The sequence below is a fragment of the Chlamydophila parapsittaci genome (genome assembly GCF_006385615.1).
Classification (GTDB): domain Bacteria; phylum Chlamydiota; class Chlamydiia; order Chlamydiales; family Chlamydiaceae; genus Chlamydia; species Chlamydia psittaci.
The window spans coordinates 403,700-461,370 of the sequence record NZ_CP041038.1 but is presented as its reverse complement, the minus strand read 5'-3'; the positions used below and the strand labels follow the sequence as shown (position 1 = coordinate 461,370).

Genomic DNA, 57,671 nt, shown 5'->3' with positions numbered 1-57,671 from the left:
TTCATAGTATAGAGAGGGGAAGAGACACACTAGAAGACCATCTCTTACTCGAACTGTATAGCATGACTTTACATAGTAGTTATGAGGATCGCAAGCAAGAGATTCTTGTAATGCAAGAACGAGGAAATTACGACGAAGCTTTAGCATTATGCGAGAAGCTTTCTCAAGCTATTGCAAAGGGAACCTGTAGTCCTCATCCCGAGGTCATTGATATAGAAAAAAATTTCTTAAAAAAGATTGTTTTAGGATTGAAAATTAAGAAATCACGAGAAGTTGGAGATTCTTGTGAAGCTTTACTATTCCCTTACTGTCAAGCTGAAAAAGACTATGCTCAATCTATTGACAACTTAGTATTGAGAATATCACGCGGCGAGGTACAACGTGCTCATGAGGTTGATGTACTTCTCCTTGCGCATGCCTTGTATACCCTTCCTTGGAATCAGAAAAAAGGCATTTGTGAATTAGAGGTTCTGATAGATCAAGGAAATTATTTACAATCGACATTACTTTATTACGGTTACTTTTCGTTATTGGAAATCTACCATCAGCAGAAGAACCTCTCCGCCATGCAGCGCTTACTGCTTGCCGGAGAATCTGTATTTGTCCCTGAACATACGTATTTCCCAGAATATAGTTTTTTCTTAGGTTGCTATAGTTTTGAGAAACAGGATTTCACGAAATCTCGAGAGATTTTTGTGTCAATTTTGGATCATGCTTCTAGGTTGGGAGTCACATTACCTCGGGTGTATGAGTATCTAGGATGTATTTCTTGTTATGAACAGAAGTACAGTGATGCCGAAGATTTCTTTCTCCGAGCTTATAAAAGTTGGAGTCGCAAAGAGGCTGGTTTAGGACTATTTCTTTCCTACGCTCTTCAGAAAAAGATAGATTTGTGCGAAGAGTGGAACTCTAAATCTCATGTCTCATTTCTACATCGTAAAATTTTAAAATCTATAGACGCGTTATTTCTAAAGAAAGATCCTAGTTTTGTATCTCCTGTTGTGAAGTTATGTGAGTTGTTAGGTAGTAGTGAAGTAGCTCTTGAGGAGCTCTATCACTATTTTATCTATGATATGATCCATCGTCATAGAAGGCGTAATGCGAGTCCTATACTTACCCTTATTGATCACCAAATAGAGATAACAGAACAACAGTATCTACAAAAAACTTTAGAGCAATCACAGAATCCTGAATATAGTCGGGTGCTAACTTTATGGTTAGCTTTTCGGCGTGGAGAATTATTTAAAGAGGCAAGTTATACAACACGGCTATCTTGCTCATCCTCATTCGAGGATATCGCAAAATGTTGTTTTGCTGCTTTATATTATCGTGATCCTCAAGCAAGTTCAGCTCTAACAAATATCTTTTCACAAGAGCGTTCTGCATTGCAGTCAACGGTTAGGTTAGTTTGGGCATTAACACGTAGGCAGTCGAATCAAAAGCTTTTGGATCTTTATTGTCATCATCTTGATCTGCGTTTGTATGGAGATCGCTTATATCTTCTTGCTTATGATATAGACGACTATCTCTCAGGGAAAGAGAGTGCTTTATTACATTTATCGCACTTTCAAGAACTATTCCCCCAATCCTCATTATTATCTTTGGTATACTATTTCCAAGGTCATGCAGAAACAGAAATGATAAGAAAAATCGGCTGGTTTATAAAAGCTTTAGATGAATTTTCAGAGATCACTTTATGTGGGGAAAATGCGAAGGCTTGGGTCTACGTATACTATACCGTGAAATTAGACCTTGCTGATGCTTATCTTTCCTTGGGGGATGCTGCTCGCGCTGTCAAGGTTTTTGAAGAAGTCAAAGGGGATTGGGAAACGCCTAATCATCCTCAGGTAGTCCTTATTGAAGACATTAATCATCGTGTAGCCATGGAAATGCGTTGGGTGTCAGGACTAGCATGTGCTTATGAAAAACTTAATGAAAGAGATAAGCTAACTCAACATCTCCTAGATCATGTCGAAAAGAGATTACTCGAAATGTCTTCAAGAAGAGAATATTTCAGAGAGATGATCACCACAACACTTTCTCTTTGTGAGCGTTTCCTTCCCTTAGATAGCAGCAACAGTCTGATAGGCTGAGGCTACACATCTGTTTAATCCTGGACCAGAGAAGTTTTGCCCGACAATTTTTAGATTATGAGGAAGTACAGGGAGTATCTGATTTTTCATTTCTAAAAACCCTACGCCGTGTTGAGGTAGACCTTCTTCTGGGGAAAATAATGAAAATACATCGGGTTTTGTAGAAATCCCTAAATACTCAGAAATCGCTGCTAAAGAAAAAGCGAAAGCTTCTTCTTGATGCCAGCGGTTTTCTAATAGTAATGATAGAACTGTTTTCCCAGGCATCTGGTTAGGGAAGACTCGTGAGTTATAGACAATACCTAATAACGGTGGTTCGTCAGAGAACAGCATACCATAACCTTTAGGGATAGAAGGCATATCCCTATTCCACCCCAATGTTGCACACGAGAGATCCCAATGAAGAGTGTTATTCGCAAGCTGTTGCAGTCCTGGAATATTAATAAGAGAAGGAAGTAGAGACGTGGCCCCCGTATATATTGCTAGATCTCCTGAGAATGTTTCTTGTGTAGTGGATACGACAACCTGGGATGGGAAACACTCGATCTTTGTAACAGGAGAAGAAAACTTCCACGTTGCGGGTAGTTTTTTTACTAAAGTATCAATGAGGATGCCTAGATTGGGACGTAGCGAAGCTAGATAAGGAGCTCCGGATGTTTTTTTCTTCGAAGGTTCTTTTAAGAAGCTGCGTAAAATGGATCCTGTTTTTGCTTCGCGTTGAGAAAGGGAAGGGAAGGCCATATGAGCAGAAAGTAGATGACTGTGTCCTGCACGAATTGCGGTAACAACAGGATTTAATACATTGTGAATAAGATTTATTGTGCTATGGCGACTTAGGAAATCATATACAGAGCTATCTTTTGTATAGCGGGAGGCAAAGAGATCTTTGATGATAGCGAAAGGCAAACCTTCTTTTATTAATGTCCATGGGGAGACTTTTCGTGTTTTCCCTTTGTAACGTATAAAACGTTTTTTCGCGGTTTTATCACTAACAATGAGAGCCTCTTCCAGTTGTAAATCACGAATTAATCCGAGGGTATACTGTCCCTCACCACGTACTAGAAAACCTTTAGGCCCGAGATCCAAGGCAAAATTCTTTTGGTAATCTGAGTAGATAAGCCCACCAGGTCGATCTGCCTTATCTATAATTACAAGTTCGCTATTGGGGAATTTCCTATGTAACCACCACGCTGTGGATAACCCTGAAATTCCTGCGCCTATGATAATGGCTTTTTTCATATGGATCTTGAAAACCTAGGATTTGAAGAAACAGTTTTTAAGAAATATGCATCAAATGCTGTAGCAATTACACGTACAAACAGCTCTCCTAATGGTGTTACGGTAAGAAGAGATGAACTGTTTTGAATTAATCCTGTAGTTACCATGCTACTTATCCGTTCTTGACTTTCGGAAAAATACTCATCAAAACAATAACCGAAAAGCTGGGTGAATTCTTCTTTTGATACTACAAAAGTACACATGAGTTTATGAATTACCCATTTTCTTATTTTATCATCTTCTGAAAGAATTTTACTTTTCACTGTAGCTAGAGAGCCTGAAAGGATTTTCTCATGGTAAGATTCTAGAGTTTTGGCATTTTGTAAATATATACCACGGATAAAGCTTGTTGATGACATTCCCAACCCGATAAGATCCTCTTCAGGAGGTAAAGAGTAGCCTTGAAAATTCCGAATCAAAGTTTTGTTTTTAAACGCTATGCTTAATGGGTCTTCAGGTAGAGAAAAATGATCTAATCCAATGGCTTGGTAACCTGCTTTCGTTAACGTATGTCGAGCATAAGAATATATGGCGAATTTTTCCTCCATAGAGGGCATATCGCTTTCTTTCATAGCTTTTTGATGAGGTTTTATCCATGGAACAGAAGCAAATGAAAATAACGCTAAGCGGTCAGGCCGCATGTGTAAAATATCAGCAATCGTTTGAGTAAATGTTAACTTAGTTTGTTTTGGAAGACCGTAAATTAGATCTATATTTATGCTTTCAAAACCTAACTCACGGAATTTTTCATAAGCATAAAGTGACTCTTCATGACTTTGACGACGCCGTACAGCTTCTTGAACAGCAGCTTGGGTATCTTGGACTCCTAAGCTCACACGATTAAATCCTAGAGACTGGATAAATTCTGCTTTTTTATCATCGTCCCTCAAAGAACGGGGATCAAATTCAATAGCAATTTCCTCAGCTTCGGAAAGATCAAATAAACGATGGATATGAGAAAAAAGTGTTTCAAAGAGTTTTCTGGATAACCTGCTTGGAGTGCCTCCTCCGAAATGGATCCGTGAAGTTTTCCGTCTTCCTCCTAAGAGCGTATGGACATACTCCATTTCCTTAATCAGCGTATCAATATACTTTTCTACAATATCTTCGCGACGGTTGATTACTACAGAACATCCACAATACAGACACATCGACTGGCAAAAGGGAATATGAAAGTACAGGGATAAAGGGCTGTTATCTTTTTGAAGATACTTAAAAGCAAGGTAGGCAGGATCTGCATCAGATTCCTCCCATTCGAGAGCTGTTGGATAGCTTGTGTATCTCGGTGCAGGTTGGTGAAGACCTTCTAAGAAGTTGAAATTGACGTTAAACATAATACCGCAGCTTGAACGTTTTCTAAAGGAGTTTCAGGAAGAATACCATGCCCTGAATTGAAAATGTACTTAGGTTGATGTTTTAAAACAGAGAGGTACTTTTCAAGGTGGTTTAGAAACTGATCTTGAGGAAGTAGAAATAAGGCGGGATCAATATTTCCTTGTAAAGATCCTGGATCTGTAACTGATGTATAGATCTTACTAAGGTTGACATGGTAGTCAGGATGTAGAGTATCCGCTCCCGTAGAATAGAGATCTATAAAGTTTTCATCAAAACAACGGCAAAATAAACTTATTGGAGAGGAAACATGATTTTTTAACTGAGCGATGAGTTGGGTATTTGGTAGTGTCACATAACGAGAAAATAAGGCTGAGGGTAAACGTAAGCTAGAAGATTCAAATAACTGAATAGCTGAAGCTCCTGCGTGGATTTGTTCTTTAAGATAAATGACCGTACCTTCCGCTAATTGCTTAAGCAGCGCATCGAACCTCTTGGGGTGCTGATACAAGAACGCCATAGTTCTTGGAAAATCTTTAGAAGCTCCGCCGTCTAAAAGGTAACACGCCATGGTGAAGGGAGACGCAGCAAATGCAATGAGAGGAACTGATAAACGTTTGACGAGATTCTTGATGGCTTCAAGAAGGTAGGAAAACGTGTCTTGAGGGTCTTTTGTAAAAACGAGTTCTTCTTCAGGAGAAAAAGAGATTTGCGGGCCTGGAGCAAAATCATAAGAGATATTGAAGCCATCTAATAGCGAAAGAATATCCGCGAAGAGAATGGCAGCATCTACTTTTAGTAGGCTTGGCCCTAAAAGGGTGGCTTCTGTAATAGCATCTGTATTGTGAAAAAAAGCTTTCAATGTTTGAGAACCTTTGAGTTCTCTATATTGAGGCATGTATCTGCCTACTTGCCGTAAAAACCATACAGGTGGACGTGAGGCTTGGGGTTTTATCACGTCGTAAAATTTCGACATTGAGCCTCCTTAACGAGGGGTTTTTAGAGGAAATGCTTTCTCTATAGATTCTAACACTTCAGCTACCAGGAGTTCTGGGGTGGGAGATAAAGAATAGGGTAATGTTTTCTTTATTTGCTCGGTTTTTCCATGACATTGTTGAATATACAAAGCATTCCCCGTACCTTTAATGCTAGAAATATTGTGTTGTAGAGCAAATAGACGTACGTGAGCTAATGCAAATAACCATAAGACCTCTTCGGGTAGAGGCCCGAAGCGATCGCGCATCTCTTCTTTTATCAAATCTAACTGTTCGGCATCTTCAGCACCACCGATTTTCTGGTAAAATTCTATACGCAGAGACGCCAAATCTATATAGGTATCAGGTATGCGGGATTTATAAGGAAACTCTATTTTTACATCATCGTTGAATAATAAAGGAGAAGAGTTGTTCTTTAAAGCAGCAACCGTTTTTTTCAATAACTTACAGTAGAGGTTGAATCCAATCGCACTGATATGCCCGGATTGATCGGTTCCTAAAATATTTCCTGCGCCACGAATTTCTAAATCATGGAGAGCGATCTTCATTCCTCCTCCATATTCTTGTTTATTCAAAGCTTGTAAACGTTTTGCAGCAGGACCAGATAATCTATCTAAATGGGAAACTAAAAAATAACAGTAAGCTTTTCTATTCCATCTTCCTACACGACCTTTCATCTGATACAGATCAGCCATGCCAAATTTATCTGCTTGGTCGACTAAAATCGTATTGGCATTAGGAATATCGATACCATTTTCTATAAGTGCTGTTGCTACAAGGACATTGGTTTCTTGATCCTTAAATTTTTGAAAAATAGAAGCTAACTCATCTGAAGACATTTGGCCATGAGCAACAGCAATACGTGCTTCTGGTACCAAGTTCCGTATTGTATTCCCTAATCTAAAAATGCTCTCAATACGATTATGAATTACGTATGCTTGACCACCTCGCAATAATTCGTGCCGTAAGGCTGCAGATAGAGTTTCTTCATTGTGTTCTAAAACAAAAGTAGAAACAGGCAGTCTATCTAATGGAGGCATGGTAATCAAAGAGAGGTCCCTGGCTCCCGACAAAGACATGTATAATGTTCTCGGAATAGGTGTAGCTGATACTGTGAGACAGTCTATCGTAGGGTAACGTTCCTTGAGGAAATCTTTAACTTTAACACCAAAACGTTGTTCCTCATCAATAATCAATAAACCAGGATTTTTGAATTCTAAGTTTTTATTTATTAACTTGTGTGTGCCGATTAAAATATCAATATTGCCTTGAGCTGTATCCTCAAAGATTTTTTTCAGAGCCTTCCCTTCAGAAAAGCGCGAAAGAACAGCAATATTTATCGGTAACCCTGCCATACGTTGGGTGAAAGTTTCGTAATGCTGATTTGCTAGAATGGTTGTGGGGACCATAACAATAACCTGTCGCTGACCATCACAAACCGCTTTCACAGCAGCTCGCATAATGACTTCCGTCTTTCCGAATCCTGCATCACCGCAAATTAAACGGTCCATGAGCTTATCGGACATCATATCGGAATAGATTTGCTCAATCGCTTTTAATTGATCTGGAGTTTCTTCATAAGGAAAGCTCTCTTCGAATTTAATTACCTCTTCTCCATGGGGAGGATAAATAAATGAAGGAGTCGTGGAACGCTGTGCTTCGAGCTGAAGGAGTTTCTCAGCATATAATATAAGAGACTTTTCAGAGAGATCTCGAGATCGTTTCCATTTAGAGCCATTTAGATTATGAAGGTCAGGAGTTTTGTCAGAAACTCCTACGTAACGTGAAATCAGATAGGCTTGGTCTGAAGGCACATACAGCCGTGCTTTGTCGGCATATTCAAGAACTAGATAGTCAGTTTCAATATTTAAATGGTTTGGCTTCTTTTCCATTCCGATAAATTTGCCAATACCATTGTGTAAATGAACAACTGTCTCTCCAGGAATAGGAACGAATACTTCTTCAGTAGTTACGGAAAAATAATTTCTCTGTTTTTGCCTTCGCAATACTTTTGTAGAAGCAAATTCCGCTAGGGAAATAGCAGCAAATCTTTCGTTTACAAGAGCAAAGCTAGAAGAGAGATTCCCAGGTTTTTCATAGATATGTATAGAGCTCTGGCTTAGCGTTTCTATTAGAGCCCGAGCTTCTTTTAAAGATTTTGCTTTTGTATTGTAGAGGGCTACGTTAAACGGTTGTCCTTTGTTAGGGATATATTCTTGAAGCTTTTGTAGAAAACCAAGAAGGGGATTTTCTTGTTCGTCGATAACTTCGTTAGGATAGATAAAAGGAGCAACAAGTCGGGAAGCTTGAATGTCGCAGTGGAAGACTTCAATGTTTACTTGGGTATTTTTAATTGTACGAACATTAGGGAAGTTTTTCTCTTCAAAGAAAATCGTCTGAGATTGAAAAGCACGTCGACATAAATCTTGGATAGGTAGAAAACGGTTAGGTAGCGAAGACAACGTCCCTGAAATCTCCGAGAAATCATCTTCTAACAAGGTTAAATTATCGAAGAGAAATGCTGGGGGTGTATCAAAATAATCCAATAGGCAGTGTGATAAAACTTCTGTCCCCGAATCTTTTGTGGCTGGGGATATAGACAGCTTGGAAACTTTCCCTGTTGAGAGTTGATCAGATGGATTAAAAGGACGTATTGAGATGATCTTTTCTCCCCAAAACTCTATCCGGAAAGGTTCTGGAGAAGATAGAGGAAAGATATCAATAATCCCTCCTCTATAAGCAAACTCTCCCTTATCGCTGGCAAGAGTTTCATGGCGATAACCTAAATTTTTACATAGATCGATCATGATATCAGGATCAAGAACATCTCCAACTTGGATATCTAAATGTTGGTGAGCTGTATCTTTTGGTGATCGAGTTTTCTCTAGTAAAGCTTTTAGTGTTGTTACACAAAATATAGGGGCTTTTTTCTGATACAAATCGTAAAGAACCTTATCACGTTTCCCAACAGCATCGATATTAACAAGCTTTGGAGATAAGTCTATTTCTGATGAAGGAAACTCCACAGGAGGGAATCCTAAAAATGAAGAAAGATCTTCAAAGAGATCATCAATACGAGAGCGCGTGGCAATTATTACCACAGACTCTTTCCTCTCGTAGAAAAACTTAGCAGCTAAGAAACTACGAGCCCCAGGAAGGATATTTTCTATTAGTAATGGAACAGAGGTGTTAGTTATTTCAGGTAAAATAGATAGGTTTAAATTAACTGGGTCGAAATCCATTGGCATAAAGTGTTATTTAATATATCTGCTTCTGGGAGACTATCAGCACTACCTTGTGCAAATATATCTTTCCCTCCCCAACGACCACCACAAGGTGTGAGTAATATTTTTAAAAGATCTTTAGCTTGTAATCCTTGTTTAACCAGATCGTCAGAAATTCTTGAAAAGATGATATACTTCCCGTTTTTCTGAGTAGTCCATAGAGAAACTAAACGTGCTGGTATTTTTTGATGTAGGCAGTTGGCGTACTGTTGTAAGCGATGACTTTCCGATTCAGGTAAATGATGAATGAAATAAGAAACATCTTCAACCTGCTGACAACGATCAATAACTTTATCCAATAGAGAATAAATAAGCTTGTTCTCTAAATCAGAAATGAGTTTCGTTTGTTCTTTTTTCTCATCTAAAATGTTTTGTAATTTATTCAGAATTTGATCTCGAGGAGATTGTAAAATAAGCGCAATTTCATTGAGATCCTGAGTGTCTTGACGTGCTAAAACTTCAGCTTCTTTTCCTGTTACAGCCTCTATACGACGGATCCCCGTGGCTACAGCATGCTCTTTAAGGATGCGGAAATAACCAAGGTCTCCTGTAAATTCTGCATGAGTACCCCCACAGAGCTCATGAGAAAATCCCGCTGAGACTACGCGAACAATATCACTATACTTGTCACCAAAAAATTGCTTGATCTCTTTAGAATTCATTACATCAGAGTAAGAAGCTTCTCGAGTCTCCACGCGGTGATTTTCGCGGATTTTCTCATTAACTAAAAGCTCAATAGAAGCTAAGTCTTCAGGAGCGATAGCTTTGGGATGCGTAAAATCTAAACGAATCTTTGTATCATCAACAAAAGATCCTGCTTGGCGGATATGATCTCCAAGCGTCATTTCTAAAGCTTTATGTAAAAGATGACAGCCCGTGTGGTTGTTGCTGATATTTTTTCTACGTAGACAATGTACTTGTGCAGTTACAGCTTGTGCAGGACAGAGTTGTCCTTGAGAGACTTCACCATGATGAATAACTATCCCTGCTTTCGGAGAGGTGGTGTGACTAACTACAAATGTTCCATCAGAACAGAATATCTCTCCAGAATCACCAACCTGACCACCTTTTTCTGCATAGAAGGGGGTTTCTTTTAAGATTAAAATGCCTTTTTCTTTTTCTTTAAGATAGGGGACCTGTTCACCATCCTTGATAATTGCTTCAATAAATGTGTCGCATGAAAGGTCATTATAACCAACAAATGTGGAATTCTCTCCTAAAGAAAGTGAATCATATACTGTATCTGTAGTGTTATGAGATTTAGCTATGTTTTTCCTGGAGCGCTCTTTAGCTTCTTTCTCTAATTGATAAAAGGTGTCTAGATCTACAGAGAAATCATAATCTTTAGCTAACAAGGCGATTTCATCCAGAGGTAATCCATACGTATCTTTTAATTTGAAAGCATCCTCTCCAGAAATGATGGATGAAGAAGAAGAAGATTTAAGAACCTGTTGAAGTAAATTCCCACCACGGTGAAGTGATTTGAAATAGTTCTCCTCTTCTATGGTCATGACTTCTTGAATTTGGGACGCGGATAGGCGTAATTCAGGATACGCCTCCCCCATAGCATCAACCAAAGCAGGGACGATTTCTGCTAGGAATGGTTTAGTAAATCCAAGACGTTTTCCATAGTTTACAGAACGTCGCAAAATTTTTCTTAATACGTATCCACGTTCTGTATTCCCAGGGATCAAGCCGTCAGCTATAGCAAAAGATAAGGAACGCACGTGGTCCGCGATTACTCTAAAAGCAGCTCCTAAAGCTTCATCTGGATGGTACTTTTTCCCTGACAATTCTTCTGTTTTTGAAATAAGCAAACGTAATACATCAGCTTCGAAAACAGTATCGGTTCCAGAGATAATAGAAACCAAACGCTCTAGACCTGCGCCAGTATCCACATGTTTGTTAGGCAGGGCAAGTAAGGAACCTTCTGCTGAGCGATTGAACTCCATAAATACAAGGTTCCAGTATTCTAAAAAGCGCTCGCCTTCACTGTCCTCTAGAGGAGAGGCTGCTTTACCAAATTGCTCACCACGATCGAAAAGAAGCTCGGAACAATATCCACAAGGGCCTGTTTCAGCCATGCTCCAGAAATTATCTTTATCAGTTAGACGGAAAATACGTTCGGAAGGCAAATGTCGTTCCCAAAGAGCAAACGCTTCATCATCTTTTTCATGTACTGTTGCGTAGATACGATCCGGATCGAAATTGAAAACAGATAAAGAAACTTCCCAAGCAAAAGCAATCGCTTGCTCTTTAAAGTAATCTCCAAAGGAAAAGTTTCCTAACATCTCGAAGAAAGTAAGGTGTCGAGATGTGTGTCCAACGTTATCGAGGTCGTTATGCTTGCCTCCAGCGCGGATACATTTTTGAGAGGTTGTAGCTCGTGAATAGCTCACGGTTTCTTTGTTTAAAAAAATATCCTTGAATTGATTCATTCCTGCGTTGGTAAAGAGAATGGAAGGATCGTTATGGGGAAAAACAGGTGAAGAAGAAACAATAGTATGGTGACGGTTAGCGTAAAATTTTAAAAAATTAGATCGGAGAGTATTACTTAACATAAGGAATGACTTTGCAATGTCAAAAACGTTGAACTTCCTGTGATTATAGGGGAGAGATGTATTTTAGTCTCTAATCCTGTCCTAAGAAAGAATCTTTTTGGTCTTAGATGCATAAAAAATGTTCTATACACCCGTGAGAGCCTAGGTAAGAAATCTTCATCAAGATATTGCGGGATCTTATATTGCGAGTAGTCTTGCTTTTTGGTAATGCATGCCCTATAATTTCGTTATTTATATTCTTGTGAAGTGCTTTTAGGTCTGATAAATGGTGAACAGAGAAGTAGATATAGATATCTTGGAAAAGGTCTCAGGAACTCTTAAACAATTGAGTATAGAGATCATTCAAAAAGCTGGTTCTGGTCATCCGGGATTACCTTTAGGTTGTGCGGAACTTGCCGCTTACCTGTACAGTTATGTTTTAAGACACAACCCAAAAGATCCGTTATGGATTGATAGAGATCGTTTTGTCTTGTCTGCAGGGCATGGTTCAGCTTTGCTATACGCCTGTCTTCATCTTGCTGGGTATGATGTCTCTTTAGAGGATCTTCAGCAATTTCGTCAGTTGCATTCTCGGACTCCTGGTCATCCAGAATTTGGAGAGACGGAGGGCGTTGAAGCAACTACAGGACCTTTAGGCCAAGGAGTAGGTAATGCTGTAGGTATGGCTTTATCTATGAAGATGCTTGGAATTCGCTTTAATCGTCCTGAGCACGAAATTTTTAATGGTAAAGTATACTGCCTGGCTGGTGATGGATGTATGATGGAAGGCGTTAGCCATGAAGTCTGCAGCTTCGCAGGAACCTTAGGTTTAGACAATCTTGTCGTGATTTATGACTATAACAATATTGTCTTAGATGGTTTTTTAGGAGAAGTCAGCTCAGAAGATGTAAAAAAACGTTTTGAGTCTTACGGTTGGGATGTTTATGAAGTCGATGGGTACGATTTCTTAGGCATTCATGAAACGTTTGTGAAAGTTAAGCAATCTCAGCAGCGTCCTGTATTAATCATTGCACACACAGTCATTGGGCATGGCTCTCCTAAAGAAGGCAGCCATAAGGCACATGGATCTCCTTTAGGAGAAGCTGGTGTGGAACAGACAAAACGTTTCTGGCATCTGCCTGAAGAGAAGTTTTTCATTTCTCCTGTAGTAAAGTCCTTCTTTTCTAATAAGTTGCATGAAGATCGTAAAGTTCAAGAAGAATGGCAAGATAATTTTCGTGTTTGGTCTCGTCTATTCCCTGACTTGTATCAAGAGTTTCTTTCATTAAAATCACCTCTCTCTTCAGAACAATTAGAGAGAATACTCGACGATATAGCCATGCCTGAGAACATAGCTGGACGTGCGGCATCGAACAAGATTATTCAAGATTTAGCTAAGAATATCCCTTCTCTTATTGGAGGATCAGCAGACCTATCGAGTTCTGATGGGACTTGGATAACTGACGCTAAAGATATTAATAGCCACGATTTCTCGGGTAGAAACATTAAGTATGGTGTTCGAGAATTTGGTATGGGAGCTATTATGAATGGCCTCGCTTACTCACAAGTGTTTCGACCTTTTGGAGGCACATTCTTAGTATTTTCTGATTATCTAAGGAATGCTATTCGCTTGGCTGCTTTAGCAAAATTACCCGTGATTTATCAATTTACCCACGACTCGATTTTTGTTGGGGAGGATGGTCCTACCCATCAACCTATAGAACAAATTATGTCGTTACGAGCAATTCCAGGTTTGCAAGTTATCCGCCCTGGGGATGCTAATGAAGTTAAGGGAGCTTGGCATGCGGCATTGCGTTATGCCGGTCCCACAGCATTGATACTTTCTCGGCAAAATTTACCTACACTATCGCAAACAAATAGATCTTTTAAAGAAGGTGTCGGCCGAGGAGCCTACATTGTTTTAAAAGAGACTCAAGGGAAACCAGATTATACTTTATTTGCTACAGGATCAGAGTTGCATTTAGCTCTAGCTGTAGCACAAGAGCTAATCCATTTGGATAAAAAAGTCCGTGTAATTTCTTTCCCTTGTTGGGAGTTATTCGAACAGCAAGATTTTGAATGCCGAGAAAGTGTGATCGGTGGCGATTTAGGTTTAAGAGTATCTATAGAGGCAGGATCTGCATTGGGTTGGTATAAATATATCGGTTCGAATGGCTTAGCTATTGCTATGGATAGATTTGGTTATTCTGGAGCTCCCGCTGATGTAGCGGAAGCTTGTGGATTTACTGCAGATTGCATTTTACAGAGAATTCTTTCTCAATAATCGCTATCTGAGATGCCAGAATCTTTAGGCATGGTATCGTCAGCCTCCCCAAGTTCCATATGTGGCAAACCTTTATTGGTTTTGATAGGGCGGTTTTGCAATACTGTGTCTAATCTTGAAATGACATCAATGCCTGTAGTGATGTGATCTTCTGTATATGTCTTCAACACATGATTTCCACTTTCCTTAGTTTTTATCCCTTCCCTTCTCAGAGGTAAGTCAGAGATGATCAATAAACCTCCTACGGGAAGGTTTCTTCTATAACCTGCAGAAAAGAGGGTGGCACATTCCATTTCTATAGTTTGTGCTTTATTTTCATAGAGTTTCTTTCGGAACTCTTTATTGAACTCCCAAAAACGGATATTTGTGGTGTGAGTAATTCCAATATGGTAGCTCGCTTTCTTCTCTTCTAATATTTCTGTGATAGTTTTTTGTACTATGAAATTTGCTAAAGCAGGGACTTCAGGAGGGAAATAGACATCAGAGGTTCCTTCTCCTCGAATACTTGCTATCGGGACAAAGTAATCCCCAACCTGATAATGCGAGCGTAAACCGCCACACATACCAAGCATAACAGCAGCTTTTAAGTTAGGGAGGAAAGAACATAAATCTACAGTTAAAGCTGCTCCAGGGGATCCTAATTTAAAATCCAAAATGGACGCATTAACTTGGGGAGCGTGTGCTGCAGAAAACATAGATCCTTTTGAAATAGGTACCTGATAAGCTTCTGCAAATACGTGGGTATAGTGTGCAAAGTTTGTTAAAAGTAGGTAGGGACAAAATTCTTCAATAGACGATCCAGAATAACGTTCTAGTGTATCCTGGGCTATTTTGGCTTCATCAGTTTTCGTTTCTTTGTGCTTAAACATGCTTTTGCTCCCTAGTTTAACTCGATGTTGTCGATGTCAAATAATCATTTTCTTTATACTGCATATAGGAAAATTGCACGTTTAAACTAAAATCAATAGATATTAATCGCTATATTTATCCTGTCGTATACAAGACATTCTTCTGGACAAAGGAGAACATCCTAGATAACATAAATGGGAGAATTTTAAGGATAAAAGGCCCCATGGTTCGTGTAAGCACTAGTGAATTTCGTGTAGGATTAAGAATAGAAATAGATGGTCAACCCTATTTGATTTTGCAAAATGACTTTGTAAAACCAGGAAAAGGCCAAGCCTTTAATAGGATTAAGGTAAAAAATTTTCTTACAGGAAGAGTCATTGAAAAGACGTTTAAATCTGGAGAATCGGTAGAAACTGCAGATGTGCGAGAACAACAGATGCGTTTCCTTTATTCAGATCAGGAAGGTGCTACCTTCATGGATGATGAAACATTCGAGCAAGAAGTCATCTTCTGGGATAAAATAGAAAATATTCGTCAGTGGTTATTAGAAGACACTATCTATACATTAGTTTTATACAATGGTAATGTTATTGCGGTAGAACCTCCAATTTTTATGGAACTTACTATCGCTGAAACGGCACCAGGTGTACGTGGAGATACAGCTTCGGGAAGAGTATTAAAACCTGCAGTAACAAATACTGGAGCAAAAATTATGGTTCCCATTTTCATAGAAGAAGGTGAAGTTGTTAAAGTAGACACACGTACAGGAAGTTATGAATCGCGTGTTTCCAAGTAACTTCTGATCATAAGAAGTTCTGTTGTGTAAAAAGTACGATTTTCTTAGATTCCGTAGTATGGGAACAAAAAAAACAAAAGAGCTATCTGCGGAAGCAGAGTTGCTGAAAAAACTACGGGATCAAGCTTTGATTCTCGAAGAACAAAAGAAGAGACAAGTGTGGATGGAAAAGCTTATAGCTATGCCTGAATCCACTCGTGATCTTTCTCACTGCGAAGTACCCAATACTCCAGAGGTATTTCGTACCATTGCAGAAAAAATTTGTGAAGAAGGCTTCTAGCCTTTCTACACAGTTTTTTCTATTTTTCATTTTGTCGTTGGTTTGAAAAATTACCAAGACTCTAAATTGGCTTCTATAGAGATTTCTAGAGGCTCTTGTGTATTTAAGAGATTTGTTATCGCTGCAGTATATACGTGGTATCCTTGAGGATATAGGTCTATAATGTGAAAACGGGCATTAGAAGGTAACGAGACAGAGCCACTGTTTAAAATCATGTTTGGTGCGTGATCTTTGAAGTTGTAGACCGCAGCCTGGTGATTATGGCCATGAAGGTATAAACGCACATTAGGATACTTTTTCAAAACATGTTGTAAAAGCAGATGATTAATTAAATCATGAGAAGGGTCTTTTGTAGGTAAGAGAGGATAGTGATTGGCAATGATAATGTTTTCTTGCGGAGGAAGACTGAGAATAAAGTTCTCTAAAATAGAAATTTGTGATGATTTTATCATGCCATTTGCAGAAAACCATCCGTTTAAACACGAACAATCCAGTAAGACTAACCACCAATGATCCATGAGTTTGTTAAAGGAAATTTGTTCGTTTTGTAATTGTATATTAGGGAAGTAGTTATAGAAAGTCTTCTGATCTAATGCTTGTTGTGTATAAACGTCATGGTTCCCAGGAAGTACATATACAGAGGCATTTTGTGCTAGGGTATGCACAAAGTCTTGAGCTAGTAGAAATTCTTTATCTAAAGCTGTAAGAGAAAAGTCGCCAGTAATACAAATACTATCGGCTTGCAGTTTTACAGCTAAATCAGGAAAACGTTTTGCTATCGTTGAAGACTGAAAAGTTACACCGCCAAATACTTGGCGTAATACTCCTTTAAATCTCTTATTGAAACAGGTTAAGGGATTTCTAGGGAAAACACAAAAGTGCACATCAGAGATATGAATAATACGATGAGCTTGTGAAGGTTTATTATACATATCCCCTGTTCTCCAAAAGGCTGGCATAATTTATCAGCTCAATCCGCTAATAAAAAAGCATTCCTGTTTTCCCTAACAACTATTCTTAAGATCTTTTACGGATCTTCAATTATTCAAGTTCTTTCTTACTAAGAGCAATACAATAGTACAATTTTCATCTCCGAAAAAACGGGAAACAGTGTTCTCATTCTCAAATATTTCCGGAAATCAGTACTAAAATAGACTTATAGTACTGAGTCAGGTTTTTCTTATTAACTGCTTTATTTGCAGATCTTATAGGAAGGGACGAGAATTTGAGGATTTTCAGTGTGTCAGACTCACTGTTTTCATAAAGAAAAGATTGTTGCAATTAAGCGTATAGATCAAAGATTAGAGAATTATTTACTTGTTAGCATGGGTAATGATGACTTTTGAGGACAGTATTTTCAATCCTGTTTCCAAGGCTAAGGAGAAAATATCCTCTATTTTGGATAGAGGATCTAGAATGCCTGAAGCAATAAGATCTTCTATTTGTTGAGAAATGACATTCATCCCTAAACTAGGTGTTGATAGAGATAACAGTTTATCTAGAACGACCTGGCTTTCTAGTTTCATATTCCTGATGAGTTGTTCTAAAGGAGCGCGACAACACATCTGTAGAATCTTAATGGCCGCTTGTTCTTCTTCTGAGAGTTCTTCCTCACCACACAGATTTAAAGAAGCATAAAATAGACCAGCACCTCCCCCAGGAATGTAGCCTTTGTCTACGGCAGCAGTTAATGTGGCAAGGGCTAAAGAATAGAAAAGTTTATTTTCTTCGCGTACAGGGACTACAGCAACGGCATTTTGTAAGCGGTGCTTTCTCTTGATTAACAGAGTTTTTCTCTCCTGACAGGAGCTCGTGCGAATTTCTTCTTCGATTTGGTGTATTTTTAATGCTAAAACTTCAGAAACGCTATGCCCACGAATGATTATTGTTTCTTCTTCAGAAATTTCTATAGAAGCACATGATCCTAAAGATACACGCTCGGGCAACCGTGTTGTTGGAGAAAAATCTTGAGAGAACACATTTGTTCCTGTGAATAAGGTGATATCCTCAGATAAGGTGGGATCAAGATCAGGGTATCTACTCAAATCAACAACAACAATTTCTAGGAGATCTTCAAGTTTATTCACAGTGAATGTAGAAAGAACATCCGGATCTATGCCGTTACAAAAAATCAGTAGATGTTCTCCGTTTTCACGTAACTCTTGTAATAGAGGAAGGAAACAGAGGACAGTAGTAATTTTTTTGTCAGTGACGAAAACACGAGGTTGTGAAAGTAGGATTGTCCTCTGGGTAGATTGAGAAATGAAGTGAGGAGAACTATAGCCACAAGGGATTTTTAATCCTTGTGTGATCTGAATATGAGACATCTCCAGTTGGGATAATAATATAAACCCATCAGAACCTACAGATGCAAAAGCCTCAGCCATTTCTGAAGCAATCGTTAAATCTGGAAGGGCAGAGAAAACAATGCCTTTGGCTTTATTCCCATCTTTTAAAGGCCAAGCGTGCTTTTTCAAAGATGTTAAAAGCTTTTCCTTCATTTTTCTTAAGGCACAGCATAGTTTGTAAAGCGATAAGCCTTGATCTAAAAAAATGTAGCTTTCCTTGAGAAGAGCATAGAGCAAAATGATACTTGTCGTTATGCCATCAAGATATTTTTTATGGATTTGCTTAGCCATCGCTTTGGCAAAATCTACACCAATGTTTTCATAGGGATCCGCGAGAGTTATGCGAGATAGGACACGATAGCCTTGATTCTCAAAGAAAGAGTGCGATGAAAGTAGAGGACCATAATGATCCTTGATAGAATGAAAGACTTTATCTATACCGTGGAAAAGTTTTTTATCTGTATCGTACAGGGAGTTTTCCTTGTCTAACATTGGTAGTCCCCAGGAGAAACCTTAAGCAAAACTCACACTACCAAGTCGTTTTTTAGTGCACAATACCTTAGATAAAAAAGGAAAAAGAAAGGTGGCACCCGGAATCGAACCGGGGATAGAGGCTTTGCAGGCCTCGGCCTTACCGCTTGGCTATGCCACCAAGAAAGCGAAAGGAAACCCTAGTTTAAGCGAAATATGATTTTATAGTCAGTAGGAAATCTTACCTACACCTGATAACGCTGCTTGCATTCATGTAGTATATTTATTTATATTAATGAACAGAATATTTGAAACACTCCAAAACTTCATCCTAGAACTTGTAAACGGTATGCTCGTTAGAGCACATTTGCTTGAAGAGTATATGTTTAATAAGAGAAAAAAGGCCAAGGAATGCGATCTATCTTATTAGAAGATTGGGTAACCTTAATGTTATCCAATGTAAAATACCCAAGGTCTGGGAAAAAGATTTCTGGGGTTGCCATTGATAGTCGACAGGTGCGACCTGGAGATTTATTTTTCGCTCTTTCTGGACAATGCACGGATGGTCATCGTTTCCTCAAACAAGCAGCGCAATCTGGAGCCGTAGCCGCCGTCGTTTCTAAAGATTACCAAGGAGATTCCTTTGGTTTAGAATTAATAGTTGTGAATGACACTACAGAAGCTTTAAAAGAAGCTGGAGAAAGTCAAAGTCACCTATTTCAAGGAACAATTGTAGGGATTACCGGTTCCATAGGGAAAACAACGACTAAAGCCTTCGCGAAAACTTTTCTTTCTTCCGTGTACCGGGTGTATGCTAGCCCTAAAAGCTATAATTCCCAACTTACCGTTCCTTTAAGTTTGCTCATGGCAGATGGAGACGAAGATTTTGTCATTTTAGAAATGGGAGTTTCTGAACCAAAGAACATGCAGGATTTACTCTCTATAGTAGAACCTGAGGTTGCTGTAATTACTAATATAGCAGATCAACATGTTATGAATTTCCCAGATCAGGGTGTGCAAGGCATTGCAGAAGAAAAAAGCCATATTTTACGCAATAGTCGTGTGCAACTTCTTCCTAAAGACTCTCCTTGGTATTCTTACTTCATGAAACAGTCTGTCTCTGCTGAGAAGTTTTCTTTTGCTTTTTATGATGAGACCGCTGATTTTTATTACAAGGCTATTCGTAAGGATAGCGTAGTCATCAGTACTCCTGAAGGGGATATAGATTTCGCTGTAGCCTTCCCATACAAGCCAGCTTACAGTAATTTGTTAATTTCTCTGTCTTTAGCATGGCTTCTTGATGTCCCTGTCGATAGAATTATTCATTCCTGTTGTGATTTACAGCTGCCTCCTATGCGTTTTGAGCAAAGTGTTCGTAATGGTATTCAAATAATCAATGATGCATACAATGCTTGTCCAGAGGCAATGATTGCTGCTTTGGATGCAATTCCTAATCCTTCAGAAGGAGGGAAAGTCATACTTATCTTAGGCCATATGGCAGAATTAGGAAATCATTCTGAGGAAGGCCATACCGTGGTTGCGAATAAAGCTTTATCTAAAGCAAGTATTATTTTCTTTATTGGAGAAAAGTGGTTGCCTATTCGGCATCTATTAAAACACGACACTTGTGAAGTTTCTTTCTACCCATCTGCTCAGGGCATAGAAGAGATTTTAAAGAAAGTCGTCCAGCAAGGGGATATTGTCTTGCTAAAAGGATCACGATCTTTAGCTTTAGAATCTCTATTGAGCTGTTTTTAATTTTCAATACTTTAACTTATGAATTCTGGATTTTATCTTCATGAATCTTTGATTTTTTTTCTGTTCACAGTATGTGCTCTCGCATTTATTCTCGGGATCTTCTTAGGCAAGCCCGTGATACGCTGGCTGAAGAAACGCAATCATTATGATCAAGTACACAAAGAATACTGTGAAAAATTAGAAGTTCTTCATCAGGATAAAAAACATACGCCTACAGCTGGAGGCATTCTTTTTTTTCTCGTATTGTTATTCACGATTTTTTTTTGGCTGCCCTTAGGGAAACTCTCAACATGGTTATTTGTGTTTTTGATAATCAGTTGGACCAGTCTAGGGTGGTACGATGATATAGTGAAAAAAAGAAAAAAGAAAGGCCATGGTATCTCAGCAAAACAGAAGTTTGTTTTGCAGTTGGTGATATCCGCAGTGATCACTACAGCAGTGATGTTTATATATAAAGGTACTTCTCTATTTTACACTTTACGAGTTCCTTTTTTCGGGTCTATTTCTTTCGGGAATTCTGTTTTAGCGCAGTTTTTTTATTTTGTTCTAGCCGTATTGGCTATCGTAGGAACGGGTAATGCAGTAAATCTTACTGACGGTCTTGACGGTTTGGCAACAGGAACCACGTGTATGTGTGCGTTTGGTTTGCTGGTTGTTGCCCTTACAAGCACTACACTACCTCTCGCAACTGATGTCTCTATACTATTATCTGCATTGCTAGGAGTCAGTCTGGCGTTTCTAAAATACAATTGTTCTCCGGCACAGGTGTTCATGGGAGACACAGGATCCTTATTGATAGGAGGCATGTTGGGCAGCTGTGCTGTTATGCTGCGTGCAGAATTACTGTTGATTTTACTGGGAGGGGTTTTTGTTGCAGAAGCAGGGTCTGTAATTTTACAAATTGCTAGTTGCCGGTTAAGGAAAACGCGTATTTTCCTATGCTCCCCATTACATCATCACTACGAGTATAAAGGTATCTCAGAAACTCAAGTGGTTAAGCGTTTTTGGATGGCAGGATTTTTCTTTATGGTTTTAGGGATCATCGCAGCATTATGGAGATAATTTGTGAATAAGCGACGTGTCTTAGTCTTAGGATCAGGTGTTACAGGGAAATCTGCAGCAGAGTTTCTCCGTAATCGAGGAGATTACGTTATTGGTATCGATGGATCTTCAGAGGCCCTAAATTCTTGCCAGTTCTTTTGTGAGCGTTATTTAGATAGCGCCGGAGAATTCCCTGAAGATATAGACCTATGTGTACGTTCCCCAGGGATCAAAACTTCACACCCTGTTATCGTAGAAGCCAAACATAGAGGGATTCCTGTTGTTACTGACATACAGTTAGCGTTTCAAGATCCTGAATTTCATCGTTATCCTTCCATTGGAGTTACAGGGTCCGCAGGGAAAACCACAACCGTGTTGTTTTTAGTCCATCTCCTACGTTCTGTTGGGATGTCTGCTTGTGCTATGGGGAATATTGGTTTTCCGATACTTCAAGCCATGTACCAGAAAGGTATCCGCGTTGTGGAAATGAGCTCGTTTCAATTGGCAGAACAAGAAATAGAGATCCCTGTGCTTTCCGCAGCTACTATTTTAAATATTTCAGAAAACCATTTGGATTATCATTACACCCTACAAGCCTATAGCGAAGCAAAAAGTAATATTGTGAAATGTTTGCAATCTCCTGAATCTTTATGGGTTGGTGATGGCGTTTCCTTTGGGAAATCCTATCTAGACTCTACTAGGGAAATCAATTTAGTTTTAGATAAAGGGAGTGCATTAAAACCATTATACTTGCATGATAGGAATAATTATTGCGCAGGCTACGCTTTAGCTAATGAAGTGACCAAAATTCCTTTGGAGGCGTTTTTAGAGGCTGTTCTTACGTTTGATAAACCTCCCCATAGGATAGAATATCTGGGAGAAAAAGATGGCGTGCGCTATATCAACGATAGTAAGGCTACAACTATGAGCTCAGTAGAAAAGGCTCTAATAGCTGTAAAAGAAAACATTATTGTTATTTTGGGAGGAAGAAACAAAGGGAGTAACTTTGCTTCTTTGATTCCAACCCTTACTCAAACTGTAAAACATATTGTGGCTATGGGAGAGTGTCGGAAAGAGATTGCCCAAGCTTTATCTAGTAGTAATCTTCCTTTAACGCAAGCTCGAGATCTACAAGAAGCAGTCAATGTAGCCCAGAGTATAGCACAGCCTGGTGACGTAATTTTATTATCTCCTGGATGTGCAAGTTTTGATCAGTTTCGGAGCTTCGAGGAAAGAGGAGATTGCTTTAAGCAATTAGTAGGTGAGATGGAGGCATTAAAGATATGAACCGTAGAGATACGATTATAATCGCGACTTTAGTGAATGCTGTTTTGGTGCTAGTACTCTTTACTACAGCAAAGCATGCAGATAAAAAGAATGCAGATGTATTATGCCCTCCCTTACCTGCGAAACTTGTTGAATTTGCCCCTCCTCCTGTAGAAAAAGTACAGGAAAAAGTTGAGAAGATCGAAAAACCTGTCGTAGAAACGGTTCCACAGCGCGTTTCTAAAGAAGAATTCGCTGTGCAATTTGCAGAAAATAAGCCTGTGGTTGTCAAGGCTCCTCCAACACCTAGTGTTCCTCAAACAACTTCTCCTGTGCCAGTTGCAAGTCCTACACCTATAGAACCCAGCACCCAAGTTGCTAAAGAAACCCCTAAGAAGGAAGCCTACGCAACGGTTGTTGTCAAGAAGGGAGAGTTCTTAGAACGTATTGCTAAGGCAAATCATACAACTGTGGCTGTGCTTATGCAGATCAATGATCTCTCTTCCACGCAATTGAAGATAGGGCAAGTATTGAAAGTCCCTGTATACGATAAACAAGAAACAACTAAGAATCCTCAAGTGAAAGTAGCGAGTGCTGAGGATTTTTATACTGTTCAAGAAGGAGATAGCCCTTGGACTATAGCGCTACGTAATCAGATTCGTCTTGAAGATCTATTAAAAATGAATGATCTTGACGAACAAAAAGCTCGTAAACTAAGACCTGGGGATCAGTTGCGTATACGGTAATTTCTCTCTAGGCCTAATATGAAATGGTTTATAGTTTCTTGTTTGTTAGGGATTTTTTCCCTAGGTCTAGTCATGGTTTTTGACACTTCTTCTGCAGAAATTCTCGATCGTTCGCTTCCTTGTAGTACCCATAAGGCTTTAATCCGCCAGATTACCTACTTAGGATTGGGATTAGGTCTTTCTACTTTAGTTTATATAACAGGTTGGAAAGATTTTCTAAAAATGAGCCCCACATTATTGTTCATAGCAGGATGCGCACTTGTAGCTGTTTTGATTCCTGGTGTCGGGGTGTGTAGGAATGGAGCAAAGCGATGGTTAGGTATAGGACAACTGACTTTGCAGCCCTCAGAGTTTGTAAAATATCTTGTTCCCTGCGTAGCTATCGAATATCTGGTATTTCGCCCTCAGTATCGAGAAAATTTCAAACTATTTCTTAAGCTCACTACTACACTGTTTCTTCCTATTGTACTTATTGCTATAGAGCCTGACAACGGTTCCGCAGCTGTAATAGCTTTTTCTTTGATCCCTGTATTTATTATGACAGCTGTGCGTTTGCGTTATTGGTTACTTCCGTTGTTATGTATTCTTGTTGTGGGCGGCGTTCTTGCTTATAGAATGCCTTATGTGCGACATCGTTTAAATGTTTATCTGCATCCAGAATTAGACATTAAAGGTCGAGGACATCAGCCATATCAAGCAAAAATCGCCGCAGGGTCAGGGGGATTATTTGGTAAAGGCCCAGGAGCTAGCCTGCAAAAGCTTACCTATCTTCCAGAAGCACAAAATGACTATATCGCTGCAATATATGCAGAAGAATTTGGCTTCTTAGGTATGCTACTTTTGATTTTGTTGTATATGTATTTTGTTTACGGTGGTTACGTAATTGCTATCCGAGCCTCTTCTTTAGAAGGAGCTTCTTTGGCTATAGCCGTAACGGTAATTATTGGAATGCAAGCTTTTATGAATTTAGGCGTTGTGTCAGGATTATTACCGAGTAAAGGAGTAAATCTCCCTTTTTTTAGTCAGGGAGGATCCTCTCTGATTGCGAATATGTGTGGTGTTACATTGCTATTAAGGGTGTGCGATGAAGAAAATCAACAAAATAGCTTTAGCTGTCGGAGGCTCGGGAGGACATATCGTCCCCGCTCTAGCAACAAGAGAAGCATTTTGTAGAGAAGGTGTAGATGTGCTTCTTTTGGGTAAGGGTTTAGATAACCACCCAAGCCTTGGAGAACAGCAGATACTGTATAAAGAAATTCCCTCAGGATTGCCGACATTTGCGCGACCTATCACTGCTATCCGGAGAGCATGTTCCCTATATGCAGGATATAAAAAGGCAAAAAAAGAACTCCTTATTTTTGATCCCGATGTTGTCATAGGTTTCGGTAGTTACCACTCTCTGCCGGTATTGATGGCAGCATTGAAAAAGAAAATCCCTATATTTTTACACGAGCAAAATGTTGTTCCAGGTAAGGTAAATAAGCTGTTTTCACGTTTTGCTAAGGGGGTGGGTGTATCTTTCTCACCTGTCATTAAGCAATTTGCATGTCCAGCTCAAGAGATTTCATTACCAAAAAGAGCGTTTTCCTCTTTTAATCCTATTGTAGAACGCCTAACTTCCCATTCTCCAACGATTTGTGTTGTAGGAGGATCTCTAGGAGCAAAGACATTAAATGATCATGTCCCACCGGCACTTGTTGAGGTTGCCAAGGATTACCCAAATATGTATGTTCATCATGTCGCAGGACCGAAAGGTGATATAGTTTCCATACAGCATGTCTATAGTCGTGGTGGCGTGTCCTTTTGTGTAAAACCCTTTGAGCATGACATGCTGAGTGTCTTACTTTCATCAGATCTTGTAATTAGTCGGGCTGGAGCTACGATTATGGATGAATTGTTGTGGGCACAAAGTCCTTCTATACTTATCCCATATCCGGGAGCTTATCGACATCAGGAGGAAAATGCAAAATTCCTTGTCTATACGATAGGAGGAGGATCGATGATCCTCGAAAAACAGCTTTCTAAAGCAGTTTTAACTAAAAATATTTTGCTTGCTCTTGATCCTAAAACTATTAAAAATAGGCGAGAAGCTTTGTGGGCTTATTATCAAAACAAATCTTCTAAGCCTTTTTATCAATTTATATGTGAATGTTTATAGGGTAATCTATGGATAGGAAAATCCACTATCATTTTATAGGTATCGGCGGAATAGGAATGAGTGCACTAGCTCATATTTTATTAGACCGGGGATATTCCGTATCAGGAAGTGATTTAAATCGAGGAGCCATTATCGATAAGCTTGTGGCCAAAGGGGCACGGTATTTACAAGGGCATGATAAACATCATATTCCTGAAGATTGCACTATCATCTATGGATCAGGGATCGCTAAGGATAACGTAGAATATCTAGAAGCTGTAAGGAAACAGTTACCCATACTCCATCGTTCTGAACTTCTCGCTTTTTTGATGCAAGAACAAACAAGTATTTTAGTTTCAGGGAGTCATGGCAAAACGACAGTATCTTCGTTAATCACCGCCATTTTCCAAACAGCAAAAAAAGATCCTTCCTATGCTATTGGAGGTCTGAATTCTCTATCTTTGAATGGTTATTCAGGAAGCTCAGAGTACTTTATAGCGGAAGCTGATGAAAGCGACGGCTCTTTAAAACACTATCTTCCTAAAGTTGCTGTTGTAACCAATTTAGATAATGAACATCTCAGTAATTTTGAAGGGAGTAAGGAGAAACTTGCTTTAACAATTGAAGAATTCACTCGTAAGGTTGAAGATCCGCGTTTATGTTTTTATAATGGCGATTGCCAAGAACTTAAAGGAAGAATCTCAGGAACATCTTATGGATTTTCTCAAGATTGTAACTTACGTATACATTCCTATTATCAAGATGGCTGGCGCTCGCTATTTTCTCTGTCTTTCTTAGGGAAAGATTACTTGGACATAGATCTTAACCTTATCGGTAAGCACAACATTGCAAACGCTGCTGTAGCTATGGGTATAGCATTAACTTTGGGTATTGATGAGGAAAGTATTCGAGAGGCTCTTAAGAACTTTTCTGGTATTCAAAGACGTATGGAAAGAAAGAATGTTTCAGAGAAATTCTTATTCTTTGAAGACTATGCACACCATCCTTCTGAGATCTCTTGCACTCTAAGAGGATTACGAGATGCTGTTGGCTTGCGTCGTATAGTTGCGATATGTCAACCACATAGATTTTCTAGATTGCAATATTGTCTGGAAGATTTTTATAAAGCTTTTCAAGATGCTGATGAGGTGATTCTCACTGATGTCTACAGTGCTGGAGAAACTGCATTAGATTTACCGTCTCCTGAGAAATTAGCAGAGACGATTTCCTTATCCTCTCATGTACAATGTAGCTATGTTCCTTATGACAACATTATCCCATACCTGCAACAAGAAATACGCGTTCATGATGTGTGTATATCTTTAGGAGCTGGAAATATTTATACCGTAGGCAATGCTTTAAAGGATTTTGAACCTAGGAAGCTCGCAGTTGGAGTTGTCTGTGGAGGGAAGTCTTGCGAACACGATATTTCTTTGTTGTCTGCGAGAAATGTCGTTCGGTATTTGTCTCCTGAATACTACGATGTGCAATACTTTATTATCGATCGCCAGGGATTATGGTCAAAAGTCTCCACTATTGAATGTGAAGATTATGAAGGGAAAGGTCATTACGTCTTGTCTTCAGAGATAACAGAGGCTCTTACACATGTAGATTTTATCCTTCCGATATTACATGGCCCTTTTGGAGAGGACGGTACGCTTCAGGGATTTTTAGAAATTATCAATAAGCCCTATGCTGGACCCTCTCTGCTCTTTTCCTCAGTCACTATGGATAAGATTATGACAAAACGCCTTGCAGCTTCTGTAGGTGTTCCCGTGGTTCCTTATCAGCCATTGACTTTACATGCTTGGAAAAGAACTCCAGAGTTATGTATGCATAAGATTTCAGAGGCCTTTACTTTTCCTATGTTTGTGAAAACTGCACATTTGGGATCGAGTATTGGGGTTTTTGAAGTGCATAATGAAGAAGAACTAAAAGCAAAAATATCTGAAGCTTTCCTATATGATACAGATATTTTTATCGAAGAAAGTCGTTTAGGATCTCGCGAAATTGAAGTGTCTTGTCTCGGAGACTCCAGTAGCTGTTACTATATTTCTGAACCACATGAACGTTGTGGTGAGAAAAGATTTATTAGTTATGAAGAGAAATATGGATTAAACGGTAGAGCAAGCGCTCAAATACAATACGATTTGGATCTCTCCGAAGAATCTAAAATAAGAGTAAAGGAGTTCACAGAACGTGTGTACCGTGTGATTCAAGGACAAGGTTCATGTAGAGTCGATTTCTTTTTAGATGATGAAGGAAATTTTTGGCTTTCTGAAATGAACCCTATTCCAGGAATGACACAGGCAAGTCCTTTTCTTCATGATTTTGCCCGTTTAGGATGGACTTTTGAACAAATCATTCATCAATTGATTATATCAGGGCTACATAAGTTTGATCGGAAGAAAAAGGTCGGAAAGACTTTGAATAAGCAGTGTCTATTAACTGCGAAGAGCTAAAAACTCCGCAAGGGGTCTTTAGCTATTGCCAAACTCTATAGTATTAAAAAGAAAAGTAGTGAATATTATTCAGAATGGTGATTATGACTGCATTCATGATGAACTGAAGATACTTCTATATCTTCGTCTTCCGCTGAACAGCAATTGCCTCGGCCACAACATTGATGGGCCATCTCTGACTCGCTAGAGTTGTTTGAATTAAGACAAAAACTACCGGAAACATCCTCACTTTCGTCAACAGATTCTCTGATCCCCCCTGGTTGGATCAAGTCAATTTGTATCTTCTTTTTTAATCTCGCGCACACACGTCTAAGAATAGTTCTTAATGCATGTATTGTATTTCCCCGTCTACCTATGATCTTCCCTATATCATCGGGAGCCACACGTATCTCTAACTTTATAGATTCACCTGACTCATCCTGAATAGAACGAATTTCCACAGCTTCAGGATCAGCAACTAAATTCTTTACGATATATGCTACAAACTCTTCCATAAAATCCAAATTAAATTGAGATGTGGAAAAAAAGAATAAAACACTTATGTATCATTCAAAGTTCCTGAAAAGATTATACCGAATTTCGAAAAAACGTCAAGATTTATTCATTTCCTGAGATGTTTGTGGGGCAGTTTCCAGAGATAACCACTTTAAATATTCTGCATTTCCATCATCAATTTTGATGAAAATGATTTCCGGAACGTCGTAAGAGCACAAAGAACGAATGGTTTTGGATACCTCAGGAAATCGTGAACATAGCGTTTTGATTTGCATGTGGTATTCCTCAGAAACATAGAGCTGGCCTTCCCATATGTACGTAGATTTCCCTTTTGGGAAAACATGTACACAAGCCGCTAACTTTTGAGTGACTAAAGTGTGAGCGATAAGTTCAGCTTCTTCTTGAGAAGGTAGTTGAGTCAAAATGATTATAGGAGTCATAGCTTACTTAATAATAGGTGACAGGGGAATCTTAAATCGTAAATGTGGCAGTCTCTAGATTGCATCACTATAGTACATTGAGAGAGATGATAATTTTTTAATCCTGCATGTATCGTGTGGTATTGAAACCTGAGAAGATTTCCAGAAGATAAAGAAACGGTTATTTCCATAGGGTAGATATCCGTAAGAGATAAATCAATCACCACAGGAGGATCTTCTTTGAGTTCTTCAATTAGAAGAGATGCAATGTCTATTTTCCATGAAGGTAAAATAGAAGATTCTACATCTTTTTGTGGGAAAAAAATCTTAGGAAGTTTTTGTGTTTTAAAAAAAGGTTGGCAAGGGAAACGTTCCCCAGAATGGTTGATTAAAGTATTCGTTTGGTTGCCTAAATAGCCTATAGGGGTGTGTAAAGCATAAAAGATGATGATTCCTTTGTTGTCTGGGACTTTCTTTATAGATACCGAAGAAAATATCCCTAGATCTTTTAACGTGGCTTCTGCTTGCTTAATTGTAAATTGATGTAGGAAAGTAGGATTGTCCGCAGATAATTGTAGTGTCTCTGAAAAAATAGCCTCAGGAATTCTAGAAGGAGATGAAGAAATCAGGAAAATATTTTTAATGGGAAGAGCTTTTGTTGTAGGAAATAAAAAAGTCTCGGGAAACAAAAGCCAATGAATGGTAGGAATAAAAATTAGGATACTAAGGAAAATACATAGGAATGCGTAAGATAAAGAATATCTTGGTCCAGGAGAAAAAAGCATTTTTATAAAGCTTCTTACCATGGCTGCGCATTGTTTTTTATTTTTATCGTAAATAATATCGCTAATATTTGCGAGATACTATTTGGAGTTGCTTTTATGGATTGGTTAACTAAACAGTATGGGGATGTTCTTGTTGTCTCTTTAGAAGGGGCGTTAGATGCTGTTTCTGTGCCCCAAGCAGAAGCATTTCTAAATAAGAAAGTTGAAGAAGGTAAGCATAAAATCGTACTCAACTTCCAATACGTGACTTATATGAGTAGCGCAGGAATCCGCCTTTTATTTTCATTGTCTAAATCTTTACAGTCTCGTCAGGGTCTTCTTTGTATTTGTTGCGTTTCTAATTTGGTGGCAGATGTTATTCGTATAGCAGGCGTCGATCAACTTTTGCCTGTTTGCCAATCAGAACAAGAATGTTTTACTAAGTTTTAACCCCGGTGCATATGCGTGCTCCTGAATTCCAAGTGAATGCGACGACATCTACGGGATGTGATGTCTGCTTAGATCCTCAAAAATCATTTGCAAAATTGTTTAAGCGCACTGTGATTTTACTTGCGGGACCTACAGGATCCGGGAAAACAGATGTTTCTTTAAAGCTAGCACCTATGATTGATGGGGAAATTATATCTGTTGATTCCATGCAAGTCTATCGGGGTATGGATATCGGCACAGCGAAAGTGTCTTGGGAGGATAGACAGCGCGTTCCTCATTATTTAATCGATATCTGCCATGTCCAAGAACTTTTTAATTCCGTAGATTTTTATTATCAGGCAGTGCAGGCATGTCAGAATATCCTCTCTAGAAATAAAGTCCCTATTCTTGTCGGTGGCACCGGATTTTATTTTCATACCTTTCTCTCAGGGCCTCCTCAAGGGCCTTCTGCAGACTGCGATTTCCGCGAGAAATTAGATCTTTATATTCAGGAGCATGGTTTATCATTGTTATACGAAAACCTTTGCCTGAAAGATCCTGAATATGCTCGTACAATTACTAAGAATGATAGAAACAAAATCGTGCGAGGTTTAGAAATTATCCATTTAACAGGGAAAAAAGTGTCAGACCATAAATGGACTAGGGAAGTTGGAGAATGTAGGGAGTATAATTGCCGAGGATGGTTTTTATCACCGCCTAAAGAGCTTCTGCGAGACACTATCCAATTGCGTTGTCAAAGAATGCTCGAAGATGACTTAATTGATGAGGTGCATAGATTACTCAAGCAGGGGATCAGAGACAATTCCTCAGCATCAAAAGCTATAGGCTATAGAGAGTGGATCGAATTTATTGATCAGGGTTCTCCCGCAGAAGCTTATGAAGCGGTTAAACAAAAATTTATAGCGAATACTTGCCATTATACTAAAAAACAAAGGACCTGGTTTAAACGCTACCCTATATTTCGAGAATTACCTAACTTAGGATTAACCGCAGAAACTCTAGCAGCAAAGATAGCAGAGGATTATTTTCTTCATGGTTGATAAGAGGGCGTTTCTATATGTTCATAGAAAGTATTCCTCTCAACAGGGATAAATCCTTCTGCAGCAATCATAGCTCGAGTTTCCTCTTCAGAACTCTTTAACGTCCATCCCGTACATTTGTGAACGCTCTCATCAATGATCGTTCCCCCAAAATCATCGGCCCCATAATGTAATCCACGAGCTCCGTGTTTTTTACCTTCTCCAAACCATGAAGCAGCGATATGTTCAAAGTTATCTAAGAAGATTCGAGCGATTGCGAGAATACGATAATACATCTCCGGAGGTGCTTGGTGAGGAACCCTACGTCCTAAGGCGGTGTTCCCAGACTTATAGCTCCAAGGAATGAAGCTATAAAACCCAGGGGTTTCGTCCTGAGCATCCCTTAGAGATTGCAGGTGCAAGAGAATATCATGAGCGTTTTCTATATGCCCAAACATCATTGTGGCTGTAGAGCGGAACCCTAAACGATGGGCAAGCTTGTGGAAATTAATCCATCCATCGGGCCCCATTTTTTTTGGCGATAAAATTTTGCGCACGCGTTCGGAAAGAATTTCAGCGCCTCCTCCAGGAATCGTCCTCTGTCCTGCATTCCAAAGCCTCATTAAAGCTTCTTCGTTACTCATTCCTGATACAGAGGCTGCGTGTGAAATTTCTACTGCAGAGAAAAAGTGAGGGTGGATAGAGGGGAATTCTTGTACTGTGATCCGTACATATTCTTCAAGATAGTCTATCCCCAACTGCGGATGAACTCCTCCCTGAAGAAGCACAGTTTTAACTCCCATAGATATATATCGTTGCATTAAAGAACGAAATTTGTCAAAAGAAAGGAGATATGCGTCAGAAGCATGAGGCTTTCTATAAAATGCGCAAAAAGTACAATCAATTTTACAAATGTTGGTGTAGTTAGGGTTGGCGTCTAGGACATAAGTGACTTTATCATCAGGATAGCGCTGTTTACGCAAAATATTTGCAGCTTCCTGTAGTTTTTCTAAAGGACTTGTTCTAAATAACTCCAATCCCTCGTCAAAGGAAATTCTAGTAAATAAGTTCATAAAAACGATTGACGATAATGTAGTGCGGGGGCAAACTTTATCTTCTATTCATTATTTCTTTGTCAAGCCCTACACCCTAAGTTGTTATTATGGATACTTCAGACAACAGCTTTTATTCTTCAGAAGCAAAACAAGGTTCTATAGTGGTTTCTAGTGAGGAATTGAAATTCAAAAGTGATGATATTTCTAACGCCGCGATGACTAATGAATCCTTTACCATATTTACTCAAGAGTTATCTGTATTCTCATCGATAGAAGAGCAGGTGACTTTTAGTCTAGAGAAAATGGAACAAGCCTTAAGAAACAACCAAGGAGCAAATTTAAAGTTGTTTTGGGCGATAAGAAAGCACTGTCTTCCATTATTCCATCAAGTAGAAAACGTTGGTAAGCGGGCTGAATTTTGGCGACGCTATATTGATTTAACGAAAGAAGGACGGCATATTAAATCCTTACAAGATGAAGAGGGGACTTTTGTCGTTGGACAGATTGAGTTGGCTATATCTTGTCTAGAGCAAGATATAACGAATTTCTTAGAAGGAACCAACCCCCTAACGGTGCAAGAAGAGCAGTCGGTGTTTTTAGAAACCCAGACGTTAGAGAAGAGGAAGAGTTTTTATAAGGAGTTACATACCTCATTAGTGTGGTTAAGTAGCTTCTCAGCAAGAATTATTGATTTGCGCAAAGAGCTCATGAATGTTGGCATGCGTATGCGATTAAAAAGCAAATTTTTCCAACATTTATCGTCTCTAGGAAATCAAGTATTCCCGAAAAGAAAAGAACTTATTGAGAAAGTTAGTGACGCTTTTTCAGAAGATGTTGAGTCTTTTGTTGCTAAATATTTTTCTCGTGCAGATAAGGACGCATTAAAGCGTTCCGTTTTTTTTTTACGGAAGGAAATCAAAAATCTACAGCAGGCTGCTAAATGCTTAGCTGTTTCTTCTACTGTCTTTTCTGATACACGTTTGAAGCTCAGTAAATGCTGGGATCAACTCAAAGGTTTAGAAAAAGAAATCCGTCAAGAGCAAAGTCGTCTAAGAGTGGCATCTGCTGAAAACTCTAAAGATGTCCGAGAGCAACTCGCAGGTATAGCTCAAGTATTGGAAGAGGGCGGTGACCTTTTTAGAATTCGCAAGGATTTAGACGCCGCTGCAAAGCGTATACGGTCTCTTGATTTAATTCATGATGATGTTGTTGCCTTGAAGGCAGAACTACAAGTTTTGTTTGAGAAGCTCAAAGAAAAACAGGATGCTGCCGAACAGGTATATCAAGAGCAATTAGCTAGAGATAAACAGATTCGACAAGAAGCAATAAAAGAGTTAACTGAAAAGATTAAACTATTTTCTGAAAGATGCACTTCTGGGGATATTCACTCAGAAACGCGATCCGAGTGGCAAGAGTTGAAAGAATCTTTAACTAAGGCAGCTTTCTTATCTGCCTCAGAGCGGATTTCTTTAGATAATCGATTGAATTTAACTTTACAGCATATAACAGCATATTTTGAAGAACAACTGCTGTCTTCTCCTGATTCTCGTGAAAAGCTCACAAATATGCGACAAGTTTTGTCCCAAAGACAAGAGCGTCGTAAGGAATTAAAAGATAAACTAGAGCAAGATAAGAAACTTCTGGGATCTTCGGGCCTAGATTTCGATCGTGCTATGCAGTACAGTGCTCTGGTTGAAGAAGACAAACGTGCTTTAGAGGAACTGGATCAAAGTATCCTCGACTTGAAGCGCCAAATTCAGCAGTTAACATGAGACGATCTTGTATTTATGCTTTTGATTTAGACGGTACGTTGCTATGAGGAAATAGCAGTATAGGGTTTTATAAATACGCTCTAGAGCGTCGCTTATTCTCTTATAAAACCCTTCCTTCTTGTTTTTTCTCTTTTCTTCGTTTTCGATTTTTTTTTAGACTTACCCTCATTTTATTCTCGGATAGTCTCTTCATTACTCTCATCGGTTGCATTTGAGGATCTTTCTGCTACAGCCTGCGATTTTGCACAGACGCTGGTAAAAAAAGATTTTTATACGCCAGCTTTAGAAAAATTTTATGAAGCTTTGGAGGATTCTTCAGGGGAAGTCATGATCTTTTCCTCCTCGCCAGATTTCATTGTCAGACCAATAGCGGAAAAGTTAGGAGCCAACGTATGTTATGCTTCAAAGTATCAAGGATTTTCTAGAGGGCAAACGCTTGCAAATCAATGCCTAACTGGAGATAATAAAGCTAGAATACTTAGCCATCTAAAAAAAATAGGACGGGCGAGAAGTCATACTTTCTCAGACCATATTCTTGATTTGCCTTTTCTTCTTCTAGGTGAGGAGAAGACAGTGGTCCGGCCTAGAGGAAGACTTAGAAAAATGGCAAGAAAGTATTATTGGAATATTATTTAACCTAAGAAAAAAAGCTCGACCTTATCTTAGATAATCGAGTATTCTCGTGCCAGTTTCTATGGAATTATTTTGCTTTGATTTATTAAAAGTAATTGCCAAAGTTATTGATAACAAAAAAGGTAATAATCCTGTTGTCTTAGATGTTCGTGCCATTTCTCAGCTCACAGATTACTTTATTTTTGCTGAAGGGAATGTGGGTGTACATGTAAAAGCTTTAGCAGATACGATTGTACAAGAATTAAAAGAACATAATGTCGCTCCTCTACATATAGAGGGGTTAAGTCATGGCGACTGGGTAGTTATAGATTATGGATTTATTGTCATCCATTTGTTTATCTCATCCATTAGAGAACAGTATCGATTGGAAGAACTTTGGAAGGATGGTTCCATTATTACATCCAAGCTTCTAGCTTCTTAACAGGGTAGAATAACTTTATGAGTAAAAAACGTGTAGTAGTCACGGGATTGGGCGTTGTTTCTTGTTTAGGGAACGAAATAGACACCTTTTATGATAATTTGCTTGCTGGTGTTAGTGGTGTTCATACAATCACTTCTTTTCCATGCGAAGATTATGCTACGCGTTTTGCCGGTTGGATCCCTGAATTTAATCCCGAACCCTATTTAGATAAAAAGCAAGCACGAAGAGTTGATCTTTTTATTACTTACGCAGTAGTTGCAGCTAAGAAAGCGATTGCGATGTCTAGATGGGATAAAGATAATCTTCCAGCTGATCCTCTCCGTTGCGGTGTTATCATTGGTTCTGGTATGGGAGGATTACAGACACTGGACGATGGTATGGAACGTCTTATTCTTGGTAATAAAAAACTCTCTCCGTTTTTCATACCTTACATTATTACTAATATGGCTCCTGCCCTTATTGCTATGGACTTTGGGCTGATGGGTCCCAACTATTCCATATCTACAGCTTGCGCGACTTCAAACTATTGTATAGATGCCGCCTATCAGCACCTTGTTGCTGGACGCGCGGATATGATCGTTTGTGGAGGCACCGAAGCTGCCGTGAACCGTGTTGGATTGGCAGGTTTTATTGCTAATCGCGCTTTATCAGAAAGGAATGATGCCCCTCAAGAAGCCTCTCGTCCTTGGGACAGAGATAGGGATGGTTTTGTCATTGGTGAGGGAGCCGGAATTTTAGTTTTGGAAACCTTAGAAAACGCTTTGAAGCGAGGAGCTCCTATATATGCAGAGATCCTTGGTTCATATACTACTTGCGACGCTTTTCATATTACAGCTCCTAGAGATGACGGAGAAGGGATCACCTCATGTGTTCTCGGGGCTTTAGAAAGTTCTGGTATTCCTAAAGAACGCGTAAACTATATTAACGCTCATGGTACATCAACTCCTTTAGGGGATATATCGGAAGTTTTAGCATTGAAAAAAGCTTTCGGTAGTCATGTGAAAAAGCTGCGAATGAATTCCACAAAGTCACTTATAGGGCATTGCCTGGGAGCTGCTGGGGGCGTCGAAGCTGTTGCGACAATTCAAGCAATTCAAACGGGGAAATTACATCCTACGATTAATTTAGAAAATCCGATTGCGGAAATTGATGATTTTGACGTAGTTGCGAACAAAGCCCAGGATTGGGATATAGATGTCGCTATGTCGAATTCTTTTGGTTTTGGTGGACATAATTCAACGATATTATTCTCGAGGTATATACCCTAATTATGATAAAGACAAAGTATGAATACTCTTTTGGTATTATTCCCATAAAGTTTTTTGGTACTCCTGATAAAAGTACACTAAAAGCTTGTTTTATCTGCCATACCCAAGGCAAGCATTGGGGGTTCCCTAAAGGCCATTCTGAAGATAAAGAAGGTCCTCAGGAGGCTGCAGAAAGAGAGTTAGTTGAAGAAACTGGCTTGAGTGTAGTCAACTTTTTCCCAAAAGTTCTTGTAGAACACTATTCTTTTAATGATAACGAGGTATTTGTTCGTAAAGAAGTCGCCTACTTCTTAGCAGAAGTTCAAGGGGATGTACATGCAGATCCGAACGAAATTTGTGATGCTCAATGGTTAAGCTTTCAAGAAGGTATGCGATTACTGAGCTTCCCTGAGCTTAAGGAGATTGCTGTAGAAGCAGATAAGTTTATCAACAGCTATCTCTTCTCTTTCTAAGTTAAAGAATGTAAGGAGAGGAGCCTCCTCTCCAGAAACATTGGTTATATGGTTGTTTTCTCTCTAACGAATTTATTCAAATAGTCTTCGTGTGCTAGTTGAATTACTTTTTGTGCCTCTTTCTTTCCGTAAATCCCTACAATTTCAATTTTTGCTGGTTTTGCATTGATCAAGTGTTCTGGAGTAGCTTTATAAGTTAGAAAATAATGCTGGATCATATCAATAACGGTACAAGGACAGTCAGAGATATCTTGCATCTCTGAAAATACTAAATCGTCTTCAAGAACAGCGATAATCTTATCGTCGGCTTCTCCGGAGTCAATAATGCGCAGACCACCAATAGGACGTGCTTGAAGCAAGATATTGCCGTGCGTGATATTTTTTTCTGTAAGCACGCAAACATCTAAGGGATCATCGTCACCGCGGATATCTGCTTTCAGACTTTGTTCTCCGCTATATTTTCCAGAAAGTTCCCCACAATATGTTCTAGGTAATAATCCATATAAACAAGGACAGAAATTAGAAAATTTCTGAGGGCGATCTACTTTCAATAGACCTGTAGCTTTGTCTAACTCAAACTTTACAGAATCCTGTGGCGTAATTTCTATATAACAACATAGAGATTCGTAGTTATCTTGGGTTAATATAGGACCGTGCCAAGGATGCATGATCGATAAAGATGGTTTTTCAGACATAAGCGACTCTCATTATACTCTTTTTTTTATTCACTAGTTTTTCTGAGTACTCTAGAGTAACACGAGAAGAATTTTAAGAGAAGGGAGAGGGTTTAGTTAATTGACTTTTAATTAAAACTATACAATACTCGCATGTTATAATTACAAATACTTCTACTTTAAGATTATGAAATATCCTCTAGTGTTTAAAGATCTGCATATAGAAGATTACGAACGTGTAATCGAAGTTACTTGTGAAGAGGTTCAGTTACATGCTGTAATTGCCATTCATCAGACACTAGTGGGTCCAGCTTTGGGCGGAGTTCGTGCTTTTAGTTACGATTCCTTTGACGATGCCTTGACCGACGTTTTGCGTTTATCAAAGGGTATGACATATAAGGCTGTTCTTAGTGGGACAGGGACCGGTGGAGGGAAAAGTGTGATTATTCTCCCTAAAGGGATGACGCGTCCTACCGAGGATATCCTTAGGGCTTTCGGTCAAGCAGTAGATTCTCTCAACGGACAGTATATTGCAGCAGAAGATATGGGAGTCTCTGTCAGTGATATTAATATTATCAACCAGGAAACTCCTTGGGTATGCGGTATAGAAAGCGTGAGCGGTGATCCTTCAATTTATACAGCTCATGGCGTCTTTTTATGTATCAAGGAAACTGCAGAGCAGTTATGGGGGAGTTCTTCTTTAAAAGGAAGGAAGATCGGAATCCAAGGTCTTGGTTCTGTCGGTAGAAAGCTGTTACACTCGCTCTTTTTTGCAGGTGCAGAGTTGTATGTTTCCGATACAAATCAAGCTGTTCTTGATGAAGTGACCAAATTCTATGGGGTTACTGTTGTCCCTGTAAATGCATTCCCTACATTAGAATGCGATATTTTTGTTCCCTGTGCATTCGGTGGAGTGATTAATAGAAGTAATGTCTATAACTTACGTTGTCGTGCTGTTGTAGGGGCTGCAAATAATCAATTAGAGAATCCTTCTTTAGGCGCTGTGCTTCATGCTCAAGGAATATTGTATGCCCCAGATTATCTAGCAAATGCTGGTGGCTTGTTGAATGTAGCTCTTGCTGTTGGAAAAGCCTATTGTCCCAAAACAGTCTTACAAAAAGTGAGTCAACTGCCTTTAATTCTTAAAGAAATTTATCAGCAAAGCGAAGATACCGATCAAGATACCGTAATTTTATCAGACAGTATTGTAGAAGAAAAACTGACAGCTTACATTTAGTAAGCTAGCAAGTTTTCTTCAGAAACAATGTTTGCTTGTTCTTGTAAGGCGTCTAACGTAATTCTGTGAATTTCCGCATTCCCGGAAGCTAGAATTATGGGATGGTTTTCTAAAATGAAATCTTCTCGACGATAGTTGAGCGAATTTCCAAAAATATCGGAAACTACGCCCCCAGACTCTTCTACTAAAAAAGCCCCTGGAGCATGATCCCACGCTCTTGCTTGAGAAATAGCAAAGGGGTAGCGGATAAAAAAGTCTACAGCGCCTTCAGCAACCATAGCATATTTGTATTGACTGTCAACTCGACAAGCTTGGGGTTGCCCTGGCAAGGAGAGACTTAATAAGCGTGTAGCGTGGTGCTGTTGGTTACGTGCAGCTAGAGATGCTTCACAAAACTTCCCCGTTAGCGTTTCTCCAGATTTTAAATAATGCCGAGTTTCAATTGCCGTACCAAATAAAGAAACCCCATAGTTTTTAGCAGCAGAATAGATTTTAAAAGTATGGCGGTCTGTGCATGGGCACGCCATAACCGCGAGTATAGGCTTATCCTCATAAATTAAGGATACTGCAGAGGCAAAAAAACGGTTTTTAATAAATCCTGACGTACCATCAATAGGATCAACAAGCCAGTATAAAGTCGAGGCTTCTTGATTGGGGCTTAATGTTTCTAAAAGATCCTCAGGTGTCACCTGCGAATCTAGTCTGTGAATGAATTCTAAAATACTATTAATTTTATGTTTATCGCTTACAGGGTCTAAGACTTCTTCCCCGATAAACGGAATATGTGGAAAAGTTGTTGATAGCTTTTTTTGAAGGCAGTATTGGACAGCATAATCTGCGGGTGTGACAAAAGACCCGTCGGGTTTTGTCCAGAAAGGGACTAGCGGAAGGCGTTGTCGATAATGGATTAACTCGGCGATGGTTTTCTCAACTATACTTTCTGCAACTCTTTGATAGTCTAGTAAATGAGACGGCATAGCGATTTTTTTCCTAAGTATTAGTTAAACCATATTATCAAAAGATAGGATTATGATAAACTTACTAGAGGGGTTGTAGGCGAATTTGTTATGAGAAAGGGTTACCTATGATACTTAAGGTATGGCGAACTATTTATGAAGCTACGTATGCTTTTCTGGTTGGCTTTGCTCTGAAGTTGCGCTACAAGATAAAATTAGAAGGTCTAAAGTCTATAAATCCTAACCCTAATCAAGGGTGTCTATTTTTATCAAATCATGTAGCCGAAATTGATCCTGTAATTCTTGAATATTTATTTTGGCAGCGTTTTCATTTGCACCCCCTTGCTGTGAGTTATTTATTTAAAAATTCTGTAGTTCGTTGGTTCTTAAATTCTGTTGGCGCCATACCTGTTCCTACAGTTGTTCCTGGAAGAGAATGTAAAAAAACTGTCGAACAGATGGAACATTTTTATAATCAAACGATTCGTGTCTTGGATAATCAAGGCAGTGTATTGCTGTATCCTTCCGGAAGGTTATCAAGAAATGGCAAAGAAGAAATAGTTAATCAGTATTCGGCATACGTGTTATTGCATAAATCTAAGGAGTGCAACGTATTTTTGATCCGCATTAACGGATTATGGGGGAGCGCTTTCTCAAGATATAAAACTCAATCTACCCCTAAGTTGAGCATAGTATTCAAAGAGGCTTTGAAGTCCCTGTTGCGACGGGGGATATTTTTTATGCCAAAACGCTCTGTGAAAGTGACAATACACCAAGTAAGTAACGAATTCTTGAAGCAATTTCCCACGAAACAGGATTTGAATGCTTTTCTTTCTTCGTGGTTTAACGAAGATACAGAAAGTTTTCCTATAGAAGTTCCTTATGCCTAATATAAGGGAAGGGTATATGCATAAGCGTTGGAATTATTCTAAAAAGCGTCGTATAGGTCTACGTGATGGACGGACTGTTTTAGAGAAGTTTTTAAAACTCTGTTCAGAAATGGGATCAGCAGCTAGTTGCTGGGATGAGCAATTAGGGATTTTGTCTTATGATGATATGCGTAAGGCAATTATCGCGTTGTCTTTAAAAGTATCTCAATATACCGGAAAAAATATCGGGATCATGATGCCAGCCTCTGCTGGGGCTTATATTGCTTATTTCGCTGTGCTGTTATCTGGGAAAATTCCTGTCATGATCAATTGGAGTCAGGGACTTCGAGAAATGGAAGCATGTATTGCTCTAGCACATGTAGATCATATCCTAACTTCGAAGCAACTGGTCGCGCACTTACATGAGATTCACGGTGACGGTGTAGAGTATCCAGCAAAGCTCATTTACATGGAAAATATACGTAAACAACTTTCCCTTTGGGATAAGATGCGTATAGCTTTTTATCTATCTCTCCCGCCCAACTGGTTATTGGGGTTGTTCAATCTTTCAGAGCAGAATCAAGAGGATATTGCCGTTATTCTATTTACATCCGGGACAGAAAAGCTCCCTAAAGGAGTTCCCTTAACCCACGCAAATCTTATAGCGAATCAAAATGCCTGTTTAAAATTTTTTGATCCCGTAGAAAATGATGTTATGATGTCATTTCTTCCCCCATTCCATGCTTATGGGTTTAACTGTTGTGCTCTCTTCCCTATGCTTGCAGGATTGCCTTTAGTTTTTTCTTATAATCCTTTGCAGCCCAAAAAGATTGTGGAGTTTATAGATAAGACGCACGCTACCTTTTTAGGGAGTACACCTATCTTTTTAGATTACATTTTGAAAACAGCTAAAAAACAAGAATCTACTTTAAGCTCTTTGCGTTTTGTTGTTGTCGGAGGAGACGCTTTTAAAGATTCTTTAAGAGATAAGTCTGAGAGAAATTTTCCTCATACTGTTCTTCGTCAAGGATATGGTACCACTGAGTGTTCTCCTGTGATTACGGTTAATGATGAGAAGAGTCCCAAAAACGAACGTTGTGTTGGTGTCCCTATTGAAGGTATGGATATTCTGATTGTTTCAGAAGAAACTTATGTCCCTCTGTCTTCTGGAGAAGTGGGTTTAGTTCTTATTCGAGGTACCTCACTGTTTCCTGGCTATTTGGAAGCAGATCCTGATCAAGGTTTTGTACATCTTGGAGGCTCCAGTTGGTACGTGACAGGAGACCTAGGGTATTTAGATAGAAATGGTCAGTTGTTTTTACAAGGTAGACTTAGTCGTTTCGTAAAAATTGGTAGCGAAATGATTAGTTTGCAGGCTTTAGAAAACTTACTCATTGAAGGTTTTGGGCTGCCTGATGAGGAAGAGGATGTTTCTTTGATCGTTTGTGGTATACCCGGAGAGAAAGTCAAACTCTGCTTATTTACGACGTTTTCTACCAGTCTCAATGAAGTAAATGATATCCTAAAAAACTTGAAAACAAGTAGCATAATGAAAATATCCTATCAGCATCAGTTGGAATCTATCCCGATGCTGGGCTCAGGAAAACCTGATTACCGAGCTTTAAATTCTCTAGCTCTTTCTCTGTTTCATGGGGACTAAAACGACACTTGAATAGTTAAAGATACTAGATTTCAAGGAAAAGATCTTTAATGAGTGAATGCCCAATAGATTTTGTAACTAACGATTTCCTAGGTTTCTCTCGCTCTACAGTATTAGTAAATGAAGTTGAGAGACGCTATCGTTTATATTGTGAACAATTTCCTCAAGCCCAACTTGGAGCAAGTGGTTCTCGTGCTATTGCAGGCCCTTCCCAAACTTTACAAAAATTAGAAGCAAAGATAGCGAAATTCCATCAAGCTGAGGCGGCTTTTGTCGTACACAGCGGCTATATGGCGAATTTAGGTTTCTGCTATCACATTTCTAAAGATACCGATATGGTCTTTTGGGATGCGTCTGTACACGTATCCGTTGTACAAAGTTTAAAAATGATATCCGGAAAACATCAATCGTTTCCTCATAATGATTTAAACGCTCTAGAATCTTTATTAATGTCTCATAGAGCAGTCTCATCAGGAAGAATTTTCATTTTTGTTTGTTCGGTATACTCTTTCTTAGGAACTTTAGCTCCTCTTGAAGAACTTTTAGCTCTTTCAAGAAAATATCATGCTCACCTTATTGTAGACGAAGCTCATGCTATGGGAATTTTTGGCGAGGAGGGCCGTGGATTGTGTCACAAATGGGGGTATGAGAATTTTTATGCTGTTCTTGTTACCTATAGTAAAGCTATGGGAGCCATGGGAGCTGCTATTCTTTCTTCCTCAGAAGTGAAAACAGAGTTGATGTTAAACTCCCCACCATTACGCTATACTACAGCACTCGCTCCCCACGCCTTGATTACCATAAGTGCTGCATATGATCATTTGTTTGTAGCAGGGGAGCTCGCTCGCAAACAAGTTTTTGCCCTTCAAGAGTATTTTCAGCAGTATTTTGGTTTGAGTTCCCAAGGTTGTGGACAACCTATTTTCTTACAGGATTTTAATTTTGATCTTTTAGTTTCACTTCTCAATGAGGCGAACTTACGCGTAGGCTTGATGACTTTTGCCGATAAGCCTTTTATACGAGTAAATTTCCACGCTTTTAATCACCAAGATGAAGTAAATCTCTTAATTGCCGTTTTGCATAGCTATCTAGAAAAATGTAGTTGTAGGATCGACGTCAATCATGAATTTTACTTTGGGAGACAGTTTTGCAGTTAGCAAAGCTTCGTGGAGCTTTTTATTTACAGGCAAAACTTGCTTGCTTTTTATTAAAAATTGATACCGAAATACATCTTTAATTTTAAAGTGTCCACACGGTGTGATTTGCATTAATTGGGTGTGAGTATCCAACTTCTCTTTAAGTATAGAGTGGATTCGTTGTGCCTCTTTCCAAGTGAGGTTGGGGCATTTTCCTATGAATATACAGCGGACAAGACGAACAAATGGCGGGTAGCTGCATAATTCCCTGCCAGGGATTTCTTGGTGGTAAAACTCTCGATAATCCTGTCTGATGGCACAGCGAATGGTACTGTGATCAGGAAGAAACGATTGAATTAAGACCTCTCCAGGGAGGTGGCTTCTTCCCGACCTTCCTGTTACTTGTGTGATCAATTGAAATACTTGTTCAGAGGCACGGAAATCAGGAATGTACAGACCAGAATCACCATTTAAAATGATGGCCAAAGTTACGGCTGGAAAGTGCATCCCTTTAGCTATCATTTGTGTCCCAATGAGTATATCCGCTTTTCCTGTGGCAAATTGTTTTAATAAAGATTCATGACTTCCTTTAAATTTCGTAGTGTCCGAATCAATACGGATAGTGCGCACTTGTGGGAAGATACTATGCAATACTTTTTCTATTTTTTCTGTCCCCGATCCACGATATTGTAAAGTCATAGTTCCATGACATTTTGGACAAGATGTCTGAGGATCTTTAGGGGAAGAATTACAGAGATGACAGAGAAGGACATTCGCATATTTGTGGAAAGTTAATACCATATCGCAGCGGGCACATTTCAACGTATGTTTACATGAAGAACAGGACACATTTGTATGGTAGCCACGTCGATTAAAGAAAACTAAGACTTGTTCTCCAACAGCGAGCCGTTTTTCAATACTTTTAAGTGCAGCTTGAGAGAATAATGTTTTTGTCTTTGTCTTTTCTCTTTCCATATTCATATCGATAAGAGAAACCTTCGCAGGATAGGCAGCAGCAGCTCGTGATGATAATTCTGAAAGAATATACTTCCCTGATAAAGCATGGGCGTAGCTTTCTAGACTTGGAGTAGCACTGCCTAACACTACAGTAGCATTTGCCAGTTTCCCTCGCATCACAGCAACATCTCGAGCATGATAACAGGGATGGCTTTCACTTTGTTTATAGGCAGGATCGTGTTCTTCATCAACGATGATCAGTCCTAAATTTTGTAGAGGACAAAACAATGCTGATCTTGGACCTATAATAATATGAATATTCCCGTTTGATGCTTCTCTCCAGGTTTTATTTCTATCACTGTCATTAAGCTTGTGATGCAGAATACCCACTTCTTTTCCAAAATGGGCCTTAAATAGGGTAACTGTTTGTATTGTAAGAGCAATCTCAGGAACCAAAAGAATCGCACTTTTCCCTAATTTCCTCGCTTCACGAATAGCTTGGAAATATACTTCTGTTTTTCCACTTCCTGTAACACCAAAAATCAAGTGTGTCTGAAATTTCCCCGAAGATAAGGATGAAGAAATCTTATCCACGGCATCTTGTTGTTGCGGATGTAGCACATGGGCTTCAGGGAGAAAGAACGTTAGACGGTCTTCTTGAATTTCAAGATCTGCAGCACTGGCTATTTCAATAGCTCCAAGTTTTTCTAAAGAATGGATCGGAGATTGTGACACCTTGGCCTTGTCCATGAGTTCTGAAAGACCAGGAGGAGAGCTACATGATAATAATGTTTTTAAAGTTGCTGCTTGCGCAGGAGATTCTTTTTGAATAGAAAGAATGATCTCTTTCGTCTTCGCTTTGCTTTGCTTGAGTAGGACGCGATAATGTTGTTTGGGTTGTATAATACTGGAAGATATTCCCGGAAGTACTAAACGTAGTGTCTTCCCCAACGGTGCAAAATAATATTGACTCATCCAAAACATAAGTTCTAGAAGATCTTGAGGAAGGATAATTCCAGAATCAATAACACCTAAAACAGGAAGAACTCGTTTACATTCTGTGTGTGTCTTAATCTGATGGACTATTCCATATTTTTTTGCTCCCCGTAAGGAAATGCTAACACCAGTACCCCTAGTAATGTGTTCGAGATGATCAGGGAGCCCGTAGTCTAATACCTTATTGATATTGGAGTTTACTATGACTTCTGCGTATAGGCGAAAGGTAGTTGATTCAATATTACCCATAGATCTCGTTTCAATTGCGGATCATTTTCATAGTATACTGAAGAATAAATAGGAATCCAAGTGCACCCATCTTTCATGAAAGATTGATGATAACGTACATTGGGGATTTTATAACGTATCATTGTTAAAGGTGCTAGACATAAAGAAAGGCCCGTATTTTTATGAAAAATATCTTTATGATTTGTTGATAAAATGAGCCGAGAAGGGAAGATTTGTTGAGTAAGAATTTTTGACAATCTATTAAAAAATAAAACTTCCTCATCTTTTTCTTCATCTACGAAGATCCCACAAGGTATATCCAAAGGTGTGTTCAAACAATGTGCTTGCAAAGTAGAATAACGAAACTTCAAGATTTCTTCTCTAGAGAGATCAGGAGGGAGAGGAATGCACTCCCAGGAAGATTTGTTTAAGCGCTCGTGAGTAATGGGTGGGGGAGGAGCTTCACTATCTTGAACTGGATTTGATAAAGGTTTTTCTAATTTTTTATCAGCAATAAGCGGTTTTTCAATACGTTGTGCCTGTGCCACAGAAGCTTTTATAGGAGCTGGGCTGTTTCCCCATTTGGGAGTTAGGGGAATCAGTTTTGCCAGAGAAGGATAATAGTGCTCTGAATAGCGATCTATTATTTCTTGCAAAATAGAAGCAATATCAGGATGAGTCATAGAATATATAAATAGCAAAGATATTTAAGGATTCACTATAGATATAGATGGTTTATTCATCTATGCTCTTTGTTCTCCGATGTGACAATCTCCTTGCTTTTTGTGCGTAAATAGGATGGTACACTCGGGGGTTAAGGGAAAATTCTACATTATTTTTTTAAGAGGATTTGCATGAAACGTTGGTTGCAAGGAAGTTTAATAGCCCTCTGTTTATTACTCACACTGCCTTGTTGTGCAGCAAAAAAGCGTTCTCATTACCAAAAAGGGATCGATAAATCTACTGTGCACGTGGTTAAAACTTCTGGAGTACAGTGGGAAAGCTATGACAATGCTGTCGAACAATCTAAAAAAGACAAAAAATATATCGGCTTATTTTTTACAGGTTCTGATTGGTGTATCTGGTGTATGAAGATGCAAGAGCAAATTTTAAATACTCCTGAATTTCAACAGTATGCGGGTGAGAATTTACACATGGTAGAGCTCGACTTCCCACAATCTTCTAGCCAACCTGAAGATGTAAAACAACAAAACCAAGCATTAAAATCAAAATACAGTGTAAACGGATTCCCCACATTAGTTTTCATTGATGCTCATGGAGTTGAGAAAGCTAGAATGGGATTCGAGTACGGTGGTGGCGCGAATTACGTTCAAAAAATCAAAGCTGCTTTGCGTACAAAATAGCTAATTTCTTCTTAAAGAATTTTAGAGAGGAGATCTCCCTCTCTAAAGTTCTTATTTTCTCTTAATTAAACGTTCATCTTTTTTGTTGTTTTTGAGAAAATCTCCACTTTACAATGAACTTTTAACTTTCTTTTCTTTCGATCATATATAATTTTTTTATGTTTGGATTACGTGATAACTAGAAGAGTCTTTAGAAAAGAAGAAATAGGCAAAAGGATTTAGAAAAACGATGTCTACAGAAGCTGAGTACCTAAAACAAGAAGATTTTCTCCATAGAAGTAACAAACTCCGGGAAATAGCTGATTTAGGTATTAATCCCTATCCTTATGAATTCCCCGGAACAAGTAGTGTTGAGGAAATAAAAAAAGAATATATGTCCCAATCCCTTGGGAATAGCGAAGATGCTACGAATAAGGCAACCCCTAAGGTAAAAATCTCAGGTCGTATGGTGCTTTTCCGCTCTATGGGAAAGAACGCTTTTGCCCAGATTTTAGATAATGATCAAAAGATCCAGGTGATGTTTAACAGGGATTTCTCTTCAGTTGCAGGTCTCCCTGTAGATGCAGAGATTACCCCAATAAAATTCATAGAGAAGAAGCTTGATCTCGGTGATATTTTAGGAATCGAAGGGTATCTATTCTTCACGCATTCCGGAGAGTTAACTATTCTTGTCGAAACCGTCTCACTATTGTGTAAATCTTTAATTTCTCTGCCCGATAAACATGCCGGCCTAAGTGATAAAGAAATTCGTTATAGAAAGCGTTGGTTGGATCTCATTTCTTCTGATGAAGTGCGGCAAACTTTCTTAAAAAGAAGTCGGATTATCAAATTAATCCGTCACTACATGGATGCTCAGGGATTCATAGAGGTAGAAACTCCTATACTCCAAAATGTTTATGGCGGCGCTGAGGCAACACCCTTTATAACTACTTTGAATGCTTTGCACTCAGAAGTATTTCTGCGGATTTCTCCAGAGATTTCTTTAAAAAAAGTTCTTGTTGGAGGCACTCCACGTATTTACGAAATCGGAAAAGTATTTAGGAACGAAGGGATCGATAGAACCCACAATCCTGAATTCACCATCATGGAAGCCTATGCAACGAACATAGACTATCACAGTGTCATGACCTATGTGGAAAATCTCGTTGAACATCTCGTCTGTGAGTTGAACAATGGTAGTACCGTTCTGACCTATTCACACTTAAAACAAGGGCCTGTATCCATTGATTTTAAAGCTCCTTGGATTCGCATGACTATGAAAGATAGTATCAAGACATATGGAGGTGTCGATGTAGATCTTCATGGAGATCATGAGTTGCGAAAAATTTTAAAAGAATGTTTTTCATTGCCTGAGGAATCTTACGTGACAGCTCCCAGAGGTTTATTAATCGCAGCATTATTTGACGAGTTAGTCTGCGATAAATTAATTGCGCCTCATCATATTACAGATCATCCTGTAGAGACGACGCCCCTATGTAAATCTTTACGCTCAGGAGATGGGGATTTTGTCGAGCGTTTCGAAAGTTTTTGCTTAGGTAAAGAGCTTTGTAACGCTTATTCAGAGTTGAATGATCCTTTGCGTCAGAGAGTACTTTTAGAAAAACAACAAGAGAAAAAGGCTTTAGATCCAGATAGCGAATACCATCCTATAGATGAAGAATTTTTAGAAGCCTTATGCCAAGGTTTACCTCCCACAGGAGGATTTGGTATCGGTATTGATCGTTTGGTTATGATCCTTACAGATGCTGCCTCGATTCGTGATGTATTGTATTTCCCAGCTATGCGTCGTTTAGAATCAGACAAGGACTAATATTTTTTTACTTTAGGCCCTGATTTTGTATCTTCAATAACATAGCCGAGAGACGCAATTTGATTTCGAAGAACGTCTGCTTGCTTCCAATTTTTCTCCTTGCGGGCAACTTCTCGTTCTTCAACGAGTTGTGCAACTTCACTAGGGATTTCTAAGGACGTAGTGAAGGGAATAACACCAAGTACGGTGTCAATTTTCTTCATAATGTCCAAAACATAGTTGCTATCAGCCTGTGTGAAGTTTGATTTATCAATCAGTGAGTTTGTCTGATGGATAAAATCAAAAAGGGAGGCGAGTGCTGTCGCTATGTTTAAATCATTCGCAATAGCGTTTGAAAAATCTTGTAAAAACAGTTGCCCACACCGATCGATATCTTCAGAAATCGTAGCGCTTTCAGGGTAGGGACTTTCTAATCGAGAAATGAAATCACGCAAGCGTTTTAACGCTTGACGGCAAGCAATCAATCCTTCTTCAGTGAAGTTTAATTGCATTCTATAATGGCTTTGTAAGAGCATGTAGCGGATTTCTTCTCCAGAAAATCCACGATCTAACAAATTTCTTAGTGTGAAAAAATTCCCTAAACTTTTCGACATCTTTTTCCCATCAACAAGAAGATGCTCAGAATGGAGCCAGTAACGAGAAAAAGGCTGGTGAGATAAAGATTCTGATTGAGCAATCTCGTTTTCATGGTGGGGGAAAATATTGTCTACACCGCCTGCATGGATATCAATAGAAGACCCGAGAAGTTCCATAGCCATGATAGAACATTCTAAATGCCAACCTGGGCGACCTTTGCCAAATGGGCTCTCCCAATAGATATGACCGTCTCTCTTTTTATCGTATGCTTTCCATAACACGAAATCTGAAAGATTTTCTTTGTCATATTCATCGGAAGCTACCCTAGAACAACATTGCAAATTTTGTAACTGTAACTGAGAGAGCTTCCCATAAGAAGGGAACGCTTTTATAGAAAAATACACAGAGTTATCTTGGCCTGTATAGGCGATACCATCATCTAAGAGCTTGCGGATAGCTTCGAGCATTTGAGGGATATAGTGCGTAGCGCGGGGATAAGTGTCGGCGGGTAGGATATTTAGTGTGGCAACGTCTTCAAAAAAGGCTTGTATGAACGGAGCCGTATAGGTATCCAAAGAGATATTTTTTTTACATGCACCAGCCAACGTCTTATCATCGACATCTGTAATATTCATGACATGCTTTACAGAGTATCCAAAGAACAAAAGAGTCCGTTTTAATAAATCTTCAAATACATACGTGCGGAAATTTCCGATATGCGCATAGTCATATACTGTAGGACCGCAGGTATACAATCTGACAGGATCGTTAGAAGGGGAAAAAAGTTCCTTGGTTCTCGATGCGGTATTATATAAGTAAAGGTTCTGTCTGTTGTAGGATGATTGTCTCATGAGCAGACTCTCAAAGGTTCTCGATTTATACCGGTGAGAGCGTAGATTAGGCTTGTTTCAAGGTGCTAGACTAACGCCTCAATATGAAAAATGAATGTTTTTGTTGAAACTTTAGCACAAGATAGTTTCCCAATCCATGGTTTTCTAAGGAATACAGAAAGAGAACGAGTACATTAGGATTATTTAGAAAAAGAGTTATTCTAAGGGTTTTACGCATAAATATTCCTAAGAAATACATGATTATTTAATCCCATAGAATATGTGTTTGATTGTAGAAAGAGATTAAAACTTTTAAGTGGTGTTTTTTATTTCGTTTTAATAAAAAAAAGACTATACAACAAGAATGGTTGATAGAATGCCCTGAGAGCATTCTGTGACGCCTAAATAGAACGAGTTGCGTCCTATTCACTAGGAGAAGGAGAGGAAGCCCATGATCCTGTTACAGATTGTGAAGAAATATTCTTTGAAGCAACTGAAGGTATTAACAACGTTTCTATTAGGTGCAAGTTCTATAAGTTTGCATGGCGTTGTTCAAGAGAGTTCTTCTGAGATTTTGTGGCATGTAGATTATAACGAGGCTGTGAAAAAAAGCCGCGATTCTGAATTGCCCATGTTAATCTTTTTTTCCGGTTCCGATTGGAATGCCTTATGCATGAAGATTCGTAAAGAGGTTCTTGCTTCTACGGAATTTGCTCAAAAGATCAACGGGAATTTTATATGTTTGGAAGTAGATTTTCCTCGGCATTCTTCTCAAAGTGAAGACTTGCATACACAAAATACATATCTAAAAACGAAGTTCAAAATTGATGAGTTTCCTTCTCTTCTTTTACTTTCTCATGATGGAAGAGAAATTTATAAAATCGAGTCTTTCGGTAATGAAACTGGAGAAAATCTAGGCGACAGCTTATGTCATATTATTGAAAGTGACTGCTTACTCAACAGTGTTTATCCAGTTATGCATACATTGTCTATGGAAGAACTGCAGAAGTATTACCGACTTTCTGAAGAGCTTTCGTGCAAGGATTTCATAGCAAAAGCTCTAGAATTAGGGGTGCGCAATGATGACTACTTCTTCTTATCAGAAAAATATCGTCTTCTTGTTGAAAGCGGTAAAATGGATTCTGAAGAATGTCAAAAAGTAAAGCGTAAATTACTCAATAAAGACCCTAAAAATGAAAAACATACACACTTCACTGTCGCTTTAATTGAGTTCCAAGAATTGGCTAAAAGATCTCAAGAAGGCCTGAATCAGGACCCTAGTCAAGTCATTGCACCTTTAGAGGCTTATTTAACAGAGTTTGGACACCAGGATCAAGAAAATATCTGGAGAATCGAGATGATGATCGCTCAGTTTTACCTAGACTCTGATCAGTGGAAAAGTGCTTTACAACACGCTGAAGTTGCTTTTGAAACAGCCCCTAAAGAAGTTCGCTCTCACATTTCTCATTCTTTAGATTATATTCGCCACCAGTCGTAGGCTTATTTTTTGAAAATTTACCGTTGAGTGCTTCTGGAATTTGTTGAGCAAAATCTTGAAGCAACTCTTCAAATTTAGGCCGGTGTTTATTTTTGGGCATGACAACAATTTGACAAGAAGGAAGAGAATGGCGCTTTAAACGAAAGGCCTCGCGCACAATGCGTTTAAAATAATTTCTTTTATTAGCTTTCCCAAACTTTTTGGATACAGTTATCCCCAACTTGCAACATCCAGGATATTTAGATGGAGCAACATGAAAAATAACCTGACTACCTTGGCAATGAGATCCTGCTCGCGATATATAAAGAAATTGCCGTCTCTTTAATACACGAGCGCGCTTGGGTAAAGTTGATCGATGCACAAAACAAAATATTTTATAGGTCGATTAGATTGTGTCTGCCATGACGACGACGGCGATTCAGTAAATTTCTTCCGTTTTTTGTAGCCATACGAGCACGGAAACCTACAGAATTTCGACGCTTTCTTTTACTAGGCTGATAAGTCCGTTTCACAGTACCTTCCTATTGGTTTCTAAGTTTTCTAGTCCATGGAATGATTACACTAGAAAAAACTCCTCGTAAGTGTATAAAATTGGGTGAATAAGTTCAAGAGAACTGAAGAGATTATCGCATTTGCACACGGAACTTGTAATCAGCTTAAGTCTCCTGTTGTCAAAAAGTACGGAAGGGGTTAAATTAGTCCCTTTTAGCGATATTCCATAATTTAGAGCGTCTTTCTCGGCATTTTAGAGAGGGACCACGAGGGGATAATTTTCATGAAAGTGAGTTCATCTATTAAAGCAGATCCTTCAAAGGGAGATAAGCTTGTTCGTCGTAAAGGGCGTCTTTATGTTATTAATAAGATAGACCCTAACCGTAAGCAACGTCAAACCGGACCTGCGCGTAAAAAATAATTTAATAAGTTTTAGGTAAGAACGCATGGCGAAAAAGTCAGCAGTAGCGAGAGAAAATAAGCGCCGAAAATTAGTAGAGGCAAACTACAAAAAAAGAAGTGAGCTTCGCAAAATTGCAAAAAGCTTAACCGCTAGCGAAGAAGAGAAGGAAAATGCACGTGTTGCACTGAATAAAATGAAAAGAGACACGGCTCCTATTCGTTTACATAATCGATGCTTGTTAACGGGTCGTCCTCGTGGTTATTTGAGAAAGTTCGCTATTTCTAGAATTTGTTTTAGACAAATGGCTTCTATGGGTGAAATCCCTGGAGTTATCAAAGCAAGTTGGTAGAGAATCTCGATACCACACCCACGACGATAGCAGGGGTGTTAAAGATTTTTTGTTTTTTATTTAAGAATTTTTAACGCCTCATTTAATTCTGGAATGTTCCTTACTCTTTCCCAGTTTTCCATTCCCTTTTTCCATACCCAGATGTCCTCGGGATTTGTATTTTCTTTAGCGTGTTTATTTTTGTCTCTCAGGAATACAAGCAAGTCCTCTAAGAACAAAGGACCTACATTTTCTTTTTTTGTATTTAGATAAAACCATTTTTCTGTATCCCTAGGAACTTGCGTGACAGGAGGGGGAGAGGAAATTACAGAAGAATCTTCTAGAATAGAATGTAAAATGTTATTAGAGGGTTCGTTTTCATCAGAAGAGAGGGTAGAGTTATCATTCTTTGGAGGGAGATCAGGAAGGATGAGGAGAATAATGATCCCGAAGAACCCAAAACACATTCCTGCAAGAAACCAGCCGATCGGGTTACGATTTTTTTTCACGGCCAGGTAAGCAGATACAAACCCTAACAGAATGTAAATCAGAAAAAAAGAAATAGGTAGCATTGAGGGTAGCATATTAACCGGTTGACCATTAGACTAATCACTAGCGCTTATTATTTCTATAGAGTACATTTCTCGCTAGCGAAATAGGCACATAGGAGGAATATGGATAAGCAGAATTTAAAATTAGATGTGAAAGAAATTGAGTTTCCAGAGACTGTATTTAGCCGTGATATAGAAACTCGCGTAATTCAAGTAATTATTTTACATTGTTTAGCTAAAATCAACGGAGTTTCTCTTTTAGGGGGTAATTTAATTGATACCTTATTCGGTAGAGATATCGAGAGAATGAAAGGAATCTATGTAGAACAAGATTCTAAAAATCATTTAGTCAAAGTTCGTGTCGAAGTAAACGTTGATTATGGTGTTTCTATACCAGAAAAAACTGAAGAAATACAAGGATGCATAGTTTCTGAAATATCTGAGTATACAGGTCTTCACGTTGCTTCAGTTCATGTAATTATCAAAGGGTTAACTCAACCTAAGGATCGCTCTGAATCAGAATCAGAGTCAGAGGATGAAATAGAAGAGTTGTGTGTAGCAGACCTACCCTCAGCAGAGGACTTTTTAGAGGAGATAAAAGAAGAAGTTGAAGAGTAATCCACTTTTCCATCTTCTAGATACGTATCTTCAGCTTGCTTAGCCAACAAATGTTGAATGTCTTTTTTCGTTAGCCCAGGGATAGCTTCAAGTTCTCCCTGGGAAGCCTTCATAACTTGTTCCCAGCTTTTAAATTTTTGTAATAAACGTTTTCTTTTTATCTCACCAATTCCAGGAATCTTTTCCTTGGGCAATAAGAAGTCTTTGTGACGTTTTTTTCGATGCCTACTGATTGCAAATCTATGCGCCTCATCCCGGAGTTTCTGGAAAAATTGTAATAGCTTTGATGTGGGAGGGAGTAGAACTCCTTGGGGAAATGTATCACAAAATAGTTTTTCCTTTTTTAATGAGCTGCTGTGGCTGCCTGCTTCTTTAGCTATCGAAACAACTTGAATCCCCGTAAGATTGAGTTCTTTTAATGTTTTCTTGGCTTGTGCGTATTGTGTACGCCCTCCATCTATAAGAATCATGTCGGGAATCGACGAAGTGAGTGAGGTAAATCGACGAGATAACACCTCACGGAAAGCAGCTAAGTCATTATAAGCAGAGGAAGAAATCGAGAATGTTCTATAGTCTTTGGGAGACAAGGCGTCGTTTTCATAGACAATGTATACGCCAACAGCATGAGATCCTTGTAGATGCGCGTTATCATAACACTCTATACGGTAAGGATAGTCAGAGGATTTCAGAATTTTCTTCAACTCCTCATAAGGTAGTGCCGAGGATTGTATCGTTGTCTCTGCATGCACCTGAGCATTATTTTTGGCTAAGTTGAGTAATTCTCTACCATAACCTGTTTTTGGAGAACGTAGCTGTGGTGGGGTATCTTTATTTAATAAACACGGAAGATCAGGAATATTTAGGGGAATAGGAGTGAGAATTTCTTTAGGAGTTTGAGGTTGGCTTGTGTAGTACTGTAATATAAAAGAGGCAAGCAAATCTGCATCTTCTTGAGCATTTTCTGAAAACGGAAAATGACGCGCTCCAAGTAGCTTCCCAGAACGTATTGTCAATATAGTGATGACAGTCTTCTGGTATTTTCGATAGAGACCAATAGCATCTATATTTTGAAAATGGAATTTCTCTACATGCTGCTTTACCATAGCTTGTTGGATAAGTTGTAATGTCCGGTAATACATCCCCGCTTGTTCAAATTTTTGTTCCTTAGAGGCTTTCTCGATAGACTTCTCTAAGTCTTGGACAACTTCCGAAACTTGGCCTTTTAAAAATAAAATAGCCTTCTCTAATGTTTGTTCATATTCCTCATGAGAACATAAGTTCACACAAGGTGCTAAACAACGTTTCATCTCATAAAGAATACATGGACGTTTTCTTGAAGCAAATTCTCGGTTAGAGCAGGTGCGCAAGGGGAACCATTGACTGATCACTTCTAAAAGAGTCCGACAAGCTTCTGCACTCACATACGGACCAAAAATTATCTGCTTTTTGGAAGAGGTCACAGCTTTAGTACGAATAACATCTATTTTTGGCCAAAGATGAGTTAGAGATATAGCTAGGCAAAAAAAAGTTTTATCGTCTTTTAAAAGAACATTGTATTTCGGATGATACTTTTTTATTAGGTTGTTTTCTAAAAGAAAAGCTTCTGTTTCGTTAGAAACCAAAATTGTTTCTATGTCTGTTGTTTTTTTCATGAGAAAAGGAATTCTTTCTCTAGAATCCCCTTGTTTTCGAAAGTAGGTGCTTATGCGGTTGCGTAAGTTTTTTGCTTTCCCGATATACAATACTTCTCCAGAGCTGTCTTTCATTAGATAAACACCTGGAGATGTTGGAATCAGTTTCGGAGTAAAATCCTTTACACGCATGGTCAAAACAACGTGAGCTGCAGCTCTTTTTCTTGAGGTTGTTTAGAAGTCGTTTCTGGGCCTTCTAATTGACGTAAGATCTGTTGCGCTCTCGATATCACACAAAGAGGAAAGCCAGCAAGTTTCGCGACATGTATTCCAAAACTTTTCTGAGAATGTCCCTTAAGAATCTCATAGAGAAACACAGGTTGGCCACCAGTTTCCTTAACGCCAGCATGGAAATTTTCTACATGTGGGCAGTGATTTTCTAAATCTGTAAGTTCTTTGTAGTGAGTCGCAAATAGTGTTTTTGCTTTTTTTCCTTCGGTGAATAGCAAATATTCTACGACAGATTGTGCAATTGCTAAACCATCGTAGGTGCTTGTCCCACGACCAACTTCATCAAGTATAACTAAAGAGCGATCAGTGGCATTATGTAGGATATTGGCAGTTTCTGCCATTTCTACCATAAATGTTGACATCCCTTTAGATAGATTGTCTCCCGCACCTATTCGTGTGAAAATCTTATCAATCATACCAATATGGGCAGATTTCGCAGGAATAAACGAACCCATTTGTGCCATGATAACAAGTAGGGCGATTTGTCGGATATATGTAGACTTCCCTGCCATATTTGGCCCAGTAATTAAAATCATTCGCGTTCGTGTGTTGTGCATTTTTATATCGTTAGGAATAAACGTTCCCTTATCTAATAGAGTTTGGGCAACAGGATGAATCCCTCCGGATATGGATAGAGAGTCGCTGGTGTCTACGATAGGACGACAGTAATTGTACTCTGCTGCAAGGTCAGACAGAGAAAGGATATAGTCAATATCCGCGATCACTTGAGATAAGAACAGAATTGCTTCGCGTTGTTGAAGAATTTGTTCACATAAATCTTTAAATAGTTGCGTTTCTAATGTCTGCAGTTTGTCTGAGATATTTAACATATCATCTTGAAATTCTTGCAGTTTTTCTGTTGTGAAACGTTCTGCGTGTAGACGTGATTGACGACGGATAAATTCTTTGGGTAATAAAGGAGCAAAATCACTACTTACTTCTATATAGTAGCCAAGCACCTGGGAATAACAAACCTTAAGTTTTTTCACTCCTGTTTGCTTGCGAATGGTTTCCTGATATTGCCATAACCATTCCTTTGAATTTTCTTTGGTATAGCGTAGGCGCTGCAGATCAGGATGATGATTATCACAAAAAATATTCCCCTCGGAAGTTCTTAAAGGCAATTCTCCTAAAAGAGCATTAGAGAGTAATTCTAAGAGAGAGGTCAAACCTATAGGTAAAGTAAATTTCCCTTGGAAAAATTTCGGCAAGGGTAAAGGAGAAAGGAGCTCACATACACGCATACTTGCATTTAATGAGTCGCGGAGCATCCCAATATCTTTGGGACCTGCTAAAGAGGTAGTAATTTTCGTAGTTAAACGTTCAAGGTCTCGGACTTGAGAAAGAAAAGATCTAAGGTTTTTTCTTAATTCTGAACGATCTAAAAGAAATTCTACAGCATCTTGACGCAGTAGTATTTCTTGTTGATCATAAAAAGGATTAACTAATGTATTACGTAATAACCTGCCTCCCATAGGAGTGCAGGTACGTTCCATCACATGAAGCAAAGAACTTTTCCCTTGAGGATCGTGAATGGGAGTCAATAGCTCAAGGTTTACCTGAGATGCAGTATCTATAAGTAGGTGTTTTTGATTTCCTTGTGTTTTAGGTATGGAGATATGCTCTACGGGTAAGAGAAGCTTATCTTGGAGATACGAAAGTAAGGCACCAGCAGAATTGATTGCTGGGACTAGACCTTTAAGACCAAATCCATCTAAAGATGACACATTGAAATGTAAGGATAACTTTTGCGTGGCAAATTGATGTTCAAATGCCCAATCCGCATATGTAGATAAAGTCAGTTTTAAATGTTGTTGAATTTGTTCGATGATATCAGAATGTTTTTTATAGAACTTGT

General features: G+C 38.9%; 49 protein-coding genes, 1 tRNA gene and 1 pseudogene (2 of these 51 running past the window's edge). 28 read left to right on the top strand and 23 right to left on the bottom strand.

Going from position 1 to position 57,671, the window contains the following annotated elements; genetic code table 11:
- Window positions 1-2,093, top strand: partial view of a hypothetical protein gene (locus tag FI836_RS01990; RefSeq protein ID WP_032742350.1) — the 3' portion only. The gene continues 412 nt to the left of window position 1, outside the view; 2,093 of the gene's 2,505 nt are visible here — the last part of the coding sequence; its start codon lies beyond the left edge, outside the window; the stop codon is at window positions 2,091-2,093.
- On the opposite strand, the gene FI836_RS01985 is transcribed toward FI836_RS01990, so the two are convergent.
- The 5 genes from FI836_RS01985 to alaS are packed head-to-tail and all read right to left on the bottom strand — an operon-like array spanning window position 2,064 to window position 11,543.
- Window positions 2,064-3,332 (bottom strand): protoporphyrinogen oxidase, encoded by a 1,269-nt coding sequence (locus FI836_RS01985; RefSeq protein ID WP_014944023.1) that lies wholly within the window; start codon window positions 3,330-3,332, stop codon window positions 2,064-2,066. The two genes, FI836_RS01990 and FI836_RS01985, sit on opposite strands and share 30 nt — an antisense overlap.
- Window positions 3,329-4,705: an oxygen-independent coproporphyrinogen III oxidase gene (gene hemN, locus FI836_RS01980; RefSeq protein WP_006343536.1), complete on the bottom strand. Its 1,377-nt coding sequence runs from the start codon at window positions 4,703-4,705 to the stop codon at window positions 3,329-3,331. Before hemN ends, FI836_RS01985 begins: the two co-directional genes overlap by 4 nt.
- A complete protein-coding gene (gene hemE / locus FI836_RS01975) occupies window positions 4,678-5,679 on the bottom strand; it encodes a uroporphyrinogen decarboxylase (protein WP_006343535.1) in 1,002 nt (333 codons plus the stop codon). Before hemE ends, hemN begins: the two co-directional genes overlap by 28 nt.
- A 9-nt stretch (window positions 5,680-5,688) precedes the next feature.
- The gene (mfd, locus tag FI836_RS01970; RefSeq protein WP_020338815.1) at window positions 5,689-8,940 is read right to left on the bottom strand and encodes a transcription-repair coupling factor; all 3,252 of its coding nucleotides are present in this window, start codon (window positions 8,938-8,940) and stop codon (window positions 5,689-5,691) included.
- A complete protein-coding gene (gene alaS / locus FI836_RS01965; protein WP_015386246.1) occupies window positions 8,916-11,543 on the bottom strand; it encodes an alanine--tRNA ligase in 2,628 nt (875 codons plus the stop codon). The genes mfd and alaS overlap by 25 nt, the downstream gene beginning before the upstream one ends.
- Window positions 11,544-11,808: 265 nt before the next feature.
- Between alaS and tkt the strand changes: the two genes are divergently transcribed.
- On the top strand, window positions 11,809-13,806 hold the full coding sequence (tkt, locus tag FI836_RS01960) for a transketolase (RefSeq protein WP_014944018.1): 1,998 nt from the start codon (window positions 11,809-11,811) through the stop codon (window positions 13,804-13,806).
- On the opposite strand, the gene FI836_RS01955 is transcribed toward tkt, so the two are convergent.
- Window positions 13,800-14,675, bottom strand: coding sequence for an AMP nucleosidase (locus FI836_RS01955; RefSeq protein WP_006343531.1), 876 nt, complete (start codon window positions 14,673-14,675; stop codon window positions 13,800-13,802). The two genes, tkt and FI836_RS01955, sit on opposite strands and share 7 nt — an antisense overlap.
- Window positions 14,676-14,878: 203 nt before the next feature.
- On the opposite strand from FI836_RS01955, the gene efp reads away from it, so the two are divergent.
- Window positions 14,879-15,451 carry an elongation factor P gene (efp, locus tag FI836_RS01950; protein ID WP_006343530.1) on the top strand — a complete coding sequence of 191 codons (573 nt, stop codon included), beginning with the start codon at window positions 14,879-14,881 and terminating at the stop codon, window positions 15,449-15,451.
- A 58-nt stretch (window positions 15,452-15,509) separates the two neighbouring features.
- Window positions 15,510-15,731 (top strand): hypothetical protein, encoded by a 222-nt coding sequence (locus tag FI836_RS01945; protein ID WP_006343529.1) that lies wholly within the window; start codon window positions 15,510-15,512, stop codon window positions 15,729-15,731.
- Between the two features lie 50 nt (window positions 15,732-15,781).
- On the opposite strand, the gene FI836_RS01940 is transcribed toward FI836_RS01945, so the two are convergent.
- The 3 genes from FI836_RS01940 to FI836_RS01930 form a co-directional block, all read right to left on the bottom strand.
- Window positions 15,782-16,663 carry a metallophosphoesterase family protein gene (locus tag FI836_RS01940; RefSeq protein ID WP_006343528.1) on the bottom strand — a complete coding sequence of 294 codons (882 nt, stop codon included), beginning with the start codon at window positions 16,661-16,663 and terminating at the stop codon, window positions 15,782-15,784.
- Window positions 16,664-17,044: 381 nt separating this feature from the next.
- The gene (groEL3, locus tag FI836_RS01935; RefSeq protein ID WP_014944016.1) at window positions 17,045-18,571 is read right to left on the bottom strand and encodes a variant chaperonin GroEL3; all 1,527 of its coding nucleotides are present in this window, start codon (window positions 18,569-18,571) and stop codon (window positions 17,045-17,047) included.
- Between the two features lie 89 nt (window positions 18,572-18,660).
- Window positions 18,661-18,731: transfer RNA gene (locus FI836_RS01930), tRNA-Cys, on the bottom strand.
- A 230-nt stretch (window positions 18,732-18,961) separates the two neighbouring features.
- Between FI836_RS01930 and FI836_RS01925 the strand changes: the two genes are divergently transcribed.
- Genes FI836_RS01925 through FI836_RS01895 form a run of 7 tightly spaced genes read left to right on the top strand, consistent with a single transcriptional unit; the run spans window position 18,962 to window position 27,960 of the window.
- A complete protein-coding gene (locus tag FI836_RS01925; protein ID WP_006343526.1) occupies window positions 18,962-20,308 on the top strand; it encodes a UDP-N-acetylmuramoyl-tripeptide--D-alanyl-D-alanine ligase in 1,347 nt (448 codons plus the stop codon).
- An 18-nt stretch (window positions 20,309-20,326) separates the two neighbouring features.
- Complete coding sequence (mraY, locus tag FI836_RS01920) at window positions 20,327-21,370, top strand: phospho-N-acetylmuramoyl-pentapeptide-transferase (protein ID WP_006343525.1); 1,044 nt, start codon at window positions 20,327-20,329, stop codon at window positions 21,368-21,370.
- Between the two features lie 3 nt (window positions 21,371-21,373).
- Entirely contained in the window at window positions 21,374-22,636 is a 1,263-nt protein-coding gene (gene murD / locus FI836_RS01915) for a UDP-N-acetylmuramoyl-L-alanine--D-glutamate ligase (protein ID WP_014944015.1), read from the top strand.
- The gene (locus tag FI836_RS01910) at window positions 22,633-23,361 is read left to right on the top strand and encodes a lytic transglycosylase (RefSeq protein WP_014944014.1); all 729 of its coding nucleotides are present in this window, start codon (window positions 22,633-22,635) and stop codon (window positions 23,359-23,361) included. Before murD ends, FI836_RS01910 begins: the two co-directional genes overlap by 4 nt.
- 18 nt (window positions 23,362-23,379) lie before the next feature.
- Entirely contained in the window at window positions 23,380-24,534 is a 1,155-nt protein-coding gene (gene ftsW / locus FI836_RS01905; protein ID WP_013462742.1) for a putative lipid II flippase FtsW, read from the top strand.
- On the top strand, window positions 24,446-25,519 hold the full coding sequence (gene murG, locus FI836_RS01900; protein ID WP_017006914.1) for an undecaprenyldiphospho-muramoylpentapeptide beta-N-acetylglucosaminyltransferase: 1,074 nt from the start codon (window positions 24,446-24,448) through the stop codon (window positions 25,517-25,519). Before ftsW ends, murG begins: the two co-directional genes overlap by 89 nt.
- Window positions 25,520-25,527: 8 nt before the next feature.
- Window positions 25,528-27,960: a bifunctional UDP-N-acetylmuramate--L-alanine ligase/D-alanine--D-alanine ligase gene (locus FI836_RS01895; protein WP_006343520.1), complete on the top strand. Its 2,433-nt coding sequence runs from the start codon at window positions 25,528-25,530 to the stop codon at window positions 27,958-27,960.
- Window positions 27,961-28,025: 65 nt separating this feature from the next.
- Here FI836_RS01895 and FI836_RS01890 read toward each other — a convergent pair whose 3' ends face one another.
- The 3 genes from FI836_RS01890 to FI836_RS01880 form a co-directional block, all read right to left on the bottom strand.
- Window positions 28,026-28,454, bottom strand: coding sequence for a KH domain-containing protein (locus FI836_RS01890; RefSeq protein WP_014944012.1), 429 nt, complete (start codon window positions 28,452-28,454; stop codon window positions 28,026-28,028).
- A 96-nt stretch (window positions 28,455-28,550) separates the two neighbouring features.
- The gene (gene cutA / locus FI836_RS01885) at window positions 28,551-28,895 is read right to left on the bottom strand and encodes a divalent-cation tolerance protein CutA (RefSeq protein ID WP_006343518.1); all 345 of its coding nucleotides are present in this window, start codon (window positions 28,893-28,895) and stop codon (window positions 28,551-28,553) included.
- A complete protein-coding gene (locus tag FI836_RS01880; RefSeq protein WP_017006907.1) occupies window positions 28,892-29,680 on the bottom strand; it encodes a cell division protein FtsQ in 789 nt (262 codons plus the stop codon). Before FI836_RS01880 ends, cutA begins: the two co-directional genes overlap by 4 nt.
- Before the next feature lie 75 nt (window positions 29,681-29,755).
- Here FI836_RS01880 and FI836_RS01875 point away from each other — a divergent pair, with 75 nt between their 5' ends.
- Together FI836_RS01875 and miaA are read left to right on the top strand one after the other, a co-directional pair.
- Complete coding sequence (locus FI836_RS01875) at window positions 29,756-30,088, top strand: STAS domain-containing protein (protein WP_006343516.1); 333 nt, start codon at window positions 29,756-29,758, stop codon at window positions 30,086-30,088.
- Window positions 30,089-30,099: 11 nt separating this feature from the next.
- Window positions 30,100-31,128 (top strand): tRNA (adenosine(37)-N6)-dimethylallyltransferase MiaA, encoded by a 1,029-nt coding sequence (miaA, locus tag FI836_RS01870; protein WP_139934566.1) that lies wholly within the window; start codon window positions 30,100-30,102, stop codon window positions 31,126-31,128.
- Here the strand turns inward: miaA and mqnC are convergent.
- Window positions 31,119-32,180 carry a cyclic dehypoxanthinyl futalosine synthase gene (gene mqnC, locus FI836_RS01865; protein WP_006343514.1) on the bottom strand — a complete coding sequence of 354 codons (1,062 nt, stop codon included), beginning with the start codon at window positions 32,178-32,180 and terminating at the stop codon, window positions 31,119-31,121. The genes miaA and mqnC overlap by 10 nt on opposite strands.
- 89 nt (window positions 32,181-32,269) lie before the next feature.
- Here mqnC and FI836_RS01860 point away from each other — a divergent pair, with 89 nt between their 5' ends.
- From FI836_RS01860 to FI836_RS01840, 5 genes are all read left to right on the top strand, one after another.
- Window positions 32,270-33,934 carry a hypothetical protein gene (locus tag FI836_RS01860; RefSeq protein WP_014944388.1) on the top strand — a complete coding sequence of 555 codons (1,665 nt, stop codon included), beginning with the start codon at window positions 32,270-32,272 and terminating at the stop codon, window positions 33,932-33,934.
- Window positions 33,935-34,036: 102 nt separating this feature from the next.
- On the top strand, window positions 34,037-34,570 hold the full coding sequence (locus FI836_RS01855) for a haloacid dehalogenase-like hydrolase (protein WP_306686377.1): 534 nt from the start codon (window positions 34,037-34,039) through the stop codon (window positions 34,568-34,570).
- A gap of 58 nt (window positions 34,571-34,628) precedes the next feature.
- Complete coding sequence (gene rsfS / locus FI836_RS01850) at window positions 34,629-34,988, top strand: ribosome silencing factor (protein WP_013462736.1); 360 nt, start codon at window positions 34,629-34,631, stop codon at window positions 34,986-34,988.
- Between the two features lie 17 nt (window positions 34,989-35,005).
- Window positions 35,006-36,256, top strand: a complete 1,251-nt coding sequence (gene fabF, locus FI836_RS01845) for a beta-ketoacyl-ACP synthase II (protein WP_006343509.1) — start codon at window positions 35,006-35,008, stop codon at window positions 36,254-36,256.
- Between the two features lie 2 nt (window positions 36,257-36,258).
- Window positions 36,259-36,708 carry a bis(5'-nucleosyl)-tetraphosphatase gene (locus FI836_RS01840; RefSeq protein WP_006343508.1) on the top strand — a complete coding sequence of 150 codons (450 nt, stop codon included), beginning with the start codon at window positions 36,259-36,261 and terminating at the stop codon, window positions 36,706-36,708.
- Between the two features lie 44 nt (window positions 36,709-36,752).
- Here the strand turns inward: FI836_RS01840 and FI836_RS01835 are convergent, their stop codons facing one another.
- On the bottom strand, window positions 36,753-37,403 hold the full coding sequence (locus FI836_RS01835; RefSeq protein ID WP_006343507.1) for an inorganic pyrophosphatase: 651 nt from the start codon (window positions 37,401-37,403) through the stop codon (window positions 36,753-36,755).
- Window positions 37,404-37,569: 166 nt separating this feature from the next.
- Here FI836_RS01835 and FI836_RS01830 point away from each other — a divergent pair, with 166 nt between their 5' ends.
- Window positions 37,570-38,619: a Glu/Leu/Phe/Val dehydrogenase family protein gene (locus FI836_RS01830; protein ID WP_006343506.1), complete on the top strand. Its 1,050-nt coding sequence runs from the start codon at window positions 37,570-37,572 to the stop codon at window positions 38,617-38,619.
- Here FI836_RS01830 and FI836_RS01825 read toward each other — a convergent pair.
- Window positions 38,616-39,596: an inositol monophosphatase family protein gene (locus FI836_RS01825; RefSeq protein ID WP_006343505.1), complete on the bottom strand. Its 981-nt coding sequence runs from the start codon at window positions 39,594-39,596 to the stop codon at window positions 38,616-38,618. The two genes, FI836_RS01830 and FI836_RS01825, sit on opposite strands and share 4 nt — an antisense overlap.
- Window positions 39,597-39,703: 107 nt before the next feature.
- Between FI836_RS01825 and FI836_RS01820 the strand changes: the two genes are divergently transcribed.
- The 3 genes from FI836_RS01820 to FI836_RS01810 are packed head-to-tail and all read left to right on the top strand — an operon-like array spanning window position 39,704 to window position 43,261.
- Window positions 39,704-40,465 carry a lysophospholipid acyltransferase family protein gene (locus FI836_RS01820; RefSeq protein WP_006343504.1) on the top strand — a complete coding sequence of 254 codons (762 nt, stop codon included), beginning with the start codon at window positions 39,704-39,706 and terminating at the stop codon, window positions 40,463-40,465.
- 16 nt (window positions 40,466-40,481) lie between these two features.
- The gene (locus FI836_RS01815) at window positions 40,482-42,104 is read left to right on the top strand and encodes an AMP-binding protein (protein ID WP_006343503.1); all 1,623 of its coding nucleotides are present in this window, start codon (window positions 40,482-40,484) and stop codon (window positions 42,102-42,104) included.
- Between the two features lie 50 nt (window positions 42,105-42,154).
- A complete protein-coding gene (locus FI836_RS01810) occupies window positions 42,155-43,261 on the top strand; it encodes an aminotransferase class I/II-fold pyridoxal phosphate-dependent enzyme (protein ID WP_006343502.1) in 1,107 nt (368 codons plus the stop codon).
- Here the strand turns inward: FI836_RS01810 and priA are convergent.
- Both priA and FI836_RS01800 read right to left on the bottom strand, forming a co-directional pair.
- Window positions 43,193-45,442 carry a primosomal protein N' gene (priA, locus tag FI836_RS01805; RefSeq protein ID WP_006343501.1) on the bottom strand — a complete coding sequence of 750 codons (2,250 nt, stop codon included), beginning with the start codon at window positions 45,440-45,442 and terminating at the stop codon, window positions 43,193-43,195. The two genes, FI836_RS01810 and priA, sit on opposite strands and share 69 nt — an antisense overlap.
- Window positions 45,394-46,104, bottom strand: coding sequence for a hypothetical protein (locus FI836_RS01800; protein ID WP_014944006.1), 711 nt, complete (start codon window positions 46,102-46,104; stop codon window positions 45,394-45,396). The genes priA and FI836_RS01800 overlap by 49 nt, the downstream gene beginning before the upstream one ends.
- Window positions 46,105-46,275: 171 nt before the next feature.
- On the opposite strand from FI836_RS01800, the gene dsbH reads away from it, so the two are divergent.
- Entirely contained in the window at window positions 46,276-46,785 is a 510-nt protein-coding gene (gene dsbH / locus FI836_RS01795; RefSeq protein ID WP_006343499.1) for a disulfide reductase DsbH, read from the top strand.
- Between the two features lie 229 nt (window positions 46,786-47,014).
- Window positions 47,015-48,595, top strand: a complete 1,581-nt coding sequence (gene lysS, locus FI836_RS01790) for a lysine--tRNA ligase (RefSeq protein ID WP_006343498.1) — start codon at window positions 47,015-47,017, stop codon at window positions 48,593-48,595.
- Here lysS and cysS read toward each other — a convergent pair.
- The gene (gene cysS, locus FI836_RS01785; RefSeq protein ID WP_006343497.1) at window positions 48,592-50,022 is read right to left on the bottom strand and encodes a cysteine--tRNA ligase; all 1,431 of its coding nucleotides are present in this window, start codon (window positions 50,020-50,022) and stop codon (window positions 48,592-48,594) included. The genes lysS and cysS overlap by 4 nt on opposite strands.
- A 430-nt stretch (window positions 50,023-50,452) precedes the next feature.
- Here cysS and FI836_RS01780 point away from each other — a divergent pair, with 430 nt between their 5' ends.
- On the top strand, window positions 50,453-51,499 hold the full coding sequence (locus FI836_RS01780) for a thioredoxin family protein (RefSeq protein ID WP_006343496.1): 1,047 nt from the start codon (window positions 50,453-50,455) through the stop codon (window positions 51,497-51,499).
- On the opposite strand, the gene rnpA is transcribed toward FI836_RS01780, so the two are convergent.
- Window positions 51,441-51,860, bottom strand: a complete 420-nt coding sequence (rnpA, locus tag FI836_RS01775; RefSeq protein ID WP_013462734.1) for a ribonuclease P protein component — start codon at window positions 51,858-51,860, stop codon at window positions 51,441-51,443. The two genes, FI836_RS01780 and rnpA, sit on opposite strands and share 59 nt — an antisense overlap.
- A gap of 13 nt (window positions 51,861-51,873) precedes the next feature.
- Window positions 51,874-52,011 carry a 50S ribosomal protein L34 gene (gene rpmH, locus FI836_RS01770; RefSeq protein WP_006344410.1) on the bottom strand — a complete coding sequence of 46 codons (138 nt, stop codon included), beginning with the start codon at window positions 52,009-52,011 and terminating at the stop codon, window positions 51,874-51,876.
- 263 nt (window positions 52,012-52,274) lie between these two features.
- Here rpmH and rpmJ point away from each other — a divergent pair, with 263 nt between their 5' ends.
- Window positions 52,275-52,412, top strand: coding sequence for a 50S ribosomal protein L36 (gene rpmJ, locus FI836_RS01765; RefSeq protein WP_006343495.1), 138 nt, complete (start codon window positions 52,275-52,277; stop codon window positions 52,410-52,412).
- Window positions 52,413-52,437: 25 nt separating this feature from the next.
- Window positions 52,438-52,743: a 30S ribosomal protein S14 gene (rpsN, locus tag FI836_RS01760; protein WP_006343494.1), complete on the top strand. Its 306-nt coding sequence runs from the start codon at window positions 52,438-52,440 to the stop codon at window positions 52,741-52,743.
- A gap of 56 nt (window positions 52,744-52,799) precedes the next feature.
- On the opposite strand, the gene FI836_RS01755 is transcribed toward rpsN, so the two are convergent.
- Entirely contained in the window at window positions 52,800-53,306 is a 507-nt protein-coding gene (locus FI836_RS01755) for a DUF4339 domain-containing protein (protein ID WP_006343493.1), read from the bottom strand.
- A 90-nt stretch (window positions 53,307-53,396) separates the two neighbouring features.
- Between FI836_RS01755 and FI836_RS01750 the strand changes: the two genes are divergently transcribed.
- The gene (locus FI836_RS01750; RefSeq protein WP_014518428.1) at window positions 53,397-53,891 is read left to right on the top strand and encodes an Asp23/Gls24 family envelope stress response protein; all 495 of its coding nucleotides are present in this window, start codon (window positions 53,397-53,399) and stop codon (window positions 53,889-53,891) included.
- 110 nt (window positions 53,892-54,001) lie between these two features.
- Here FI836_RS01750 and uvrC read toward each other — a convergent pair.
- Together uvrC and mutS are read right to left on the bottom strand one after the other, a co-directional pair.
- A pseudogene (uvrC, locus tag FI836_RS01745) lies at window positions 54,002-55,714 on the bottom strand (excinuclease ABC subunit UvrC); the annotation flags it as partial.
- Window positions 55,715-55,716: 2 nt separating this feature from the next.
- Window positions 55,717-57,671 carry the 3' portion of a DNA mismatch repair protein MutS gene (gene mutS, locus FI836_RS01740; RefSeq protein WP_006343491.1) on the bottom strand. 526 nt of this gene lie beyond the right edge of the window, so only the last 1,955 of its 2,481 coding nucleotides appear in the window; its start codon lies beyond the right edge, outside the window; its stop codon occupies window positions 55,717-55,719.

Excerpts from the sequence above, each read along its gene's own strand:
- cysS (WP_006343497.1), bottom strand. The coding sequence starts at position 50,022 with ATGAGACAATCATCCTACAACAGACAGAACCTTTACTTATATAATACC.
- miaA (WP_139934566.1), top strand. The coding sequence starts at position 30,100 with ATGCGTGCTCCTGAATTCCAAGTGAATGCGACGACATCTACGGGATGT.
- alaS (WP_015386246.1), bottom strand. The coding sequence starts at position 11,543 with ATGTTAAGTAATACTCTCCGATCTAATTTTTTAAAATTTTACGCTAAC.
- priA (WP_006343501.1), bottom strand. The coding sequence starts at position 45,442 with ATGGGTAATATTGAATCAACTACCTTTCGCCTATACGCAGAAGTCATA.
- groEL3 (WP_014944016.1), bottom strand. The coding sequence starts at position 18,571 with ATGTTAGACAAGGAAAACTCCCTGTACGATACAGATAAAAAACTTTTC.
- dsbH (WP_006343499.1), top strand. The coding sequence starts at position 46,276 with ATGAAACGTTGGTTGCAAGGAAGTTTAATAGCCCTCTGTTTATTACTC.
- rsfS (WP_013462736.1), top strand. The coding sequence starts at position 34,629 with ATGGAATTATTTTGCTTTGATTTATTAAAAGTAATTGCCAAAGTTATT.
- FI836_RS01890 (WP_014944012.1), bottom strand. The coding sequence starts at position 28,454 with ATGGAAGAGTTTGTAGCATATATCGTAAAGAATTTAGTTGCTGATCCT.
- FI836_RS01880 (WP_017006907.1), bottom strand. The coding sequence starts at position 29,680 with ATGGTAAGAAGCTTTATAAAAATGCTTTTTTCTCCTGGACCAAGATAT.
- hemE (WP_006343535.1), bottom strand. The coding sequence starts at position 5,679 with ATGTCGAAATTTTACGACGTGATAAAACCCCAAGCCTCACGTCCACCT.
- mraY (WP_006343525.1), top strand. The coding sequence starts at position 20,327 with ATGAATTCTGGATTTTATCTTCATGAATCTTTGATTTTTTTTCTGTTC.
- FI836_RS01830 (WP_006343506.1), top strand. The coding sequence starts at position 37,570 with ATGAAATATCCTCTAGTGTTTAAAGATCTGCATATAGAAGATTACGAA.
- FI836_RS01895 (WP_006343520.1), top strand. The coding sequence starts at position 25,528 with ATGGATAGGAAAATCCACTATCATTTTATAGGTATCGGCGGAATAGGA.
- fabF (WP_006343509.1), top strand. The coding sequence starts at position 35,006 with ATGAGTAAAAAACGTGTAGTAGTCACGGGATTGGGCGTTGTTTCTTGT.
- FI836_RS01780 (WP_006343496.1), top strand. The coding sequence starts at position 50,453 with ATGATCCTGTTACAGATTGTGAAGAAATATTCTTTGAAGCAACTGAAG.
- FI836_RS01840 (WP_006343508.1), top strand. The coding sequence starts at position 36,259 with ATGATAAAGACAAAGTATGAATACTCTTTTGGTATTATTCCCATAAAG.
- ftsW (WP_013462742.1), top strand. The coding sequence starts at position 23,380 with ATGAAATGGTTTATAGTTTCTTGTTTGTTAGGGATTTTTTCCCTAGGT.
- FI836_RS01875 (WP_006343516.1), top strand. The coding sequence starts at position 29,756 with ATGGATTGGTTAACTAAACAGTATGGGGATGTTCTTGTTGTCTCTTTA.
- FI836_RS01945 (WP_006343529.1), top strand. The coding sequence starts at position 15,510 with ATGGGAACAAAAAAAACAAAAGAGCTATCTGCGGAAGCAGAGTTGCTG.
- FI836_RS01985 (WP_014944023.1), bottom strand. The coding sequence starts at position 3,332 with ATGAAAAAAGCCATTATCATAGGCGCAGGAATTTCAGGGTTATCCACA.
- hemN (WP_006343536.1), bottom strand. The coding sequence starts at position 4,705 with ATGTTTAACGTCAATTTCAACTTCTTAGAAGGTCTTCACCAACCTGCA.
- FI836_RS01835 (WP_006343507.1), bottom strand. The coding sequence starts at position 37,403 with ATGTCTGAAAAACCATCTTTATCGATCATGCATCCTTGGCACGGTCCT.
- FI836_RS01910 (WP_014944014.1), top strand. The coding sequence starts at position 22,633 with ATGAACCGTAGAGATACGATTATAATCGCGACTTTAGTGAATGCTGTT.
- FI836_RS01750 (WP_014518428.1), top strand. The coding sequence starts at position 53,397 with ATGGATAAGCAGAATTTAAAATTAGATGTGAAAGAAATTGAGTTTCCA.
- mqnC (WP_006343514.1), bottom strand. The coding sequence starts at position 32,180 with ATGAACTTATTTACTAGAATTTCCTTTGACGAGGGATTGGAGTTATTT.
- cutA (WP_006343518.1), bottom strand. The coding sequence starts at position 28,895 with ATGACTCCTATAATCATTTTGACTCAACTACCTTCTCAAGAAGAAGCT.
- efp (WP_006343530.1), top strand. The coding sequence starts at position 14,879 with ATGGTTCGTGTAAGCACTAGTGAATTTCGTGTAGGATTAAGAATAGAA.
- FI836_RS01810 (WP_006343502.1), top strand. The coding sequence starts at position 42,155 with ATGAGTGAATGCCCAATAGATTTTGTAACTAACGATTTCCTAGGTTTC.
- mfd (WP_020338815.1), bottom strand. The coding sequence starts at position 8,940 with ATGGATTTCGACCCAGTTAATTTAAACCTATCTATTTTACCTGAAATA.
- FI836_RS01925 (WP_006343526.1), top strand. The coding sequence starts at position 18,962 with ATGCGATCTATCTTATTAGAAGATTGGGTAACCTTAATGTTATCCAAT.
- rpsN (WP_006343494.1), top strand. The coding sequence starts at position 52,438 with ATGGCGAAAAAGTCAGCAGTAGCGAGAGAAAATAAGCGCCGAAAATTA.
- FI836_RS01820 (WP_006343504.1), top strand. The coding sequence starts at position 39,704 with ATGATACTTAAGGTATGGCGAACTATTTATGAAGCTACGTATGCTTTT.
- FI836_RS01860 (WP_014944388.1), top strand. The coding sequence starts at position 32,270 with ATGGATACTTCAGACAACAGCTTTTATTCTTCAGAAGCAAAACAAGGT.
- FI836_RS01755 (WP_006343493.1), bottom strand. The coding sequence starts at position 53,306 with ATGCTACCCTCAATGCTACCTATTTCTTTTTTTCTGATTTACATTCTG.
- rpmJ (WP_006343495.1), top strand. The coding sequence starts at position 52,275 with ATGAAAGTGAGTTCATCTATTAAAGCAGATCCTTCAAAGGGAGATAAG.
- tkt (WP_014944018.1), top strand. The coding sequence starts at position 11,809 with ATGGTGAACAGAGAAGTAGATATAGATATCTTGGAAAAGGTCTCAGGA.
- FI836_RS01955 (WP_006343531.1), bottom strand. The coding sequence starts at position 14,675 with ATGTTTAAGCACAAAGAAACGAAAACTGATGAAGCCAAAATAGCCCAG.
- FI836_RS01825 (WP_006343505.1), bottom strand. The coding sequence starts at position 39,596 with ATGCCGTCTCATTTACTAGACTATCAAAGAGTTGCAGAAAGTATAGTT.
- FI836_RS01800 (WP_014944006.1), bottom strand. The coding sequence starts at position 46,104 with ATGACTCATCCTGATATTGCTTCTATTTTGCAAGAAATAATAGATCGC.
- lysS (WP_006343498.1), top strand. The coding sequence starts at position 47,015 with ATGTCTACAGAAGCTGAGTACCTAAAACAAGAAGATTTTCTCCATAGA.
- FI836_RS01815 (WP_006343503.1), top strand. The coding sequence starts at position 40,482 with ATGCATAAGCGTTGGAATTATTCTAAAAAGCGTCGTATAGGTCTACGT.
- murG (WP_017006914.1), top strand. The coding sequence starts at position 24,446 with ATGAAGAAAATCAACAAAATAGCTTTAGCTGTCGGAGGCTCGGGAGGA.
- FI836_RS01940 (WP_006343528.1), bottom strand. The coding sequence starts at position 16,663 with ATGTATAATAAACCTTCACAAGCTCATCGTATTATTCATATCTCTGAT.